Source organism: Pseudomonas sp. 2848 (assembly GCF_003253945.1).
Lineage (GTDB): Bacteria > Pseudomonadota > Gammaproteobacteria > Pseudomonadales > Pseudomonadaceae > Aquipseudomonas.
On sequence record NZ_QKZD01000008.1, the window covers coordinates 228094 to 283989 of the forward strand.

Genomic DNA, 55896 nt, shown 5'->3' on the forward strand with positions numbered 1-55896 from the left:
CATCACGTCCAGCGGCCAGCCGGCGGTGTGCACCACCAGGCCCTGCTCGTGCTTGGCCGGGTCGATTTCCCAGATCTCTTTCAGGCCAATGCCGTAGTGCTGGACGTCGGACTCGTTGTCCAGGTCGAAGCGCTTGATCAACTGCTTGCCGATATGGCCACGGCAGCCTTCGGCGAACAGGGTGTACTTGGCACGCAGTTCCATGCCGGGGGTGTACAGGCCGTCTTTCGGGTTGCCTTCGCGGTCCACGCCCAGGTCGCCGGTAACGATGCCGCGCACCACGCCGTTTTCGTCGAACAGCGCTTCCTGGGCGGCGAAGCCTGGGTAGATCTCCACGCCAAGGTTTTCCGCCTGCTGGGCCAGCCAGCGGCACAGGTTGCCCAGCGAAATGATGTAGTTGCCCTGGTTGTGCATGGTCTTGGGCACGAACAGGTCAGGCACTTTTGTCGAGCTTCCGGCATCCTTGAGCACATAGATGTCGTCGCGCTTCACTTCGGTGTTCAGCGGTGCGCCCAGTTCTTTCCAGTCGGGGAACAGTTCGTTCAGTGCGCGCGGCTCGAATACGGCGCCGGAGAGGATGTGGGCACCGACTTCGGAGCCTTTCTCGACCACGCAGACGCTGATCTCGCTACCGGCTTCGGCGGCCTTCTGCTTCAGGCGGCAGGCGGCGGACAGGCCCGCCGGGCCTGCGCCGACGATGACCACGTCGAATTCCATGTATTCGCGTTCCACAGGTTCTCTCCTACTCAAGGCTCATCGCGTTGCTTGTCTTTTATGGGTGTTCACGGTCACGTGCGGCGTTCAGGTGCTGTAGCTTCGCAGGTGATGGACTACACCGTTTTGTCTTGGCCGCGCATTATATCTACACCACTTGGCGGGTCCAATACAAACGTTTGTTTGAATTTGCCGGAGGCCCGTAAAATCACAGGTAGGCGGCTGAGGGCTGGCCAATTTGCCGTATTGACCGGATTGGGTGTTACGGTCAAGATACGAGCGCTTTCGCGTTCGCCGTAGGCTGACCGTCGGGCGCAGGTGCACCCCTAAAGACCGGGCGTAGAGCAGGGTTTGCGGGCCGAATCAGGTGTTGTAGTGGAGTCTACACGGCACCACAGGAAATGACCCGCGGGTTTTGGACCCTCAGGGTCGTAACAGGACTGATCGGTCAACTGAACTTTACTGCTGTCGACACGTTTTTAGAGGTGCCCTTGTACCCACGCGCATTCGCCGGGCAGCCCCCAGGCGACATTCTTTTCACCGGAGAGTAACGAGGAATCCATGAAGGTTCTTGTAGCTGTCAAACGAGTGGTCGACTACAACGTCAAGGTTCGCGTCAAGGCGGACAACTCCGGCGTCGACCTTGCAAACGTCAAGATGTCCATGAACCCCTTCTGCGAAATCGCCGTGGAAGAAGCCGTGCGCCTGAAAGAGAAGGGCGTGGCGAGCGAAATCGTCGTCGTCTCCATCGGCCCGACCGCCACCCAGGAGCAACTGCGTACCGCCCTGGCCCTGGGTGCCGACCGCGCCATCCTGGTCGAGGCCGCTGACGAACTGAACTCCCTGGCCGTGGCCAAGGCGCTGAAAGCCGTTGTCGACAAGGAGCAGCCGCAGCTGGTGATCCTCGGCAAGCAGGCCATCGACAGCGACAACAACCAGACCGGCCAGATGCTCGCCGCGCTGACCGGCTTTGCCCAGGGCACCTTCGCCTCCAAGGTTGAAGTCGCTGGCGACAAGGTCAACGTCACCCGTGAAATCGATGGCGGCCTGCAGACCGTCGCGCTGAGCCTGCCAGCCATCGTCACCACCGACCTGCGCCTGAACGAGCCGCGCTACGCGTCGCTGCCGAACATCATGAAGGCCAAGAAGAAGCCGCTGGAGACCATCACTCCAGACGCGCTGGGCGTGTCCATCGCCTCCACCAACAAGACCCTCAAGGTCGAAGCGCCTGCTGCCCGCAGCGCTGGTATCAAGGTCAAGTCGGTGGCCGAACTGGTCGAGAAGCTGAAGAACGAAGCGAAGGTAATCTAAATGACTATCCTGGTTGTCGCTGAACACGAGAACGGTGCCGTAGCCCCGGCCACCCTGAACACTGTCGCCGCTGCCGCCAAGATCGGTGGTGATATCCACGTGCTGGTCGCAGGCCAGAACGTCGGTGGCGTCGCCGAGTCCGCCGCCAAGATCGCAGGTGTCGCCAAGGTGCTGGTCGCGGACAACGCGGCCTACGCCCACGCCCTGCCGGAAAACGTCGCGCCGCTGGTAGTCGAACTGGCCAAGGGTTACAGCCATGTGTTGGCCCCTGCCACCACCAACGGCAAGAACATCCTGCCACGGGTCGCCGCGCTGCTGGACGTCGACCAGATCTCCGAGATCATCTCGGTGGAATCGGCCGATACCTTCAAGCGCCCGATCTACGCCGGTAACGCCATAGCCACCGTGCAGTCGAGCGCTGCCGTGAAGGTCATCACCGTGCGCACCACCGGTTTCGATGCCGTGGCCGCCGAAGGTGGCTCGGCTGCCGTCGAAACCGTGGCCGCGGCCCACGACGCTGGCAAGTCGGCCTTCGTCGGCGAAGAGCTGGCCAAGTCCGACCGTCCAGAGCTGACCGCCGCCAAGATCGTCGTCTCCGGCGGCCGTGGCATGGGCAACGGTGACAACTTCAAGCACCTGTACGCCCTGGCCGACAAGCTCGGTGCTGCCGTGGGTGCCTCGCGCGCCGCCGTCGACGCCGGCTTCGTGCCGAACGACATGCAGGTCGGCCAGACCGGCAAGATCGTCGCGCCACAGCTGTACATCGCCGTCGGCATCTCCGGCGCGATCCAGCACCTGGCCGGCATGAAGGACTCCAAGGTGATCGTCGCGATCAACAAGGACGAAGAGGCGCCGATCTTCCAGGTGGCCGACTACGGCCTGGTCGCCGACCTGTTCGAAGCGGTTCCAGAGCTGGAAAAGCTGGTCTGATCCGACTGCTTCACTTATAAAGAACCCGGGCCGCCCTTGGCGGTCCGGGTTTTTTCATGATTTTTTTCAGGGGCGGGAGAGGGTGCATGGCGTTTCGCTGGAGCAAGGGGGTGCTGGCCTGCGTGCTGGCGCTGCTGTCGACTCAGGCCTTGGCGGTGGGGAAGTGCGAGCGTCTGGTAGCCACCGGCAGCCCGGATGCGCCACCGTATTCCTGGCAGGATCCGCAAGACCCCAAGCACCTGATTGGCGCCAATGTCGACCTGCTTCGCCAAGTCGCCGCCGAGCTGGGGGTGAAGGTCGAGGTGTTGCACGCCGGCAAACGCGAACAAGCGCTGGAGGAAGTGCGCAGCGGGCGCATGGACCTGTTGCTCGACACGCCGATGCAGGTAACCCAGCTGACCAGCCTGGACTACATCCACCCGCCTTTGCAGCTCAATGAATACCTGGTCTGGACCCGTCATGACGCCGCCCTGGCGTTCGACGGCCCGGCCGACCTTGCCCGCTACCAGGGCGCCTTGTCGGAGAAGGCCCGTCTGACACCGGCCTTCGAGGCGTTCGCCAAGGCCCAGCTCAAGCTGGAACCGGCGCAGAATCTGACGCAGGCCTTCCAGAAGCTGGTGCTTGGCCAGGTCGACTATGTGCTGGCCGGGCGCTACTCGGGCATGGCCATGGCCCAGAGCCTTGGGGTGGCTAACGACCTCATCGCCCGCGGCTTGCCGGTGGACCGGCCGGGGTTGTATCTGGCGGTGTCGCACAACTCGGCCTGCAACGACAGCTGGTTGCGCGGACAACTGGCGAAAAAGCTGACAGAATTGCCGATCTCCGGGGCGAGCGAGGCTGTGTTGCAGCGCAATGTCGAGCGTTGGAAGGCGCAGATGCAGGCGTCGCAGGGTGCCCCCAAACAGTAGGAAGCGTGTGTGAGAATCCAACCCTTGATGCTCGCCCTGGCCGTGCTTGGCCTGGCCGGCTGTGCCAATGACCCGGCACCCAATGAACAGCTGCGCTTGTCTGAGCAGGCGCTCGAGCAGGCCAAGGCGGTCGGTGCCACCGAGCAGGTGCCGGAGTTCAAGTTGGCCGAAGACAAACTGGCCCGCGCCAAGAGCAACATGCTCGGTGAAAGTTATCGCGATGCACGCCTGCGCGCCGAGCAGGCCGAACTCGATGCCCGCCTGGCCGAGGCGCGGGTGCTGAACCAGAAGAGCGAGGAGCAATTGCAGGTGTTGCAATCGCGTATCAAGCGTCTGCGCAAACAGCTGGAGGTGCAGCCATGAGCCGCTTCACGCCCGTGGCCGCGTTGACCTTACTGGCTCTGGTGGGGTTGCAGGGCTGCGCCAGCCAGCGCAGCGAGTCGGCGCTGGACGACGCCAGCGCCGCGTTCCAGAAGGTCAAGGACAATTCCGACGTGCTGCGCAGCGCGCCCCGTGACGTGATCCGTGCCGGCGAATCGTTGGGGCGCGCGGAGCGACTGGCCGGTTATGTCGGCACCGGCAGCGATGTGCGCCATTACGCCTACCTCAGCCAACGCTACAGCGAGATCGCCAGCGAGCATGCCAAGCTGGCATTGAACCAGGAACGCATGGCCAAGCTCGACCTGGAGCGCCAGCGCCTGCAATTGGCGTTGCGCGAGGCCAAGCTGGCCAGCGTGCAGCAGCAGGGCAAGTTCGTCGAGGCGCAAATTGTAGCGCTGGCGTCGGAGCAGACCGACCGTGGCCTGGTGATGACCCTGGGTGATGTGCTGTTCGATACCGGCCAGGCCGACCTCAAGAACTCGGCCAGCCGCACCGTGCTCAAGCTGGTGCAGTTCCTCCAGCTCAATCCGCGTCGAGTGGTGCGGATCGAGGGTTATACCGACAGCACCGGCGCGGCGGAAGAGAACCTGAAGCTGTCCCGTGATCGTGCCCAATCGGTGGCCGACATGCTGGTTGACCTGGGCGTGGATGAAAAGCGCATCCAGGTCGAGGGCTATGGTGACCAGTACCCGGTGGAGGCCAATGCCTCGGAGCGGGGCAGGGCGCAGAATCGTCGGGTGGAGATCGTCTTCTCCGACGACAAGGGCAAGCTCGCCCCCGCACGCTGAGCCCGCCTCTTTGATCATGAGCACGTCGCATCGGCGCACCGATGCGACAGCCAATCAATGATCAGCTGCCAAACAAGCATTTGTGCTTTTTCGTCTTGCTCTTGCTCTTGCTCTTGCTCTGCTTCTAAGCGCGCAATAGTCCAGGCGCCGCCAATTGCGACTTCAGGAGGCCGAACGCAGGGTTTGCGCAGGGAGGTGACGGGCATGGATGCCCGCAAGCGCCGATCAGGCCATGGATGGCCCGTCGGCGCGTCCTCCCGGAGCGAGCCCGGAGTGAGGGGACCCCGAAGCGAAGCGTAGGGGCCGGATGAATGGAGCCAGCGGTTTTTGCCTTCTTTGCACCCGCGCAAAAGAAGGTCGCCGTAAAGGCGAAAAGGTGACTATGCGTCGCCCGCGTCAATGAATGTGCTTACATCAATCAAAACCCACACTTTGAGGACCCAAGCGCAATCAAGGCATCACCCCAACAGTCCCATTCCCCACCTTCGGCTGCCGATAAAGATCCAGCAACACCTGATCCAGCACCTGCGAAGCCCCCCAAGGCTTGGGATCATTGAGAATGGCCGCCACCGCCCAGGTGTGCCCGTTGCTGTCCCGGCTGAACCCGGCAATCGCCCGCACGGTATTCAGGGTGCCAGTCTTGATGTGCCCTTCGCCTGTCATGGCGGTGCGCTTGAGCCGCTTGCGCATGGTGCCGTCCATGCCCACCAGCGGCATCGAACTGATGAACTCGGCCGCATACGGGCTCTTCCAGGCCGCCTGCAGCAGCGCGGCCATCTCGCGGGTGCTGACCCGCTCGGCACGGGACAGGCCCGAGCCGTTCTCCATCACCAGGTGTGGTGCGGTGATGCCTTTCTTGGCCATCCACTGGCGGACCACCCGTTGGGCGGCACGGGCATCGTCGCCGTCGGCGTCGGTACGGAACTGCGCGCCAAGGCTGAGGAACAGCTGCTGAGCCATGGTGTTGTTGCTGTACTTGTTGATGTCGCGGATCACTTCCACCAGGTCTGGCGAGAAGGCCCGTGCCAGCAGGCGTGCGCTTTTGGGCACGTTCTCGATGCGGTCGCGGCCCTGGATGCTGCCGCCCAGCTCGTTCCAGATGGCCCGTACGGCACCGGCGGCATAGGTCGGATGATCCAGCAGCGCCAGGTAGGTCTGCGAGTTGCAGCCATCGGCGAGCTGGCCACTGACCGTGACGCTGACACCATCAGGCTGCACTACCGGGTTGTAGCGCACTTCGCCAGTGCACTGCTTGCCCGCCACGGCCTTGACCTGGTTGTCGATGCGGATGCTGGCGATCGGTGGTTCGACAGACACGTTGACCTTGCCACCGTCGTTACGGGCGACGAAGCGCAAGGCCTTGAGGTTGACCAGTAGCGAGTCCGGCTTGACCAGGAACGGCTTGTTGTCGTCACCGCCGTCGTCGTTGAACTGGGGCAGGTTGGGTTGCACGAAGTGGCTGCGATCCAGGATAAGGTCGCCGGTCACGGTACGCACACCGTTGGCGCGCAGGTCGCGCATCAGCAACCACAGTTTTTCCATGTTCAGCTTGGGGTCGCCACCGCCCTTGAGGTAAAGGTTGCCATTGAGCACGCCGTTGCTCAGGGTGCCGTCGGTGTAGAACTCGGTTTTCCACTGGAAGGTGGGGCCCAGCAGCTCAAGCGCGGCATAGGTAGTGATCAGCTTCATGGTCGAGGCCGGATTGACCGACACGTCGGCGTTGAACACGGTCGCCGCGCCCGGTCCGTCCAGCGGCAGCATGACCAGCGACAGGGCCGAGTCCTGCAGCTTGTTGGTCTTGAGCGCCTGTTGCACTTTCGGTGGCAGATTGGTGTTGACGGTGGCGGCCTGGACGGACAGCGACAAGGGCAGGAACAGGCCGGCGAACAGCAGTGGGCGGAGCGTCTTGATCATAAATGGACAAACCCTGCGGGCGAGGGGAAAAGACACTGGGGCTGTATGAAATGATGGCCCCAAGACGAATATAGTGCGCATTATGCCCCAAGCGTGCTCTGCATGGGCCTCGTTCGACGGAAAAGCGCCGTTGTGTGCCGGAAACTGGTAAAGTGCCGCGCGTAATTAATTGAGAGGATTGTTTCATGGCTACCAACCGTTCCCGTCGCCTGCGCAAGAAACTGTGCGTGGATGAATTCCAGGAGCTGGGTTTCGAACTGAACCTGGGCTTCAAGGAAGACCTGTCCGATGAAGCCATCGATGCCTTCCTCGATGCTTTCCTGGCTGATGCCATGGATGCCAACGGCCTGGACTATGTCGGCGGCGATGACTTCGGTCTGGTCTGCTCCGTCAAGCGTGGCTCGGTCAGCGAAGAGCAGCGCACCGCTGTGGAAGCCTGGCTCAAGGGCCGTAGCGAACTGACCAGCATTGAAGTCAGCCCGCTGCTGGATGCCTGGTACCCGGAAAAGCCGATCAACCCGGCTTCCTGATTGATGTCGGCGGTACGTCCTGTACTGCCCTCATCCCGCCTCGGCCAGGTGCTCCAGCTGCCTGGCCAGGGCTTTCTCCACGCGGCGCATATGCCGTGCCAACGCCTGACGCCGCCTTAGCAGTTCGGCGTGGGGTACGTCCGTTCCCTCCAGTGCCTGGCAAGCCTCGATCAACGCCCGCGCATTCAGCATCCGTCCCGCGCTGAGGATCTTGTGTGCCTGCAGCGCCAGCTCGTCACCTTCGTGCCGCGGATCAATGGCCATCAGAATCTTCAGGTCCTGGCGCAGGCTCAGGAGCAGCGTTTCGAGGATGCGGTTGCGGTCGGCGAGGTTGTCGCCAACGATCGTGGACAGGCCTTTGAGATCGAAGCGTGGTGCCAAACCAGGGTGGCCGTGACAGCGCCGGGCAATGGGTGTGATGGCGCTCAGGCGTTGCCCCAGCACCTGCAAGCCGATGGGTTTGAGCAGGCAGTCATCCATGCCGGCGTCCAGGCACTGCTGGCGAACCTCGGGCTGGGCGTTGGCGGTATAGCCGAGAATGGTGCAGCGCGGTCGGCCGTGCAGGCGCTCCTCCGTGCGCACGGTCCGAGCCAGTTCGTAGCCATTCATCTGTGGCATGTTGCAGTCGACGATCAGCACATCGAAACAGCCCTCACGCCATTTACGCAGTCCTTCGCCGCCCTCCTCGGCGCTTTGCTGGTTCAACCCCAGGTAGTTCAGCTGTTGGGCCATCAACAGCAGATTGGCCGGGTGGTCGTCGATCACCAGAATGCGCAGTTGCTTGTTCGGCGGCAGGAATTGCGCCATTGGCCGCGGCGGGGCCGCGACCGGCTCGACGCACTGTAGCGGCATCACCAGGCGCACGCGGGTGCCGACACCTTGCAGGCTCTGCAGGGTCAGTTCGCCGCCCATCATCGCGCACAGGTCGCGGCTGATCACCAGCCCAAGGCCGGTGCCGGCCCGTGCGCCGTCGCTGTAGGGGTTGGCCTGTACGAAGGGGGAGAACAGGCGCTGCAGGTCGTGCTCGTGAATTCCGATACCGCTGTCGCGAACCTCCAGGTCAAGCGCCGGCAACGCCGGTTCGCCGTCGTTGCGCAGCTTGACGGTGATGCGCACCTGCCCTTGTTCGGTGAACTTGATCGCATTGCTGACCAGGTTCGACAGGACCTGCTTGAAGCGCAACGGGTCGAGCAGCGCATGGCAGCGGGCCTCGCGGGCAATCACCACATCCAGTACCAAACCCTTGTGGCGGGCGAGGCCGTCGAAAATCCGCCCGACCGACTCGACCAGCGCCGCGAGGTCGACGGGTTCGGGAGCCAGCGACATTTGCCCGGATTCGATCCGGGCGATATCCAGGATGTCGCCGATCAAGCCCAGCAGATCGTTGGCCGAATGGTGGGCGACTTCCAGCGCGGGGCGGTCCAGTTTGCCCTGCTCGGCGCGCTTCAAGGCCAGCTCCAGCATGCCGATGAGGGCGTTCATCGGCGTACGGATCTCATGGCTGATGGTGGCCAGGAACGTGCTCTTGGCCCGGTTGGCGTCATCGGCCTGCTGCTTGGCCAGGCGCAGGTCCTGCACCAGGTTGCGGCGTTCGCTGATGTCGATCCAGCCGCCGATGATTCCTTGCATTTCGCCTACCGAATCGCGGTAGGGCAGGATCCAGTGATAGATCGTCATGTCGCGGTCTTTCAGGCGCAAGGGGCGATCAAGAATCAAGGGTGTTCCCTGCGCCATCACCCGCTGGTAGTCGTCCTGCACCTGTTGGGTATAGTCACAGTCGCTGTAGGGGGCGTCTTCCAGGCGTTTGCCCAGCACCTGTTCGCGGCTGGCACCGACGGCTTGCAGATAGCTGTCGTTGCAGCTTTGCAGGCGTCCCTCGCGATCGCGCACATACATGGGGTGGGGCGTGCCGTTGAGCAGGGCACCCATGAATTCCAGCTGGTCGTTCAGCGCCCGTTCGGCCCGCTGACGTTGTTTGATCTGACGGCGCAGCCGGGCATTCCATACCAATGCGAGCACCAGCAGGATCGCGATCACCCCGACCACCTGCAGGATCACCCGGCGGTAGCTGCGCCAGTAGGCGTCGTCACGCAGCCCATGGTCGCGCCAGCGGCTGTTGATCACCCCCAGTTCTTCTGGCGAGATGCTCAGCAACGCCTTGTCGAGGATCGAACCCAGCTCACTGGCCTCGGGGGCGGTGGCCATGGAAAAGGCCGCGGGTTCCGTGCCGACCGTGCTGCGGATGACCAGGTCGTTGCTGGTGGCGAGCATGTGGTTGGCGTCGATCAGGGTGGCGATCGCCGCATCCACCGCGCCGCTGCCGAGCAGCACCATGGAGTAATAGGTGCTTTCGGTGGCAACCTGATGGATCCGCGGGTGGCGCGCTGCAAGCAGGGCGGCCACGGTGCTGTCGCGGGGAGCGGCGACCCGCTTGCCCTTGAGTTGCTTGAGGCTGTTGGGTTGGTCGGTGCCGGTATGGGTAACCAGCACATAGGCGCTCTCCAGATAGGGGCGGCTGACCTGCAGCGGGTTGCCCTGGCGTGCCTCGGTGGACAGGCTGGCGATGATATCGGCACGACCGGACTCGAGCTGATCGATCATGTCGCCGTCGCCACTGGCGCGGCGGATCTCGAAGCGCAGGCCGGTGCGCAGGCGAATGAGCTCAAGCAGGTCGGCGACTATCCCCCGCAGGCGATCATTGCTGTCGAAGAACGTCAGTGGCGCCGCCGTGTCGTTGACCACCACGCGCATGATCGGGTGTTGGCTCAGCCACTGCTCCTCGCGTGTCGACAACTGCAGCTTGCGATCGGTCAGCAGGCTGCCGCTGCTTGCGCTCCAGCGTTTGAAGATATCGTTGCGGGTGGCGCTGGACTGCGCGTCAAGCGCGGCATCAACCAGGGACTGGAGGATAGGCTCGCCCTCACGCATGGCAAAGCTGAAGCCCACGGCCTCGTGCTTGCCGAAGTTGGCCATGCGCACATGCGGCAAGTGACCCTGGCTGATCAGGTAGTGAGTGGAGATGGTGTCGCCAATGAACACGTCGGCCTGTTCGAAGGCTACCGCATTCAGGGCCTGGGTGGATGACTCGAAGGTCAGCAGTTCGGCCTTGGGGTAGTTGGCGTGGATTTCCCCGGGCGGCAGGTAGTGATACAGCATGCTCAGGCGCATGCCCGCCAGGCCGGTGTCCAGTGCGCGGCTTTCGTCCTCGCGGGTCACCAGCACGGGTTGGTCAATGGCATAGGGGCGCGAAAGCGCCAGGCCCTGGGTGACGGCTTCATAGCCGTTGGCGCTGCCCAGCAGGTCGATATGACCGCTCTTGAGCGCCGCGACCGCCGCCGGGCGGCTGGGAAAGCGCTGCACACGGACAGGCAGGCCCAGGGCGCTGCCGATCAAACCGGCGTAGTCGGCGGTCAACCCTTGGTATTCGCGCCCACCCGTGGCGATATCGAAGGGGGGATAGTCGGGCGCCGAGGTACCCAGCACCAGCTCCTTGCGCTCTGCGAGCCAGTCGCGCTGGGCCGCTGTCAGGGGCGGCCGGACCGACGTCGGTGCCGAGCGGCTGAGCAAGGTGTAGGTGCGCCCCAGGTCGACGGTCACGCTGCCACCTTGCAGCGGCGTGCCCAGGCAGAGCAGCAATACAGCGATGTACCTCCACGTCATCATTTCAGACCAGTGCGTTGCGCTTGGCGACGTCGATCAACTCTACCAATGTGCTGGCGCGCAATTTGTGCATGAGGCGCTTCTTGTAGGTGCTGACGGTCTTGTTGCTGAGGAACATGCCCTTGGCAATTTCCTTGTTGCTGCGGCCCTGGGCGAAAAGTTGCAGGACCATCAATTCCCGGTCGTTGACCTGGCGGAACAGTTCCAGCTCTTGGTTGCTGCCTGTTGGCGGTGGATTGAGTGCCTGGCTGGGAAAGTAGTTGTAGCCGGACAGCACGGCCTTGATGGCGCTGAGCAGCTCACTGAGGTCTTCCTGCTTGCATACATACCCGGCCGCGCCGGAGTGCATGCAGCGCACGGCGAACAGTGCCGGCGATTGCGCGGTCAGCACCAGGACTTTCAGCGGGATGCCATGGCCTGCAGGCGTGAGAGCATTTCCAGGCCATCGAGCTTGGGGATGCTGATGTCCAGTATGACCAGGTCCGGCGGGGTTTCGCGGATAAGCTGCATGGCGTCAACGCCATTGTCCGATTCACCGACCACCCGATATCCCTGGTTCTCCAGCAACATCCGTATCGCCAAGCGTATAACGGGATGGTCATCAACAATAAAGACTGAGTGCATATTCAACATTCCAAGCTGCAGGTGAAAGCAGCCGGCACATTAGCTCAGATGCATGGCGGCGGGCAGGGAAGTAGGTGCCAAATGCGGGATATAGGAATTAACTTACAGCGCTCGCGAAACTTTGCTACGTGAGATGTGGATGTTGGCGGGTTTTTATCAGGAGTTGATAACTTTTGCGGGGGTGTGAGGCTGGCAAGTTTATTTGTAAAAAAATATCATAGGAAATTTCATACAAATTAAACATGGATGGCAAACATTCGTCTGCCACCCCGTTTTTTCTACTTCGGGCTGGAGCGCCCGGTCATTTCCTGGGCCATTTCACTGGCGTAGCTGTCGGTCATGCCGGCGATGAAGTCGATCATGCGCAGGAATGCGCCATGCAGCGAACCATGCGGGTCGGGGGCGTTGTTGCCGATCAGGTCCAGCACACGCCGGCTCTTGAACGATGGCGTGCGCCCACCGTGCTGCTCCAGGGCCGCGCCACAGAAGGTGTTGAGCAGGATCTCCAGGGTCGTGTAGGCGCCGATCTCGTGCAGGGTCTTGCGCTTGTCCTGGAAGATCTTCTTGCGCGCCATGTCCTTGGCCTGGAGCACGCAGCGTTGCGCCGGGCCGTGCATGTGCTCCACCAGGTCACCGGCCAGGCGGCCGGCAAGCAGAGCCTGCTGTTGTTCGACGAAGGCCTGGGCGGCGGCATTGGTCAGGTGCTCGATGGCCTTGCCGCGCAGGATCGCCAGCTTGCGCCGGCGTGACTCGCCCGGGCCCAGGAGGCGGTAGGTTTCCGGCAGGTCGTCACCCACCAGGTCCAGCAGCAGCGCCTCGACTTCGGCGTACTGCAGCAGGTCCATCTCCAGGCCGTCCTCGAGGTCGATCAAGGCATAGCAGATGTCGTCCGCAGCCTCCATCAGGTACACAAGGGGATGGCGCGCCCAGCGCTGGTGCTCGAGCTGGGGCAGGCCGAGCTTGCCGGCGATCTGCTCGAGCAGCCCCAGTTCGCTCTGGTAGCAGCCGAACTTGTGCTTCTTGTAGCCCAGGGCATCGGCGTGGCGCGCGGCCCAGGGGTACTTGAGGTAGGCGCCGAGGGTTGCGTAGGTCAGGCGCATGCCGCCATCGAACTGGTGGTATTCGAGCTGCGTGAGAACACGAAACCCTTGGGCGTTGCCTTCGAAATTGAGGAAGTCGCCGCGCTGCTCGTCGCTCATGTCGTCCAGCCAGCCACGCCCGGCAGCCTGTTGGAACCAGTGGCGAATGGCGTCCTCGCCCGAGTGGCCGAACGGCGGGTTGCCGATGTCGTGGGCCAGGCAGGCCGACTGCACGATCATTCCCAGGTCGCTGGGTTCGCACCAGTCCGGCAGTTGGCCGCGCAGGGTCTCGCCGACACGCATGCCCAGCGAGCGACCGACGCAGCTGACTTCCAGAGAGTGGGTGAGGCGGGTGTGGATGTGGTCGTTGCTGGACACCGGATGCACCTGGGTCTTGCGCCCCAGGCGGCGGAAGGCGCCGGAGAAGATGATGCGGTCGTGGTCCTTGTGGAAAGGGCTGCGCCCGAGCTCTTCGGGGCTGTAGAGGGCCTTGCCCAGTCGTTCGCGGGTCAGCAGGGTTTGCCAGTCCAAGGCGTTTTCTCCCATCGTAGAGTCGGGATAGCTTCCTGTGTCCGGCGCGCCCGCGCAAGGGCCGGGCGCGCTCGGGCTTCAGCGGCGGCGGCTGCCGAGGAACAGGCGAATCAACGGGGCCAGGCTGGCGCCCAGGCGTACCAGGCGCGTCAGGTTGCCGCTGCGCACGCCCTTGCCGGTGAGAAAGCCCAGGGCGACCACGGCGCCAATGCCCCACAGCGAGCCGTGCTTGACCCCCAGGCTTTCGCCGAACGAGCCACCCATGCCGCGCAGGCGGCGGACCGGTTCGAGCAACTGCCCTGATTCGTGGCGAATTTCCTGGCGGTGCATTTCCATGCGCAGGCGCAGCAGCGCCTTGCGCAGCTCCCGTGGGTTACGGGTGTTGGGTAGTTCTGGCAGGCTCATGGCAGCAGGCGCTCCCGATCCTTGGCCAACTCCTCGAGGGTGGCATTGAACGGCGAGGACTCGTCGAACACCGCGGCCTTCAGGCGCAGGCCGCAGTACAGCGCGGCGACCCCGTAGAACACGCACAGGCCGATGATCCCGGCCAGGCGGTAGCTGTCCCACAGCAGCACCAGCACCAGGCCCGACAAGGCGGTCAGCAGCAGCAGGGCGAACACCAGCGCCAGGCCAGCGAACAACAGCAGGCTCAAGGTACGGGCCTTCTGCTCCTGCAACTCGATACCGAACAGCTCGATATGGCTATGCAGCAAGCCCAGCACGGCCGCGCCCAGGCGCCTGCCGGAGGCGCCGGTGCCGATGGCTTCGTTGTCCATGAAGGTTCCTCAGCGCTTGGCCAGCAGGCCGATCAGCAGGCCGACGCCGGCGGCGATGCCGATCGCCTGCCACGGGTTCTCCTGCACGTATTGCTCGGCGCTGCCCAGGGCGGCCTGGCCACGGGCGCGCACCGAGTCCTGGGTCAGTTGCAGGGTTTCACGAGCCTGGACCAGGCGATCGTGGATCTGCTCGCGCAGTTCATCGGCCTGGTCGCCGGCCAGGTTGGCCGTGTCGGCCAGCAGTTTTTCGGTGTCGCGGACCAGGGCCTGGAAGTCAGCCATCAGTATGTCTTGTGCAGTCTTTGCCGATTTGCTGGCCATGAGTGGGCCTCTCCCTGTGGATGTGTGTGGCTATTTCGAGTGATCGGTGGCACGGAAGGTTCAGCGGGATGTGTTGGTACAGCGCTTGCTAAAAACGGTGCGTGTCCGCCGAGGCGTGCGCCGACATCAGGCGCCCTTGCTGCAGATACCGCTAAACCTTAACCCAATCCACGACAAACCCAAGAAAAAACCACGCAGGCCCCGCCCGGCTCACCGAAATTGGGCAGCGGCCTGGCACCGATGCGGTGCATGGATGCCGGTTCTTGAACTGTCCTGGTGCCTTTTTGCAGGTCTGCCATTACATGGAAAACACGCACAGCGCGATGGACTCCCTGGTCCACGGCTCCAACACTTTGTTCATCCTCATGGGCGCGATACTGGTCCTGGCCATGCATGCGGGGTTCGCCTTTCTCGAAGTCGGCACAGTGCGGTACAAGAATCAGGTCAACGCTTTGTCGAAGATCCTCAGCGACTTCGCGATCTCGGCGCTGGTTTACTTCTTCGTCGGTTACTGGATCGCCTATGGCGTGAGCTTCCTGCAGCCGGCGGCGGCGCTGGCCAGCGACCATGGCTACGCGCTGGTCAAATGCTTCTTCCTGCTGACCTTCGCCGCGGCGATTCCGGCAATCATTTCCGGCGGCATCGCCGAACGCGCGCGCTTTGCGCCGCAACTGTGCGCAACGGCGTTGATCGTGGCGTTCATCTACCCGTTTTTCGAAGGCATCGTGTGGAACGGCAACTTCGGCTTGCAGGCCTGGTTGCAAGCGCGCTTCGGTGCGCCGTTCCACGACTTCGCCGGCTCCGTGGTGGTGCACGCCATGGGGGGCTGGCTGGCGCTGGCGGCGGTGTTGCTGCTGGGCGCGCGCCGCGGCCGTTATCGCGATGGCCGGCTGGTGGCGTTCGCCCCCTCGAGCATTCCGTTCCTGGCGCTGGGGTCGTGGATCCTGATCATCGGCTGGTTCGGCTTCAATGTCATGAGCGCGCAGACCCTGCAAGGGGTGAGCGGGCTGGTGGCGATCAATTCGCTGATGGCCATGGTCGGGGGCACCCTGGCGGCATTGCTGGCCGGGCGCAACGACCCCGGCTTCCTGCACAACGGCCCGCTGGCCGGCCTGGTGGCGGTGTGCGCAGGTTCCGACCTGATGCACCCGGTGGGGGCGCTGGCCACCGGCCTGGTGGCAGGCGGGCTGTTCGTCTGGTGCTTCACTGCCGCGCAGAACCGCTGGAAGATCGACGACGTGCTGGGGGTATGGCCGCTGCATGGCCTGTGCGGCGTGTGGGGCGGCATCGCCTGCGGCGTGTTCGGGCAGGTGGCCCTGGGAGGGCTGGGCGGTGTCAGCCTGGTCAGCCAACTGCTGGGCAGCCTGGCGGGTGTGCTGGTGGCACTGGTCGGCGGCTTTGCCGTGTACGGTCTGCTCAAGGCTTTGCATGGTTTGCGCTTGAACCATGAGCAGGAGTTCCAGGGCGCGGACCTGGCGGTGCATCGAATCGGCGCCACCAGCCAGGATTGAGGCAAGTCAGGTGCACGCAGGCGCAGGCGGACCTAGAATGAGCATCCCTTCCTGCGATTTTGCGGATAGACGCATGCTGCCTGAAACCCAATTGTTCGGCACCCTCGGGTGCCATCTGTGCGAAGTGGCCGAAGCCGTGCTGATGCCATTCGTCGAGCACGGCTTGCTGGTCGAACTGGTCGATATCGCCGACAGTGAGGCGCTGTTCGAACGTTACGGGCTGATCATTCCGGTATTGCGCCGTTGCGATACCGGTGCCGAGCTGGGTTGGCCGTTCGACGCCGAGCAAGTAGTGGCCTTCCTCGGCCGAGCCGCGCATTGACGGCACCCGCTTCGCTTCGTATGCTGTATATAAATACAGTATCCCGAGGTAAGTCATGCTCAATGTCGAGCAACTCAAGTACAGCATCAATCACATGGCGCCCGAGCGTGTGTGCGAGGCGGTGCTGGAACTGCGCCTCGATGGCATCGTCACCGACGAGCGCACGCCGTTCGGCAAGGTCCATTTCAATACCTGCTTCGCCGAGATCGAGGCGCTGTTCCAGCGTGCCGGCTTCCACCGTCCGCTGGATGTCGTGGGCTACCAGGGGCTGAGCTATGCCCTCTACGATCCGGGCCGCTGGGACGCGGTGCAGGTGCTGCGCTGGCTGAAGGCGCGCTGCGAGCCGGCCTGCGAGGCTGGTTGAGGGGCGGGGGGTAGGAGATAATGTCCGCCCACGCAGAACCGAGCCCGATGATGACCACGCCTTTCGACCCCGCCCGCCAGCAAGCCAGTACCGTATGCCTGCCTCCGGGGCCCTGGGCAAACGTGCTCGACTGCTTGTGCGAGCATTTCAAGGGCATCAGCCGCGAACAATGGCTGGACCGCTTCGCCCGAGGGCGGGTATTGAATGCCGAGGGCCAGCCCATTGCAGCGGACACCCGCTATCGTCGGGGCATGCGCCTGCACTATTTTCGTGAAGTACCCAATGAAAAGGTGATCCCGGTGCAGGAAGAAATCCTGCATGTGGATGAGCACCTAGTGGTAGCGGACAAGCCGCATTTCCTGCCTGTGACGCCCACCGGCGAGTATGTCGAGCAGACGCTGCTGCGTCGGCTGATCCGACGCCTGGACAACCCGCATCTGGTGCCGCTGCATCGCATCGACCGACACACGGCCGGGCTGGTGCTGTTCTCTGCCAACCCGCAGAGCCGTGGCGCCTATCAGCGCCTGTTCCCCGAGCGGCGTATCGACAAGCATTACCAAGCCATCGCCGCGGCCATGCCGCAGCATGATTACCCGCTGGTGCACCGCAGCCGTCTGGTGCACGGCGAGCCGTTCTTCCGCATGCATGAGGTGGAAGGGGTCGATAACAGTGAAACCCACGCCTGCGTGCTGGAGAAAAATGGCGATCTGTGGCGCTATGGCCTGTCACCGGTCACCGGCAAGACCCACCAGTTACGCGTGCATATGGCGGCGCTGGGCGCGGGGATCTGCAACGATCCGTTCTATCCGCAGTTGGTCAACGAGCAGGATGATTACGCACGGCCACTCAAGCTGCTGGCCCATAGCCTGCGTTTCGAGGATCCGTTGACGGGTGAGGTTCGTTACTTCGAGAGCCGGCTGGCGCTCGACTGGTAAAAACATCGCCGGCAAGTCGGCTACCACAGAGATGGCGCTTGGCCTGAGGGCGGCGCGGTCAGTGTGGGAGCCGGCTTGCCGGCGATGCGCCGCTTAAGCGGCGCCTTTTGTCATCAGCGGTTGAAACGCTCCACCAGCGAGTACTGGGTCCCCGCCGTGCTGGTCAGCTCTTCGCTGAGCAGCGCCGAGCGCTGGGCCTGGCCGGCGGTCTGGTCGGCGAGGTCGGCGATGGTGCTGATGTTGCGGCTGATCTCCTCGGCCACCGCGCTCTGCTCTTCGGTAGCTGCGGCGATCTGCGTCGCCATGTCGGTGATGTTGGCCACGGCATCGCTGATGCCCACCAATGCCTGGTCGGCCTGCATGACCCGCTCGACACCTTCCTGGGCCTGGCGATGGCCGTTTTCCATGGTCTGCACCGCGTTGTTGGCGGTCTGTTGCAGCTTGGCGATCAGGGTGTGGATCTGCCCGGTGGATTCGGCGGTACGCTGGGCCAGCTGGCGGACCTCATCGGCCACCACGGCGAAGCCGCGGCCCATTTCACCGGCACGCGCCGCTTCGATGGCAGCGTTGAGTGCCAGCAGGTTGGTCTGGTCGGCGATGCCCTTGATCACATCGACCACGCCGCCAATCTCGTCGCTGTCCTTGGCCAACTGGGTGACGGTCAGCCCGGTTTCGCCCACGGCAGCCGACAGCCGCTCGATGGCGTCACGGGTTTCGCCGGCAATATTGCGGCCCTGGCTGGTCAGGCGATTGGCCTCCTGAGTCGCGTCGGCGGTGCGCTGGACATGGTTGGCCACTTCCTGGGTGGTGGCGGCCATCTGGTTGACGGCGGCGGCCACCTGCTCGGTCTCAACGCGCTGGCGCTCCAGGCCCGAGGAGCTCTGGTGGGCGAGGGTGTCGGACTGGCGGGCCTGGTCGCTGAGCTGTTCGGCGCTGTCCTGCAGGCGCGTCAGGCAGGTCTTCATCCGTGCGTCCTGGCTGAGCATGGCCATTTCCAGGCGTGCCTGAACGCCGCGGCTGTCGGTGTACATCTGCGCGATCAGCGGGTCGGAGGTGGTCTGTTCTGCCAGGCGCAGCAGGCGCTTGAGGCCGCGTTGCTGCCAGCTCAGGCCGAGCAGGCCCAGCGGCACCGACAGGCCGGCGGCCAAGGCGAAGCCCCAGGAGTGGCCCAGCCAGTTGCCGATCAGGAAACCGACCTGGCTGATCAGGATGAACGGCAACCAGTCCTGCAGCACCGGCAGCCACTTGTCACGTTTCGGGATGGCCGACTTGCCCTGGTTGATGCGCTGGTACAGCGCCTCGGCGCGGCGGATCTGCTCGGCGGTGGGCTTGACCCGCACCGACTCGTAGCCGACCACCTGGTTGTTGTCGAAGATCGGTGTGACGTAGGCATTGACCCAGTAGTGGTCGCCCGACTTGCAGCGGTTCTTGACGATACCCATCCACGGCAGGCCCTGTTTGAGGGTCTGCCACATATGGGCGAATACGGCTGACGGGACGTCGGGGTGACGCACCAGGTTGTGCGGTGCGCCCATCAGGTCCTCGCGGGAGAATCCGCTGATCTCGATGAAGGCATCGTTGCAGTAAGTGATCACGCCTTTGGCGTTGGTGGTGGAGATCAACCGCTGCTGGGCAGGGAAAGTCCGTTCTCTCTGGGTAATCGGCTGGTTGTTACGCATTGGCTGTTCAATCCGCAAGGCTTTCGACGGGTATCGGCAAGCCTCTGGTTTTATTGAATGAATATTTGACTGCCTTGATCTGGGGCAAGGTGCCATCAGTGTGGTTGAGCTATCGCAGCCGGCCTGATCGCAGCCATTGCCTTCAATATTGCAGTTTTCTTTATAAAAGATGACGTTTAGGTCTGATCATGACCGATTGTTCAGCTTGGGGCCAGCATCGGGTAGCTGAACAGGGTGAAGTGCGCCAGGTTGACGCAGGTGTGGCACAGCACCGCCGCTGCCAGCCCGCCATGGCGATAGGCCAGACCATACCCCACCCCGGCCAGGGTGGCCAGGTAGAACCACTGCCAGCCGCCGGCCAGGTGCGCGAGGCCGAACAACAGCGCGGCCACCAGCAGCGCCAGCCCCTCATGTTTGAACAGACGTTGCAGGCCGCCCTGGATGTAGCCACGGAACAGCAGTTCCTCGGTCAGGCTCACCAGCAGCAGGTTGTTGGCCAGCCACAGCCAGGCCTGGTCCGGCCATTTCGGTGCCCAGGCAACCAGGCCCAGGGCCGAGGCACCACCCAGGCAGGCGAGCAGGGTAAGGGGAAGGATCAGCGCCAGGCTCATGGCCAGGCCGCGACCGCGCAGCATTACCAGCCAAGGGCAGGCCAGCAGCAGCCACAGGCCGATCAGCGGCTTGTCCAGGTTCAGGTACATGGAGAAGGGCACCGCGCCTTCGCTGAGGACGGCCTTGTCGATGACGCGAGCGCCATGGAAACCGGGCAGCCAGTGCAGCGCCAGGGCGATGCCCAGGAGGATGAACAGCAGATGGCCGAGGCTTTGTTGCCAGCGCACCGGACGGCGGGCGAGCAGGGCACTGCACAGCAGCGCGAGCAAGGCGGGCAGGGCGGCGAGGCCGAGGCTGCCGTAGGTCAGGGCGATCGCATAGCCGAGGGCAAGCAGGAGCAGGGCGATCCAGTGGAGAAGAGGCATGGTGTTTCCTTAGTGCCGGTGAATCAGAGGAGGGTAGGACTCCTCGTCTGGCCTTCAGGACACCTGAAACCACCCGCGCGGGGCAAGCCCCCACATTGCGTGGGAGCGGGCTTGCCCCGCGAAGGGGCCTTATCCTGCGATCAATTGCCGCAGCACATAATGCAGGATCCCTCCCGACTTGAAGTACTCCACCTCATTGAGGGTGTCGATCCGACACAGGACCTCGATCTGCTCCTGGCGCCCGTCTTCGCGAGTGATGCGCAGCGGCAGGCTCATGCCCGGGCGGATCTGCGCATCAGTCAGCCCCAGCACATCGATGCGCTCGCTGCCGGTCAGCCCCAGGCGCTTGCGGTCGTCCCCTGCCTTGAACTGCAGTGGCAGCACGCCCATGCCCACCAGGTTGGAGCGGTGTATGCGTTCGAAACTCTCCGCCAGCACCGCCTTGACCCCCAGCAGGTTGGTGCCCTTGGCCGCCCAGTCGCGGCTGGAGCCGGTGCCGTATTCCTGCCCGGCGATCACCACCAGCGGCGTGCCATCCTGCTGGTAACGCATGGCGGCATCGTAGATCGACAGCTTTTCACCGCTGGGCACGTACAGGGTGTTGCCGCCTTCCTCGCCGCCAAGCATCTCGTTGCGGATGCGGATGTTGGCGAAGGTGCCGCGCATCATCACTTCATGGTTGCCGCGACGCGAACCGTAGGAGTTGAAGTCGCGCGGTTCCACGCCCTTGCCGCGCAGGTAGCGGCCGGCCGGGCTGTCGGCCTTGATGTTGCCAGCCGGGGAAATGTGGTCAGTGGTCACCGAGTCGCCGAGCAGGGCGAGGATGCGTGCGTTGCGCACATCACCGATCTCCGGCAGTGGGCCGCCGATGTCATCGAAGAAGGGCGGGTGCTGGATATAGGTGGAATCGGCCTGCCAGACATAGGTCGCGGCCTGTGGCACTTCGATCGCCTGCCACTGGGCATCGCCGGCGAACACCTCGGCGTATTCCTTGTGGAACATGCGGGTGTCGACATTGCTGACCGCCTCGGCGATCTCCTGCTGGCTTGGCCAGATGTCGCGCAGGTAGACAGGCTTGCCGTCCTTGCCGGTGCCGAGCGGCTCCTGGCTGAGGTCGATGCGCACGCTTCCGGCCAGAGCATAGGCCACCACGAGCGGCGGCGAAGCCAGCCAGTTGGTCTTGACCAGCGGGTGTACCCGGCCTTCGAAGTTGCGGTTGCCCGATAGCACCGAGGCGACGGTGAGGTCGGCGCTGCCGATGGCTTGCTCGATGGCCTCGTCCAGGGGGCCCGAGTTGCCGATGCAGGTGGTGCAGCCATAACCGACCAGGTCGAAACCGAGCTGGTCGAGGTATTGTGTCAGGCCCGCGGCCTTGTAGTAGTCGGTGACCACCTTGGAGCCGGGGGCGAGCGAACTCTTCACCCAGGGCTTGCGTTGCAGGCCTTTCTCCACGGCTTTCTTCGCCACCAGCCCGGCGGCCATCATCACGCTGGGGTTGGAGGTGTTGGTGCAGGAGGTGATGGCGGCGATCACCACCGCGCCGTCGCGCAGGGTGTGGGTCTGGTTTTCGTGGGTGTAGTCGATCTCGCCAGCCTGGTCGGCATTGCCCACCGCCACGCCACCGCCGCCTTCGCTTTCCAGGCGGCCGACTTCCTTGGCCAGGGGTTTGGGCTGCAACTCGATGAAGTGGTCGAAGGCCTGGCGCACCTGGCCCAGGGCGACGCGGTCCTGCGGGCGCTTGGGCCCGGCCAGGCTGGCTTCCACATCGTTCATGTCCAACGCCAGGGTGTCGCTGAACAACGGCTCTTGGCCGGGCAGGCGCCACAGGCCCTGGGCCTTGCAGTAGGCCTCGACCAGTTGCACGGTCTCCTCGGGGCGGCCGGACAGGCGCAGGTAGTCGAGGGTCACCTGGTCGACCGGGAAGAAGCCACAGGTGGCGCCATACTCGGGGGCCATGTTGGCGATGGTGGCGCGATCGGCCAGCGGCAGGTCGGCCAGGCCGTCGCCATAGAATTCGACGAACTTGCCCACCACGCCCTTCTTGCGCAGCATCTGCGTGACTGTCAGGACCAGGTCGGTAGCGGTGATGCCCTCGCGCAGCTTGCCGGTGAGCTTGAAGCCGATCACCTCGGGGATCAGCATCGATACCGGCTGGCCGAGCATGGCAGCTTCGGCCTCGATGCCGCCCACGCCCCAGCCGAGCACGCCCAGGCCGTTGATCATGGTGGTGTGCGAGTCGGTGCCGACCAGGGTGTCGGGGAAGGCATAGGTGCGGCCGTCCTCTTCGCGGGTCCATACCGTGCGGCCCAGGTACTCGAGGTTGACCTGGTGGCAGATGCCGGTGCCCGGCGGCACCACGCGGAAGTTGTCGAAGGCGCTCTGGCCCCAGCGCAGGAAGGCGTAGCGTTCGCCGTTGCGCTGCATCTCGATGTCGACGTTCTGGGCGAACGCGGCCGGGGTGGCATAACGGTCGACCATCACCGAGTGGTCGATCACCAGGTCCACCGGCGACAATGGGTTGATCCGCTGCGGGTCGCCGCCGGCCTTGGCCATGGCCGCGCGCATGGCGGCCAGGTCGACCACCGCCGGCACGCCGGTGAAGTCCTGCATCAGCACCCGCGCGGGGCGGTACTGGATCTCGCGGTCGGAGCGACGCTCCTGCAGCCAGGCGGCGAGGGCGCGCAGGTCGTCACCGGTAACGGTCTTGCCGTCTTCCCAGCGCAGCAGGTTCTCCAGCAGCACCTTGAGCGACATGGGCAGGCGCTGCAGGTCGCCGAGCTGGTGGGCGGCGTCGGGCAGGCTGAAATAGTGGTAGGCGCGGTTGGCCACCTGGAGGGTCTTGAGGGTTTTCAGGCTATCGAGCGAGGGCATTTACAACTCCTTGTGCTCCGGTGCCCGGCGACTGCGGGTCGCTCGCCGGTATCACCGCTCTGGACCGGTCCGCACGGCACGGACCTGGCTGAACAGTCAGGTTAGACCGGTTTGCCGGCCCCGACCCTTTTCTGGACCGATGGGGCGTGTCGCTGGTTCCCGACTTCCTTTATCATTCGCCGCCCTGGCGCCGTCTGCGCCAGTGATGTGGAGTGAGAAATGAATACCCTGTTCATGCATTGCCGGCCCGGCTTCGAGGGCGAGGTCTGCGCCGAAATCAGCGAACACGCCACCCATCTGGGCGTGCCCGGCTATGCCAAGGGCAAGCCGCAGAGTGCCTGCGCCGAGTTCGTCTGCACCGAGCCCGGTGGCATCGAACGCATGATGCAGGCGCTGCGCTTCTCGCAGCTGATCTTCCCGCGCCAGTGGGCCCGCGGTATGTACGTCGAGTTGCCAGAGACCGACCGTATCAGCGTGCTGCTCGAGCACCTGGCCGGGCTGCCAGTGTTCGGCAGCCTGTGGCTGGAGGTGCTCGACAGCAACGAGGGCAAGGAGCTGTCGACCTTCTGCCGCAAGTTCGAAGTGCCGCTGCGCAAGGCCCTGGAGAAGGCCGGCCGCCTGGTCGATGACGCCCGCTGTCCGCGCCTGCTGCTGACCTTCATCAGCGGCCGCCGGGTGTTCCTCGGCCTGGCCGAGGCCGACAACTCGGCGCTGTGGCCGATGGGCATCCCACGCCTGAAGTTCCCCCGCGAGGCCCCGAGCCGATCGACCCTCAAGCTGGAGGAAGCCTGGCACCAGTTCATCCCGCGCGAGCAATGGGACGCGCGCCTGAACGATGACATGACGGGTGTCGACCTGGGCGCCTCGCCCGGAGGCTGGACCTACCAGCTGGTCAAGCGTGGCATGCTGGTGACCGCCATCGACAACGGGCCGATGGCCGAAAGCCTCATGGATACCGGCCTGGTCACCCATCTGATGGCCGACGGTTTCACCTGGCAGCCGAAGCAGACGGTGGACTGGATGGTCTGCGATATCGTCGAGAAGCCGGCGCGTACCGCTTCGCTGATCGAGACTTGGCTGGGCGAGGGCTTGTGCCGCGAGGCGGTGGTCAACCTGAAGCTGCCGATGAAGCAACGCCATGCCGAGGTTCGCAAGCTGCTGGACCGCATTGAGGCTGGGTTCAAGGCACGCAAGGTGAAGGTGTCGATCGCCTGCAAGCAGCTGTATCACGACCGTGAGGAAGTCACCTGTCATCTGCGCCGGCTGGACCTGAAGCCGCGCTGAGGCCATCGCGGGGCGAGCCCGTTCCCATGGTACCCGGCCCTTGTGGGAGTGGGCTTGGCGCCCCTCGGCCGATACGCCACAATGACGAGCATTTTGCGGAGCCTTTCATGACCGATTTCACCCACGACGCGATCCTCGATGCCACCGGCCTGAACTGCCCGGAGCCGGTGATGATGCTGCACAAGCATGTGCGCGAGCTGGTATCCGGCGGTGTGCTCAAGGTCATCGCCACCGACCCGTCGACCCGGCGCGACATCCCCAAGTTCTGCATCTTCCTCGGCCACGAGCTGCTCGGCCAGGAAGAAGACGCCGGAACCTACCTGTACTGGATCCGCAAGAAGGCCGACTGAACCCGCCGCGATCGCGCTACACTGCGCTCCCCTGACAGGAGAGCGCCATGCTGATAGTTGCCGACGAGAATATCCCGCTGCTCGATGCCTTCTTTGCCGGTTTCGGTGAAATCCGCCGTTATCCCGGCCGGGCCATCGACGCCGCCTGCGTCAAGGACGCCGACGTACTGCTGGTACGCTCGGTGACTCGCGTCGATCGGCAACTGCTCGAGGGCAGTCGGGTACGCTTTGTTGGCACCTGCACCATCGGCACCGATCACCTCGACCTCGAACACTTCGCCCAAGCCGGTATCCACTGGAGCAGCGCGCCGGGCTGCAATGCCCGTGGCGTGGTGGACTACGTGCTGGGCAGCCTGCTGACCCTGGCCGAACTCGAGGGTGCCGACCTGGGCAAGCGCGTCTATGGCGTGGTCGGCGCGGGTGAGGTTGGCGGGCGGCTGGTGCGTGTGCTGCGCGGCCTCGGTTGGAAGGTGCTGGTGTGCGACCCGGTGCGCCAGGCCAGCGAGGCCGGCGATTTTGTCGATCTCGACAGCGTCCTTGAGCAATGTGATGTGATCAGCCTGCACACGCCGCTGCAGCGTGGCGGCGAGCACCCGACCTGGCACCTGCTCGATCAGCCGCGCCTGGCCCGCTTGCGCGCAGGTGCCTGGCTGATCAACGCCAGCCGTGGGCCTGTGGTGGACAACGCTGCCCTGCGTGAACTGCTGCTGGATCGCGAGGATCTGCACGCGGTGCTTGATGTGTGGGAGGGAGAGCCGCAGGTGGACCTGCAACTGGCCGACCTGTGCACCCTGGCCACGCCGCATATCGCCGGCTACAGCCTGGATGGCAAACAGCGTGGCACGGCGCAGATCTACCAGGCGTTCTGCCGCTGGCGCGCAGTGCCCGAGCAGATTCACCTGGCCGACCTGCTGCCGGCACCAGGCCTTGCGCAGATCGAGTTTGACGCGAGCGCGGATCCGGCGTGGGCATTGGCCACCCTGTGCCGGGCGGTCTACGACCCGCGTCGTGACGATGCCGATTTCCGTCGCAGCCTGAGCGAAGATCCGGCCGAACAGCGTGCGGCATTTGATCTGCTGCGCAAGCACTACCCGGTACGGCGTGAGATCGAGGGATTGCCGGTGCGCGTCCGTGGGGAAATGCCCCAGTTGGCGCAGGTGGTCAGTGCATTGGGGGCGGTGCTGGCCTGAGGGTGCGCAAAGGCAGGACAATAAAAACCCGGCGCGAGCGCCGGGTTGCACGCAATTCGGGGATCAGGCCTTGCCGATCTTCTTGACCCGGCTCTCTTCCAGGTCCTTGCAGGCCTTCTGGATCATCTGCTCGGTGATGGGCACCTCGCGGCCCTGGGCATCGATGATCGAGCCGCAGACCTGAGGTTGCGGACGGTTCTGGTTCTTGGGCGTATCGGTGTGCTGCAAGCTCATGTCCTGTCTCCTCTTTCAGGTTCAAGCGCAAGGTATCGCTTTGCCGTGACTGGTCTGTGACAGCTTTCGGCTTCATGCTGGATCAGTCCACCAGAATGCGCGACAAAGCTCCAGTCACGCGTTAGAACGAATGGGCATAGCCACTGTCGCTCCGTCCGAGCATGGGACGGCCTCGCATTCCCGAGCGTTGCACAGCGCTGACGAGTGGTAGTCTGCTATCAATCCCCTGTGGAACGACCTTTGCCATGCCCGATCCGATCTCTCCCCGCCAACGCCGTGCCCTGCACCTGGGCTGGCAGTTCGTGCGACCCTATCGGCGCCAGGCGTTGCTGGCCTTGCTGGCGCTGGTGGTCACTGCCGCCATCACCCTGTCCATGGGGCAGGGGATCCGCCTGCTGGTCGATCAGGGCTTCATGACCGGCTCGGCGCACCAGCTCAACCAGACCATTGGCCTGTTCCTGCTGCTGGTGCTGGCCCTGGCGGTGGGGACGTTCGCCCGCTTCTACCTGGTGTCGTGGATCGGCGAGCGCTGCGTGGCCGATATCCGCCGGGCGGTGTTCGACCACCTGGTCGGCCTGCACCCGGGTTTTTTCGAGGACAACCGCAGTTCGGAGATCCAGTCGCGGCTGACCGCCGACACCACCTTGCTGCAGTCGGTGATCGGCTCGTCGCTGTCGATGTTCCTGCGCAATGCGCTGATGGTGGTCGGCGGGGTGATCCTGCTGTTCGTCACCAACCCCAAGCTGACCAGCATCGTGGTGCTGGCCCTGCCCCTGGTGCTGGCGCCGATCCTGCTGTTTGGCCGGCGCGTGCGCAGCCTGTCGCGGCAGAGCCAGGACCGGGTGGCCGATGTGGGCAGCTATGTCGCCGAGACCCTTGGCCAGATCAAGACGGTGCAGGCCTACAACCACCAGGCGCGTGACCAGGCACTGTTCGGCGACACCGTGGAGGCGGCGTTCGATGTGGCGCGCCGTCGCATCGCCCAGCGCGCCTGGCTGATCACCCTGGTGATCGTGCTGGTGCTTGGCGCAGTGGGGGTGATGCTCTGGGTCGGCGGCATGGATGTGATCGCCGGACGTATCTCCGGCGGCGAGCTCGCCGCGTTCGTGTTCTACAGCCTGATCGTCGGCAGCGCCTTTGGCACCCTGAGCGAGGTGATTGGCGAATTGCAACGGGCCGCCGGTACCGCCGAGCGTATCGCCGAGCTGCTGGCGGCGCAGACGGCGATCCTGGCGCCGTCACAGCCGGCGGGATTGGCGCACGGGCGCGCCAGTGGCGACATCGAACTGCGCGAGGTGCGCTTCGCCTACCCGTCACGGCCCGCGGTGGCGGCCGTCGACGGCCTGAGCCTGCATATCCGTCCCGGCGAGACCGTGGCGCTGGTCGGGCCGTCGGGGGCCGGCAAATCGACCTTGTTCGACCTGCTGCTGCGGTTCTACGATCCGCAAGGTGGCGCGATTCTACTCGATGGCCAGCCGATAACCGGTCTGGCGCCTGCCGACCTGCGCCGCCAGTTTGCCCTTGTGGCCCAGCAACCGGCGCTGTTTCGCGGCACGGTCGAGGCCAACATCCGTTATGGCCGGCCCGAGGCCAGCCTGGCCGAGGTCGAGGCGGCGGCGCGCGGTGCCCATGCCCATGAGTTCATCATCCAGCTGCCTCAGGGCTACCAGACACCCTTGGGCGAAGGGGGCGTGGGCTTGTCCGGTGGCCAGCGTCAGCGCCTGGCGATTGCCCGGGCGCTGTTGGTGGATGCGCCGATCCTGCTGCTGGACGAAGCCACCAGCGCGTTGGACGCGCAAAGCGAGTATCTGATCCAGCAGGCATTGCCAGAACTGATGGCCGGGCGCACCACGCTGGTCATCGCCCACCGCCTGGCGACGGTGCAGCATGCCGACCGTATCGCGGTGATCGACAAAGGCCGACTGGCGGCAGTCGGGCCCCATCGACAATTGATCGAGCAAAGCCCACTCTACGCACGCTTGGCAGCGCTGCAATTCAACTCGGCCTGAGCGTCTTTGTTGTCGCTGTTTTGTAACAATTCTGTAGCAATTGCCTGAGACTATCTGCCTCGGCTGTTGCGCAGGTGCTTGCCCTGGCTGCCATCGCCCGATGGCAGCGTTGATGGGGCAGTGAACGAGGACAAGGACGCCTCTGTCGGCGGTGCCGGCGTGCGCCGTTTCCCTCTTCCTTGTTCCGAGATCCGCAATCTTGCGTAAATCCCTCAGAGTGCAAATTCTCTCCCTGCTCGGTGGCAGCCTGGTGGCGATCCTGTTGATCGCCCTGGTGTGTTTCCAGTTCCTGTCCTCCAGTGTGCGCGGCTACGCCGAGCTGGTGGACGGACCGTTGCGTGCCTCGCAACTGATCGACGAAGCCAACCTGCAGTTCAAGATCCAGGTGCAGGAGTGGAAGAACGTGCTGCTGCGTGGTCGCCAGCCGGCGGAGCTGGATAAGTACTGGCAGCAGTTCCAGGCCCGCGAGCAGCAGGTGCAGCAATTGCTGGGGCAATTGATCGACAGCAGCGACCCGGCGCTCAAGGCGCGCCTGGAGCAGCTCAAGGCCAGCCACCGACAGCTGGGGGCGGCCTACGAGCAAGGGCGCCAGGCATTCCTGGCTGCCAGTGGCGACCCGGTGGCCGGCGACCTGGCGGTCAAGGGCGTGGACCGCGCCACCAGCGACCAGATGAGTGCACTGGTGGAGCAACTGCGCCTCGATGCCCACGGGCGTGCCGACGCCATCAGCGCCAGCGCCGAGCGCACGGTGTGGTTGGGCGTGCTGGTGATGCTGGGCTCGGCCGTGCTGGTCGGGCTGTTCAGCCTGTGGTTGGTCAACCGCAGCCTGGTCGAGCCGATCCGCCAGTTGATCGACTACGTCGCCCAGCTCAGCCAGGGGCGTTTCGCCACCCGGGTCGACAGCCGTCGCGAGGATGAACTCGGGCGCCTGGCGCTGGCCGCCAACACCCTGCGTGATTTTCTTGCCGACACCGTCGGCCGGCTCAAGGACAACGCCGAAGAGCTGGAGAGCGCCAGCGGCCAGCTCAGCCGTATCGCCGGCGACATGGCCCACGGCACCCATGATCAATTCCTGCGTACCGACCAGGTCGCCACGGCCATGCACGAGATGTCCGCCACCGCCCAGGAAGTGGCCCGCCATGCCGCCGATGCCGCCCGCGCGGCGGACGAGGCCGACCACAGCGCCCAGGCGGGCGAGCAGGTCATGCAGCGCACCATCGACACTATTGCCGTGGTCAACCGCGAGATCGCCGGCACCGCAGCGGTGATTCGCCACCTGGAAAACGACAGCACGCGCATCGGCAAGGTACTTGAAGTGATTCGCGGCATCGCCGAGCAGACCAACCTGCTGGCGCTCAACGCCGCCATCGAAGCCGCCCGTGCCGGCGAGGCGGGGCGCGGTTTCGCGGTGGTGGCCGACGAAGTGCGCAGCCTGGCCCAGCGCACCGCGGCATCGATCGCCGAGATCCACCAGATCATCGAGGCGGTGCAGTCGGGCGCGGTGGAGGCGGTCAAGGCCATCGAGAGTGGCCAGCAGCGCAGCGAGGAGGGCGCCGAACAGGTGCAGCAGGCCGGGCAGATGCTGCAGCGCATCACCACGGCGGTGGAGGCGATCCGCGACATGAACCGCCAGATCGCCACTGCTGCCGAGGAGCAGACCAGTGTCGCCGAGGACATCTCGCGCAACCTGGTCGAGATCACCCGCATCGCCACCGCCAACCAGCAGGCGGTGCAGCACACCGAGCAGGCCGGACAGCGCCTGCACGGACTGTCGGGTCAGTTGGGCGAAGTGACTTCCCGATTGACCGCTTGAATCGCCATCACGGTGCGCCGATGCGACGTGCACCGCGATGCTTTTGAGGGTGGGGAAATCCGCCATTCTCGCATGTCGCATCAGTTACCTGTGGCGGATTGTCGCCATCCATTGGATGGCCGAGGGCGCTGTGGGCGGCATCAGTCGTGGCCCCGCCCAGGCTGGCACACTCCCTGCTTCACGGCGCCCCGGGCCAAGGCCCGAGGCGATCGTGCCCCGATTTCGCGAAACTCCTGCCAACCACAACAACAACCGGGCGTGCACACCGGGGGCAACGACTGCCAATCCTTCACTTCAATTGGATTGAGCTAATGAAAAAAATCCTGCTGACGCTCCTGTGCCTGAGTGTCATCGGCTGCTCCAAGCCCGCGGAGCCACAAAAGTCCGTCGATGTGCTGCTGATCGGCGGCGGCATCATGAGCGCAAGCCTCGGGACCTACCTCACCGAACTGGAACCGAACTGGAAAGTCGACGTCTACGAGCGCATGGACCAGGTCGCCGAAGAGAGTTCCAACGCCTGGAACAACGCCGGCACCGGCCACTCGGCGTTCTGCGAGCTGAACTACACCAGTGTTGGCAAGGACGGCAGCATTGACATCAGCAAGGCGGTCAGCGTCAACGAACAGTTCGAGGTGTCCAAGCAGTTCTGGGCCTACCAGGTCGAGCAGGGCGTACTGAGTAACCCGCGATCGTTCATCAACAACGTGGCGCACATGAGCTTTGTCTGGGGTGACGAGAACGTCGCCTTCCTGCACAAGCGCGTCGAGGCTTTGCAGCACAGTTCGCTGTTCCGCGGCATGGAGATCACTGAGGATCACGAGCAGATTCGCCAGTGGGTGCCGCTGGTGATGGAGGGGCGCGACCCCGGGCAGAAGGTGGCCGCGACCCGCATGGCCATCGGTACCGACGTGAACTTCGGCGAGATCACCCGCCAGCTGTTTGCTGCCATGACCCGCAACCCGAACGTGCAACTGCACCTGGGCCATGAAGTGCGCGACATCGTGCGCAACGACGACGGCAGCTGGAATGTGGTGGTGGCCGACCTGGCCAAAGGTGGCAAGGAGTCTGCGGTCAAGGCCAAGTTCGTCTTCATCGGCGCCGGTGGCGGCGCGCTAAAGTTGCTGCAGAAGTCCGGCATCCCGGAAGCCGAGGGCTATGCCGGCTTCCCGGTCGGTGGCCAGTTCCTGATGACCGACAACGCCGACCTGGTCGCTCGCCACAAGGCCAAGCTGTACGGCAAGGCCTCGGTCGGCGCGCCGCCGATGTCGGTGCCGCACCTGGACACCCGGGTGATCGATGGCAAGGAGGTGCTGCTGTTCGGTCCGTTCGCGACCTTCTCCACCAAGTACCTCAAGCACGGCTCGTTGCTGGACATGTTCAGTTCGCTGACCACCCACAATATCCGCCCGATGATGCAGGCCGGCATCGACAACATCGACCTGAGCACCTACCTGATGGGCCAGTTGATGCTCAGCTTCGACGACCGCATGGCGGCCCTGCGCGAGTACTTCCCCAACGCCAAGAACGAAGACTGGCAGCTGCTCCAGGCCGGTCAGCGCGTGCAGGTGATCAAGAAGGACCCCGTGCACGGTGGCGTATTGCAGTTCGGCACCGAAGTGGTGGCCGCCGAGGATGGCAGCATCGCCGCGCTGCTGGGTGCCTCGCCCGGTGCCTCGACTGCCGCGCCGATCATGCTGAGCGTGCTGGAGAAGACCTTCAAGGATCGGATCAAGAGCGCCGAGTGGCAGGCCAAGCTCAAGGAAATCGTGCCGACCTACGGCCAGAAGCTGAACAATGATCTTGAGTTGACCAACAAGACCCGCGAATGGAGCAGTGCGCGTTTGCAGCTGCTGCATGTGCCCGTGTTGCCGGAGTAATCGCACAAGCGTGGGGGCGGGCTGGCCTGCTCCCACCAGTGACTGGCTTTTTCGCGGGCAACAAAAAACCCGCGCAAGGCGGGTTTTTTGCAGGATTTGGTCGGAGAGACAGGATTCGAACCTGCGGCCTTCTCGTCCCGAACGAGACGCGCTACCTGGCTGCGCTACACTCCGATGTCCGAAATGCTACTGCATCGATTTTTTCAACGCAACCCCTTGTTGCAAAAAGGAGTTGCGCCAAAAACGCAGGGCTGGATCACAGCTCCTTGACGGTACGGATCTGGTCTTTGTTGATGCGCGTGCGCTTGCCGTCGAGCTGTTCGAATTCGTAGAAGCCGGAGTCGTCGTCATACGAAGGGGTGTCCACCGCCTGGATCTCGCGGCCGTCGTTCAGGGTGATGACGGTTGGCGAGGCGCAGCCGGCGAGGGCGCCCAGGCCCAGGGCAAGCAGGAAGGCGGGAAGGGTCCGTTGGATCATCGTGTTTCTCCAGTGCGATGGTGCTAGATGTCATTAAGACGCAGGGCGTCCACGCAAGTTCCTTGCACAGTGCAGCATAGCGCCATCGTGCTGGCATTGACCAAGAACAACGTCGCGGTCTGGGCGCCGTGGCCTGTGATATAACAGCGCACATTCCCTGTTCCCCTGCGACGGACTCCCATGAAAGCCAAGGCAGATACCCCTTTTGTAGCGCTGAACATCGCCGTGCTGACGGTCAGCGATACCCGTACCTTCGACACCGATACCTCCGGCCAGCTGTTCGTCGATCGCCTCGGCGCCGCTGGCCACCGCCTGGCCGAGCGCGTGCTGCTCAAGGATGACCTGTACAAGATCCGCGCCCAGGTCGCGACCTGGATCGCCGATGACCAGGTGCAGGTAGTGCTGATCACCGGTGGCACCGGCTTTACCGGGCGCGACAGCACCCCGGAGGCCGTGGCGTGCCTGCTGGACAAGCAGGTCGAGGGCTTTGGCGAGCTGTTCCGGCAGATCTCGGTGGCCGACATCGGCACCTCCACCGTGCAGTCCCGCGCCCTGGCAGGCCTTGCCAACGGCACTCTGGTCTGCTGCCTGCCGGGGTCGACCAATGCCGTGCGTACTGGTTGGGACGGCATCCTCGCCGAGCAGCTGGATGCCCGTCACCGGCCGTGCAACTTCGTGCCGCACCTGAAGCAGGCAACGGCCTGTGACAGTCGTGGTTGAGGTGGCCCGGCCGTTGATGCCGGTGGAAGAGGCCTTGGAGCGCCTGCTGGCGCTGGCCGAGAAGTCGCCCATCGCCGAGACCGAACACGTCGCGCTGGCCGAAGCCGAAGGGCGCGTCCTGGCCCATGAACTGGTGGCCGGGCTCGACCTGCCGCCGTGGCCCAACAGCGCCATGGACGGCTATGCACTGTGCCTGGCCGACTGGCAGGGCGAGCCGCTACGGGTGACCCAGCGCATTTTCGCCGGCCATGCGCCACAGCCCCTGGAGCCTGGCACCTGCGCACGGATCTTCACCGGCGCGCCGCTGCCCGAAGGCGCCGATTGCGTCGAGATGCAGGAAAACACCGAAGTGCTCGTGGATGGCCGGGTACGGTTCCTCGAACCCCTGGCACTGTCACAGAACGTTCGCCCCAAAGGCCAGGAAACCCGTGTCGGCGAACAGGTGATGAGCGCCGGCACGCGGCTGGGGCCGATCCAGCTCGGGCTGGCCGCGACCCTGGGTTTCGGCACCCTGCAAGTGCGGCGCCGGCCACGGGTGGCGGTGCTGTCGACTGGTGACGAGCTGGTCGAGCCGGGCCTGCCGCTGGGGCCCGGGCAGATCTACAACAGCAACCGGCGCCTGCTGGTCAGTTGGCTGCAACGCCTGGGCTGCGAGGTGGTGGACGCCGGGATCCTACCCGACGACCTCGAACGCACCCGCCAGTGCCTGGCCGGGCTGGGCGATGTCGACCTGATCCTGTCCACCGGTGGTGTTTCGGTGGGCGAGGCCGATTTTCTTGGCTTGGCCCTGCGCGAAGCGGGGGAGCTGGCGCTGTGGAAGCTGGCGATCAAGCCGGGCAAGCCGCTGACCTTCGGCCATTACCAAGGTGTGCCGGTGATCGGCCTGCCGGGCAACCCGGCCTCGACATTGGTCACTTTTGGCCTGCTGGCGCGGCCCTACCTGCTGCGCCGGTTGGGTGTACACAGTGTCGCACCGCTGCGTTTCAGCGTGCCGGCGGGTTTCGATTGGCCCAAGGCCGGGACGCGGCGCGAATTCCTGCGCGCGCGCATCGAGGATGGCCGGGTGCGCATCTACAAGAACCAGAGCTCCGGTGTGCTGCGCAGCGCTGCCTGGGCCGATGGGGTGGTGGAGGTGCTTGAAGGCAGCACGCCACGGCAGGGCGACCCCGTGGCATTCATCCCGTTCAGCGAGCTACTTGGCTAGCACGCCGCCGGGGGCGCCTGCGCCTGCCGGTGCCAGCTGGGTCAGGCGCATGTGCACGTTTTCCAGTTGCTGGGCGGCAACGCTCCAGTCATGGCGCTGGCGGGCGAATTGGCGCCCGGCCTCGCTGAGCTGGCACATGCGCCACGGCTGGTTGAGCAGTTGCGTAACCAACAGCGCCAGCTGGCCGCTGTCGTCGCTGCCCAGGTAGTGTTCGCCGTTGTTCATGGCCAGGCCCGAGGCGCCCTTGCTGGTGGTGATGACCGGTAGCCCGGCGGCCATGGCCTCGAGGATCTTCACCTTGGAGCCACCGGCATGGCGCAGTGGCGCAAAGAACAGCGCCGAGCGGCGCTGTAGCTCGCGCAGGTCGGGGCGATAACCTACCCACTCGATGCGTGGGTCGTTCCAATGCAGCTTCCAGCTGGCCGGCAACGCGTGCCCGGCAATGGCCAGGCGCACCGCCGGATTGCTCATCCATACCTGCGGCAGGATCTCCTCCAGCGCCCATTCGATGGCCTCCAGGTTGGCGCCGTACTCGAAGTTGCCGACAAAAAGCAGGCGTTGGCTATGTGGGGTAGGGCGCACGTCCTGGTAGTGGTCGCAGTCCACGCCATTGACCACCACATTCACCGGGCGGCCGCTGATCTGGCCGATCAGTTCGGCATCCTGGGCGCTGACCGCCACCACCTCGGTGGGCTGGCGCAGCACCCGTTGTTCCCAGCGCCGATAGCGCCAGCGGTCGAAGGCGTTCAGCGGGCGCAACCACAAGGGCAGGCGGTCATGGCAGGCGGCGCCCATTACCGACTCCAGGTAATGCTCGCTGAGCATGTAGGGCAAGCCCCGGGCCTGCAGGGCCCTCTCGAATGGCTGGAAGCTGTAGCTGTGCTCGATCTGGATCACATCCCAAGGTTCGTCCAGCAATTGCTCGAAGCGGTGCCGCAGGCAAGGCGCCAGGCCATTGATGATGGCCCGCATGGGATAGTCGATGATGGGTGAGGCGAGCAGGTTGAGCGGGCTGTTCAGTGCTCGCCTGGGCAGTACGATCAGGCGCTCCACCAGGGGCTCCAGGGCTTCGCGCGTGGTGTCGCTCAAGGGGACTTTCGACTGCACCAGCAAGGTAATCCGGTGGCCATGCTGCGCCAGGGCGCGCAGCAGGTGGTATTGCCGGGTCTTGCAGCCGCTGGTGGTGGGCCAGGGCAGGTAGGGCAGGGTCCAGAGTATGCGCATGAGCCCGAATCCTCGCGGTTGGCCGGGTATCGGCCCTGGATGACAAAACGCGCCCTCTGGCAGTCAGGCAGGTGCTGCTGCCGCCGGGGCGCGTCCATAGATATCAGTAAAGCGTACGATGTCGTCTTCGCCCAGGTATTCGCCGCTCTGCACCTCGATCATCACCAGGTCGATGACCCCGGGGTTGGTCAGGCGGTGGCTGCGCCCGGGCTTGATGAAGGTGGACTCGTTGGTGTCGAGCAGGAACTCCTCCTGGCCATTGGTCACGCAGGCCATGCCGCTGACCACGATCCAGTGCTCGCTGCGATGATGGTGCATCTGCAGCGACAGTGATTCGCCGGGGCGGACCATGATGCGCTTGATCTTGAACCGCGGTCCTTCCTCGAGCACCGTGTACAGGCCCCAGGGGCGGGTCACGGTGCGGTGCAGGCGGTAGGCGTCATGGCCCTGGCGCTTGAGCTGCTGGGCGATCACCTTGACTTCCTGGCTGCGCGCGGCATCGGCGATCAGCAGGGCGTCGGGGGTGTCGATGACGATCAGGTTGTCCAGGCCGACCGCGCCGACCAGGCGCCGTGGCGAGTCGATGTAGCAGTTGCTCACGTCATGCAGCACGGTTTCGCCGTTGCAGTGGTTGCCCTGGCCGTCGGCCGGGCGCAGCTCACGTACCGCTTCCCAGCAGCCGATGTCGCTCCAGCCGATGTCGCATGGCACCACGGCCACCTGGGCGGACGGTTCCATGAGGGCATAGTCGATGGAGATATCCGGCACCAGGGCGAAGCGTTCAGGGTCGAGCTCCACCTGCAGGCCACCCGTGCCTTCCTTGACCTGGCTCTGTTCCAGGCAGTCGGCCACGCTGCGCAGGACCTCAGGGGCATGGGCCTGCAGCTCCTGTAGCACCGTGCCGACGCGCAGGCAGAACATGCCGGCGTTCCACAGGTGCCGACCACCGTCGAGGTAGCCCTGGGCGGTGTCGGCGTCGGGCTTTTCGACGAAGCGGGCGACCTGGTAGCCGCCGTCAGTGATCGGCTGGCCCTGCTCGATATAGCCGAAACCCGTTTCGGCACGGGTCGGTTGCAGGCCGAAGGTGGTCAGCCAACCTTGTCCGGCCAGTGCCAGGGCCTGCCCGACGGCCGCCTCGAAAGCGCCCTGGTCTTGAATCAAATGGTCGGCGGGCAGCACCAGCAGCAGGCTGTCTTCGCCGTGCAGGCGGGCGCAGTGCAGTGCAGCGGCGGTAATGGCAGGGGCGGTGTTGCGACCCAGGGGTTCGAGAATGAAATCGAGGGCCACGCGTGCTGCACCGACCTGGCGATATTCGTCTTGGGTGCGGAACACCACTTCGCGGTTGGTCACCGTGAGCACCCGCTCGACCCCAGGCAGGCTGCTGGCGCGGCTGAAGGTCTTCTGCAGCAGGCTCATGCCGTCGGGCAGGCGCATGAAGGGCTTGGGCATCGCTTCACGCGAGACCGGCCACAATCGGGTGCCGGCGCCGCCAGCGATGATGCAGGGGATCAGAACGCTCATAGTCACAACCTCGAATCGGTGCGCTGTGGGCAGCGCAATGCAAGGGAATCAAGACCTGTCAGGCGTCTGGCGGCGCAAAGTCAATAAAATGACTTTTGTGAGCGGCATCTTCCATGAAGGCCAAATATTTGTCGAATGATGCGCCTGTCACGAGCGGCTTTCAATGGCAATTGCATGAAACGGCGGTTTTTGGGCGAGGCATGCAGCAATCCGTGCGCGTTCATGGTCGAGATTGCAGTAGGGCATTTCTGTGCACTTTTTCGGGAGGGCGACATGAGCGAGCGCAAGGCATTGCTGATCCTGCATGGCAAGCAGGCCACCAACGAAGACGTGCGGGCCGCGGTGGGCCAGCTGCGTGAGCGTGGTTGGGAGTTGGACGTGCGCCTGACCTGGGAGGGCGGTGATGCCCAGCGCCTGGTCGAGGAGGCACTGGCGGCGGGCTATGCTCACGTGGTGGCCGGCGGCGGTGATGGCACGTTGCGCGACGTGGCCGAGGCCATGGGCCTGGCGGCTACCCAGGCCAGCCTGGCGCTGCTGCCGCTAGGTACAGCCAACGACTTCGCCAAGGCGGCCGGTGTGCCGCTTGAGCCGCAAGCGGCTCTCGACCTGCTGGAGGTACCGGCACGGCCAATCGATCTGGGCCGGGTGGGTGACCAGCTGTTCCTGAACATGGCTACCGGCGGATTCGGCACCCAGGTCACCGCCAATACCTCTGAAGACCTGAAGAAAGTGCTGGGCGGCGCAGCCTACCTGTTCACCGGGCTGTCGCGCTTCAGTGAGCTGCAGGCGGCCTCGGTCGAGCTGCAGGGTCCGGGGTTCGAGTGGCAGGGCGAGTTGCTGGCGCTGGGCATCGGCAATGGTCGCCAGGCCGGCGGCGGGCACGTGCTATGCCCTGAGGCGAGCGTGGACGATGGCCTGCTGGACGTCGGCATCCTGCCGGCGCCCCAGGAGATGGCCGGGGCCTTGCGCGATCTGTTGGCCGGTGAGGGGCTGTTCGTGCGCGCCCGCTTGCCGTGGGTGGAGATCAAGAGCGCCCAGGGGCTGGACATGAATCTCGACGGCGAGCCCCTCCAGGCGGCCAGCCTGCGGTTCGAGGCCGTGCCCAAGGCGCTGCGCGTGCACCTGCCGGCGGATTCGCCGTTGCTCAGTCGTCCAGGCTGATGATCCTCTCGCGCACGGCGAACAGCACCAGGCCCGCCACATCGTAGATCTGCAGGCGCTTCATGATCTGCGAGCGGTGGGTTTCCACGGTCTTGATCGACAGGCCCAGGCCGCCGGCGATCTCCCGGGTGGATTTGCCACGCACGATCAGGCGCAGGATCTCCAACTGGCGGGCGGTCAGGTTGTGGTGGCCTTCGTTGTTCGATTGACGGCCGCTCTGGGCGCGCAACAGCGCCTGGTTGATCACGGTGTGGGCGATGGCCGGGCTGAGGTAGCGTTCGTCGTTGCGCAGGGCGGTCAGTGCCTGCTCCAGTTCGGTGGCCGTGGTGTCCTTGAGCAGGTAGCCATGGGCGCCGCTCTCCAGGGCGCGCATGATCAGCTCCGGGTCGGTGTGCATCGACAGGATCAGCACCTTGCAGGAGCAGCCGCTTGCGCGCAGTTGCGTGAGGGCGTCCAGGCCGCTGGTCGAGCGCATGGAAATATCCAGCAGGACGATGTCCGGCGCGAGGCGCCGGACCTGCTCCAGCAGTTGGCTGCCATCGTCGGCTTCGCCAATCACGGTATAGCCGGGAATATCCGTCACCAGTGCCCTGACGCCAGCGCGAATCAGGGAGTGGTCGTCCACCAGCAATAATCTACAGGTCATCGGGAGCGGGAGTCCTGGCACGTTCTTGGTTGCGGGGTGGCCATGGGAAGAGGGCGTCGATCCGGGTGCCCTGGCCGGGCTGGCTGGTGATGCTCAGGCTGCCCTGCAGCGCTGTCACACGTTCCTGCATGCCAGCCATGCCGCGCAGGCCGCTTTCTGCTGGTGCCTGCGCCGGCACGAAGCCGCCGCCGTCATCCTGGATCGACAGCGCCAGGCCGGCCGAGGTGCGCTGCAGGCGGACCACCAGGTTGCGTGCGTGCGCGTGGCGGAGCATGTTGGTGACCGCCTCCTGGGTGATGCGAAAGGCCGCCATGGTCACCTCCTCGCTGATGCCGCCCAGGCGTTGGTTGCATTCAAGACTCCAGTGCACCTCGGTGTTTTCCAGGGTGCGCAGCAAATGCGCGCGCAGGCTCGCCTCCAGGCCCAGGCTGGCCAGTTGTCGAGGATTGAGAATGGTGGAAACGTCGCGCACGTTGCTCAGCGTATGGTCCAGGGTGCTGCGCAAGGTGGCGCAGTGCTCCTGCAGGTCCGCCGGCACTCGGCGTTGCAGCCAGTCGACCTGCAGCTTGGCGGCGGTCAGCAGTTGGCCGATATCGTCATGCAGTTCACGGCTCAGGCGCTGACGCTCGCTCTCTTGCACCTTGAGCATGCGCGTGGCCAGTTCCGCCGGGCGCAGGTTGATCGAGCGCGCCCAATGGCGCAGGTGCCAGCCGACGCCGATCATCGCCAGCAACTGGAGCAACAGCAGGCTGGCCGACAATGGCAGGGTGCGCAGGTACACCACCAGGTTTGCCGCCAGCGATGCAATGCACAGCAGCGTGGTCGTCCAGCGGAGCAGGGCAACTCTGGAGCGGCAACGCTGGAGGAACTTCAAGCGTGGGAGCATAGATAGGGAAGCCACTGAGTTATTGCAGTTGAGGGCATTGCACATGCCTGGCCAGGGGTGCTGGTGCCGTGCATTCAATCAAGCACCGGCCACGTATCCAATCACCCGATAGTCTGGGTGCGCATGTTCGAACGTGCGCATGTTATCACTTTGATTGAATTTGGTCGCGGGGGGATAACTGCTTGAAACCTCGGATTTTCCGGGCTGTGGCGGGTCTGGCGGGCAAGGCGCTGGCTAGCACAGTGCCATTATTAAAAGATGTTTCCAGTGCGCCTCGATCAACTAAAAAACCAGCGGGCAAAAACATTTGGAAAAACTTGCCAAACTTTTCAAGTTAAACCCTGAGTGAGTTTAGTTGCCACGCATTTAGTCGGGTTAATGTTGGCGGTCGGCTGCACTGAGGCTTTGCTCCGCAAGTGCATCCTGGGCGTGGGGGTGGTCGCAGAACGTGCCGGCTTCCTGGCAATCGGCGCACAGTTGCGCTGTCGGTTGGCCCAGGGTGGTGGCGAGCTCGGCCAGCAGGCGTCGTTGCTCCTCGGTGTCCATGTCCAGGCGGCCGGTCTGCGGGTCGAGCAGCTCCAGTTGCCAGTCCAGCAGGGTCAGGCAGGCCCCAAGCGCGGGCAGGCTGGTACCGTGCAGGTGTTGCTGGGCGCACGCGGGCGCGAGCAGTCGTTGCAGGGCCAGGGCATGGTGGGCCACTTCGAGCAGGTCGAGCGCGACTGCCCGCCGGGCGAGAGTGTCGAGTGCGGCATTGAGGCTGTGGCAGGCATCCGGATCGTTGGTGATCAGCTCCAGGTGCTGCAGGCATTCCTGGGACCTGGCCAACAGGACCTGCGCATCCTGCAAAAAGGCCGCCACGGCGGCGTTGTGCAGTGAAGTGCTATCCATCATGGCGCCCCGTCTTCAGGGATTGGCCGTACCAAGATGATCGCTCGCAAAAGCCTGACTCCGTTCATGCAGTGAGAATGGCGTCACATTAATGGCTAATGGATATTGCGAACATCAGGTTGCACCCGATTGCTACTAGGGGTTTCCCTGATGCGGTTTCAGGCAGGGTCGTTCGTTGCGAGCGACGGACGTGGCGGGATGTGGCAGCAGTAAAGCATGATGGTAAAGTGATATCAATCACCCCGCATGGCTTTTTCCATCAGGGGTCAAGCTGTGACCGTGTCCGCCGATACAGGGGGATGCATTCACTTTTTCCCGACTCACGCCTGGGGGCTTCCAATGGCTGGCATTCTCGACACGGTAGACCAACGCACGCAACTGGTGGGTGAGAACCGCCTGGAAATCCTCATGTTCCGGCTGGCCGGCCGGCAGTTGTTCGCGATCAACGTGTTCAAGGTCCAGGAGGTGCTGCAGTTGCCCAAGCTGACCCTGATGCCGCAGCGCCATTCGTTTGTCTGTGGCGTGGTCAACCTGCGCGGCCAGACACTGCCGGTCATCGACCTGTCCCAGGCAATCGGCATGCGTCCGCTGCAGCCGGGGCCAAACAGCACCATCATCGTCACCGAGTACAACCGTTCGGTGCAGGCGTTCCTGGTGGGGGGCGTGGATCGTATCGTCAACATGAACTGGGAAGCCATCATGCCGCCGCCGGCCAGCGCTGGCCGCCAGCACTACCTCACGGCGATCACCAAGGTCGACGAGCAACTGGTGGAGGTCATTGACGTGGAGAAGGTGCTGGCCGAGATCGTGCCCTACAACGCCAAGGTCTCCCGCGACAAGCTCGAAGACCCGGTGCTGGCCCGCGCCCGTGGCCGCGAGGTGCTGCTGGTGGACGACTCCACCGTGGCCTTGGCGCAACTGCGCGATACCCTCTCGCAACTGGGGGTTAAGCTGCACGTGGCCAGCGACGGCCTCAAGGCCCTGCGCCTGCTCAAGGGTTGGGCGGACGCAGGGGAGAATGTCTGCGAGAAGTTGCTGATGGTCTTCACCGATGCCGAGATGCCCGAGATGGATGGTTACCGGTTGACCACCGAAATTCGCAACGACCCGCGCTTGCGTGGCCTGTACGTGGTACTGCATACCTCGCTGTCGGGCAGCTTCAACGAATCCATGGTCAAGAAGGTCGGTTGCGACAACTTCCTGTCCAAGTTCCAGCCCGATCGCCTGGTGGATGTGGTGCGTCAACGCCTGAGCCTGGACGACGCCGCGGTGTAACGGCTGTACCGATCCGGTATAAGCTTGGCCTTTCGACTGGCGCAAGGTGGCAGGGATGTTTCTCAGTGCGTTGTATAGGTACCCGGTGAAATCGGCGCAGGCCCAGCGCCTGCAGGCGTCGGTTGTCGGCCATCTGGGCCTGGACGGGGACCGGCGCTGGCTGGTGGTGGAGCAGGAGAACGGCCGCTTCCTGACCCAGCGCGCCTGGCCCCTGCTGGGGCAGGTTGGCGCCAGTTACGGCGAGCAGGGCCAACTGCTGCTCCAGACGCCGGGGCAGGCACCCTTGGAGGTGCCGGTACCGCCTGCCGACGAGGCCTTGCGCGGTATCACCATCTGGCGCGACACCTTGCGCGTGCCCGATGCCGGCGATGCCGCCGCGACCTGGCTCAGCGAGCTGCTGGGCAAGGCGGTAAGGCTGGTGTACTGCCCCGAGCAGCGGGCCCGCTACCTGCCCAGCGGCTACGGCCTCAACAGTGACCGGGCGGCCTTTCCCGATGGTTTCCCCCTGCTGTTGATCGGCCAGGCCTCGCTGGATGAGTTGAGCCGTCGGGTGGGGCGCCCCATGGAGATGCTGCGGTTTCGCCCGAACCTGGTGGTCGAGGGGGCCGAGGCCTTTGCCGAGGACCGCTGGAAGCGCATCCGTATTGGCGACATGACCTACCGCGTGCTCAAGCCCAGCGTGCGCTGCATCCTCACCACCCTCGATCCCGTCACGGGCGAACGCAGCCCGGACCGTGAGCCCTTGACCACGCTCAAGACGTTCCGCGAGAAGGAAGGCGATGTGCTGTTTGGCCAGAACCTGGCGGTGGATGGCGAGGGAGAGCTTAAGGTGGGGATGGCCGTTGAGGTCCTCGAATAGCGCCATCGCGGGGCAAGTCGCATCGGCGCACCGCCGCTCCCACGTTAGCGTGGGCGCGGGCTTATGGCATTCCGATCACATATCGTCGAAATACCGCTCATGCCAATCCACCAGCGGCTGCGGTGAATTGAGCTTCTGCCCGTAGATGACCGAATACGACAGCACGTTCTGCACGTACTGGCGCGTCTCGTCGAACGGAATCGATTCGACCCACACATCGAAACTCAGGTGCTTGGCGCCCTTGAGCCACTGGCGTACACGCCCGGGGCCGGCGTTGTAAGCGGCCGAGGCCAGTACGCGGTTGCCGTTGAACTGACTGTGCACCTGGCTCAGGTAGGCAGCGCCGAGCTGGATGTTCTTGTCCGGGTTGAAGACCTGGGCCGGCGAAGCCAGCGGGATGCTGAACTTGCGCGCGGTTTCCTTGGCGGTGCCCGGCATCAGCTGCATCAAGCCGCTGGCGCCGACGCTGGAGCGGGCGTCTTCCATGAAGGCGCTTTCCTGGCGGGTGATGGCGAATACCCAGCTCGAATGCAGGCCGCGAACCTTGGCTTCGCGCACCAGGGTGTCGCGGTGTGCCATCGGGAAGCGGATGTCCAGGTCGTCCCAGTACTGGGCCTGGCTGATGGTGCGGATAGCCGGGAAGTACCAGCGCATGTCGTAGGCCAGGCGGGCCTGGGCAACCATTTCGTCACGGTTGAAGTGGCGGCTGACGTGGTACCACTCGCGGCGCCCCTCGACGATCTGGCCACGGGCGTGGAACTCCAGTGCGCGACGGATGCCGGGGGTGTTGCGGACCTTGTTGGTCACCGCCTGGCTCAGCGCCAGCGGCTTGTTGTTCAGCTGATAGGGCGTCTGCGCCCGGTCGGCGGCGAGGAAGCCATAGAAGTCGCGTTCGCGGGCGACGGTCTTGTACAGCAGCGGGACCTGCGGGTTGTTCGGCTGGGCCAGCTCCAGGCTGCGTGCCTGCCAGTACTTCCAGCGGTTGCTGCTGGCCAGGTCCTGGGGCAGGCGCTTGGTCAGTTCGTAGGCTTCTTCCCAGCGGGCCAGGCGCAGCAGCAGGCGCAGGCGCCATTCGCTGACAGTGTTGTCGCGCAGCTCCGGGTCGTAGCGGGTCATCAGGTCGAGTGCGCGCGGGTCGTAGCGGCGGGCCAGTGTCAGGCCGATCTCGCGGGCGATGGCGACCTTCTCGTCACGGGAGAAGTGCATGCGCTGGGCATAGTCGTCGAGCAGCGCCATGGCCTGTTCCGGATTTTGCCGGGCCAGGCGGCGAAGACCCAGGCTGACCACGTCGGACATGGCCTCGTTGACCGGTGTGAAGCGCGAAGGCTGGTTGAGCAGCTCGGGCTTCTGCGCCACGTCGATCAGCAGCTTGCCCTGGGGGGCGAGGGTGGTGAGGGTTTTCACCAGATTGTTCGCAAGCCCATAGTTGCGCGCCTGTGCCGCCAGTTTGGCGCGCTGCCAGCGCTTGGCCTCGGTCAGCTGGCCTTCGGCGGCCCACATGGCGAACAGGGTGTCGCAGGCCGTGGGCTGGGACTTGCCGACGTTCCACAGCTTCTCGGCGCTGGCGAAGCCTTCGGCGCGCTGGCCGTGGGAGAGCTGGTACTGGCCGTTGAGGCAATCCAGTTCGGTGAAGTTCAGCTTGGGGTCGTAATAGCGGGTGAAGGTATTCCATTCACCGCGTTCGGCCAGCCAGCGCAACCAGCGCAGTTTCATCCAGTTGGCCTGGGGCAGGTCGCCATGGGCCTTGAGGAAACCCTCGATCTCCTCGTTGCTGGCGCTCTTGAGGCGGGCGGTCAGCTCGTCGTAGGTGAGGTAGGGCGTGAGCGGGTAATCGCGCAGCGCCTGCGCGTAGCGCAGGTAGGGGCCCTTGTCGCCCTTGGCCAGGGCGCGCTTGGCCTCGTCGTAGTATTGACGTTGCTGGGTGAGGTCGGCGGCCTGTGCGACGCTCGCGGCGAGGGTGGTCAGCAACAGGCAGGAAGCAATTTGTAACAGGCGGCTGCGCATGATACGTCCGGGCAGTGGAACCATGGAAAGTGACGGCGGAGCCAGCACTGTTGGGTATTACTGCTTAGCTTAGCCGTTTGCCGGTGGCCGGCGAAAGCACTGTGCTTGTATCGAGTTGTTATCCGACGCCCTGTCGCGACAACGGGCTTTTGATGCCCTGAAGGGGTAAGTCAGGTAGAATGCGCGCCCGGTTTTTGGAGATGATCATGACCCTGCTCAAATTCAGCGATGTGTCCCTCGCGTTCGGCGCCATGCCGCTGTTGGACAAAGTGTCCTGGCAGATCGCCCGTGGCGAGCGGGTGTGCATCATCGGCCGCAACGGCACGGGCAAGTCGAGCATGCTACGCCTGGTGAAGGGCGAGCAGAAGGGCGATGACGGCGATATCTGGCGCGCCCCAGGCCTGAAGATTGGCGAGCTGCCGCAGGAGCTGCCGGTGGCCGACGAGCGTAGCGTATTCGACGTGGTGGCCGCCGGCCTTGACGGCGTCGGCGAGCTGCTGGCGCAGTTCCATCACCTGAGCCAGAACATCCACGGCGACGAGGATCTGGAAAAGCTCATGCACGTCCAGCACGAGCTCGAGGCCCGTGACGGCTGGCGCTTGCAGCAGGTGGTCGAAAGCACCCTGAGCCGCCTGCAGTTGCCGGCCGACAAGACCCTGGCCGAGCTTTCCGGCGGCTGGCGCCGACGCGTGCTGCTGGCCCAGGCACTGGTGTCCGAGCCTGACCTGCTGCTGCTCGACGAACCGACCAACCACCTGGACATCGGCGCCATCGCCTGGCTTGAAGAGGCGCTCAAAGGCTTCGGCGGCGCGGTGCTGTTCATCACCCACGACCGTTCCTTCCTGCAGAACCTGGCCACGCGCATCCTCGAGCTGGATCGTGGCGGGCTGATCGACTGGAACGGCGACTACGCCAGCTTCCTGGTGCACAAGGAGGCCGAGCTGGCCGCCGAGGCCACTGCCAACGCGCTGTTCGACAAGCGCCTGGCCCAGGAGGAAGTGTGGATCCGCCAGGGCATCAAGGCCCGACGTACCCGCAACGAAGGCCGCGTGCGCGCACTCAAGGCGCTGCGCGTGGAGCGCGGCGAGCGCCGCGAACGCCAGGGCAAGGCCAATATCCAGATCGAAGTGGCCGACAAGTCCGGCAAGCAGGTGATGGTGCTGGAGAACGTAAGCTTCGCCCACCAGAATGGACCGAAGCTGGTCAAGGACTTCTCCATGGTGCTGCAGCGCCAGGACCGTATTGGCCTGCTGGGTGCCAACGGCACCGGTAAGACGACCCTGCTCAAGCTGATGCTGGGCGACCTGGAGCCCACCAGTGGCAAGGTCGAGCGTGGCACCAAGCTGGAGGTGGCCTATTTCGACCAGATGCGCCATCAGCTGGACCTGGAAAAGACCGTCATCGACAACCTGGCCGAAGGCCGCGATTTCATCGAGATCGATGGCCAGAACCGCCATGTGCTCAGCTACCTCGGCGACTTCCTGTTCAGCCCGCAACGTGCGCGCACGCCGGTCAAGGCGCTGTCCGGGGGCGAGCGTGCGCGCCTGCTGCTGGCCAAGCTGTTCAGCAAGCCGGCCAACCTGCTGGTGCTGGACGAACCGACCAACGACCTCGACGTCGAGACCCTCGAGCTGCTCGAAGAGGTGCTGTCGAACTACAAAGGTACGGTGCTGATGGTCAGCCACGACCGGGCCTTCCTCGACAACGTGGTGACCAGCACCCTGGTGTTCGAAGGTGAAGGGCGCGTGCGCGAGTACGTCGGCGGCTACGAGGACTGGATCCGTCAGGGTGGTTCGCCGAAGCTGCTGGGCGTGACCGAGAGCAAGGGTGGCAAGTCCGAGCTCAACAGCGCCGTGGTGCAGGCGCCGGTGGAGGAGGTGGCTCCTGTTGCTGCCGCTGCGCCTGCAGCCGATGCCAGCAAGAAGAAGCTCAGCTACAAGCTGCAGCGTGAGCTGGAGATGCTGCCGGGGCAGATCGATGCGCTGGAGCAGCGGATGGCCGAGGCACAGGAAGAAGTGAGTGCGGCGGGCTTCTATCAGCGGCCGATTGCCGAGACTGCGGCGGTGCTGGCCAAGATCGAGAAGCTGCAGGGCGAGCTGGACGTGCTGGTGGAGCGCTGGGCCGAGCTGGAAGGCTGAAGCCATCGCGGGGCAAGCCCGCTCCCACGCAGCCCTGTTTGACGGGCTTTGTGGGAGCGGGCTTGCCCCGCGATGAAAGTATTACTCGGCCTTCTTCTGCAACCGCACCGCCAATACATCGCACGGCGCGCCGTGCAGCACGTCGTTGGCGGTGGAGCCGAGCAGCAGGGCCAGGCCGTGGCGGCCATGGCTGCCGACCACGATCAGGTCGCACTTCTGATCCTTCGCCAGCTGGTGGATTTCCTGGCGCGGCTGGCCGTAGACCAGGTGCGAGTCGCCGCGATTGATATCCGGGTACTTGTTGTACAGGCGCTCCATGCGTTCCTTGGCCTGGTCGAACTGTTGCTGCTGCAACTGCGACAGGTCCATCGGCACGTCGCCGCCGAAGGCCATGGCCATCGGCTCGACGATATGCACCAGGGAGACCTTGGCGCCGCTGGCCAGGGCGATGGCCTTGGCTCGCTTGATCACCGGGTCGCATTCTTCGGTCAGGTCGACAGCGACCAGAAGATGTTCATAGGACATGTGCAGTACTCCTGACAATCGCGATAGTAGAAGTATGGTCGCTTTCGCGCGGATCTTCCGTGAAACCTGACTAACCCGCTCATTTGCAACGCTTTATAAGGTCTACAGATATGACGGTATGGCTGGTGGTGTCAATCCTTGCGCTGATTCTCAGCCCGTTGGCCTGGTTGCGCCCCTCGCGCAAACAGAGCGAGCAGATGAGCCTGCGCCTGGAGGGGCGGCGCATGGGGCTGGCCATGCAACTGGCGCCGCAACAGTGGCCGCACTGGCTGGTAAACGAGCCGCCCAGCCCTTGCCCGCAGTACCACCGGGCGCGACGTAAGGGGCGCGCTGACAACTGGTGCTACTGGCAGATCACCCCCGGCGTGTGGTGGAACCAGTGGCGCGAGCCTTGCGAGGATCAACGCCTGGCCGAGGCCTTCGCCCGCCTGCCGGCAACGGTCTACAAGGTCGAGGCCGACAGTCGCATGATTGCGCTGTACTGGAGCGAGCGAGGCGACAAATCTGTTTTGCAGGATATTGCCCAGACCCTCGAAACCCTCGCCTGAGCCCGTATGACGCAAAACGGCGCACAGGAGCAAACATGCTCCTGTGCGCCGTTTTGCGTTTGTGCGTGCAAGCACAGGGCCAGGCAGGCCGGAAATACTTTCAATCAGTCGCAGTGTAGCCATCCTGGCCGGATGCGTTTAGAAAAAAGCACGTGTGCCGTCGGGGGTGGCCTATCGCTGACATGAATGGAGGGCGATCACTGTCATCATGTTTCGTACCCGGAGGGTAGAAGATGACTGGAAAGTCGCGTTTTCACGGCCTTCGCGAGTATTTGACAACGCGGTTCTTTTCGGGGAATGTGTGCACACCCAAGTCAAACGGGCGTATGAATTGAGCGTTTGTATGTCAGACGGCTCTTACAGAATCCCGATTAGCGCGTCGACGGGTGTGCCTGGGGCGAGGGACCGGTAGACCGGCTCTTGCTGCCAGCGATCGACGTGTACTGTTCAGCTTCCATATCGTGGAGATCAGTTGATGATTTACGAAGGTAAAGCCATCACGGTTAAGGCTCTTGAAAGCGGCATCGTCGAACTGAAGTTCGACCTCAAGGGTGAGTCCGTCAACAAGTTCAACCGTCTCACTCTGAACGAGCTGCGTCAGGCCGTGGACGTGATCAAGGCCGATGCCTCGGTCAAGGGCGTGATCGTCAGCAGTGGCAAGGACGTGTTCATCGTCGGCGCCGACATCACCGAGTTCGTCGACAACTTCAAGCTGCCCGAGGCCGAACTGGTCGCCGGCAACCTGGAAGCCAATCGCATTTTCAGTGACTTCGAAGACCTGCAGGTGCCGACCGTGGTCGCCATCAACGGCATCGCCCTGGGTGGCGGCCTGGAGATGTGCCTGGCCGCCGACTACCGGGTCATGGCCAGCAGCGCCAAGATCGGCCTGCCGGAAGTCAAGCTGGGCATCTACCCAGGCTTTGGCGGCACCGTGCGCCTGCCGCGCCTGATCGGCTCGGACAACGCCATCGAGTGGATCGCCTCCGGCAAGGAAAACCGCGCCGAGGACGCCCTGAAAGTCGGCGCCGTCGATGCCGTGGTCGCCCCTGAGCTGCTGCAGGCCGGTGCCCTGGACCTGGTCAAGCGCGCCATCAGCGGTGAGCTGGACTACAAGGCCAAGCGCCAGCCCAAGCTGGAAAAGCTCAAGCTCAACGCCATCGAGCAGATGATGGCCTTCGAGACCGCCAAGGGCTTCGTTGCCGGCCAGGCCGGCCCGAACTACCCGGCGCCAGTCGAGGCCATCAAGACCATCCAGAAGGCCGCCAACTTCGGCCGTGACAAGGCCCTCGAGGTCGAGGCCGCAGGCTTCGCCAAGCTGGCCAAGACCTCGGTCGCCGAGAGCCTGATCGGCCTGTTCCTGAACGACCAGGAGCTCAAGCGCAAGGCCAAGGCCCACGACGAGATCGCTCACGACGTGAAACAGGCCGCCGTGCTCGGCGCCGGTATCATGGGTGGCGGCATCGCTTACCAGTCGGCGGTCAAGGGCACCCCGATCCTGATGAAGGATATTCGCGAGGAAGCCATCCAGCTCGGCCTGAACGAGGCCTCCAAGCTGCTCGGCAAGCGCGTCGAGAAGGGTCGCCTGACCCCGGCCAAGATGGCCGAGGCCCTCAACGCCATTCGTCCGACCCTGTCCTACGGTGACTTCGGCAACGTCGACATCATCGTCGAGGCCGTGGTCGAGAACCCGAAGGTCAAGCAGGCCGTGCTGGCTGAAGTGGAAGGCCAGGTGAAAGAGGATGCGATCCTCGCCTCCAACACCTCGACCATCTCCATCAACCTGCTGGCCAAGGCGCTCAAGCGTCCGGAAAACTTCGTCGGCATGCACTTCTTCAACCCGGTGCACATGATGCCGCTGGTGGAAGTCATCCGTGGCGAGAAGTCCAGCGACGTGGCCGTGGCCACCACCGTGGCCTACGCCAAGAAGATGGGCAAGAACCCGATCGTGGTCAACGACTGCCCGGGCTTCCTGGTCAACCGCGTGCTGTTCCCGTACTTCGGCGGCTTCGCCAAGCTGGTCAGCGCTGGCGTCGACTTCGTGCGCATCGACAAGGTGATGGAGAAGTTCGGCTGGCCGATGGGCCCGGCCTACCTGATGGACGTGGTCGGCATTGACACCGGCCACCACGGCCGCGACGTGATGGCCGAAGGCTTCCCGGACCGCATGAAGGACGATCGTCGCTCCGCCGTCGACGCCCTGTACGAAGCCAACCGCCTGGGCCAGAAGAACGGCAAGGGCTTCTATGCCTACGAGACCGACAAGCGCGGCAAGCCGAAGAAAGTCGCCGACGCCAGCGTGCTCGACGTGCTCAAGCCGGTCATCTTCGAGCAGCGTGAAGTCACCGACGAAGACATCATCAACTGGATGATGGTGCCGCTGTGCCTGGAAACCGTGCGCTGCCTGGAAGACGGCATCGTCGCCACCGCCGCCGAAGCCGACATGGGCCTGGTCTACGGCATCGGTTTCCCTCCCTTCCGCGGTGGCGCGCTGCGCTACATCGATTCGATCGGGGTCGCCGAGTTCGTCGCACTGGCCGACAAGTACGCCGACCTGGGGCCGCTGTACCACCCCACTGCGAAGCTGCGCGAAATGGCCAAGAACGGCCAGCGCTTCTTCAACTGAGCGCCCACGAGCTAGAGCGAGAATATTGATATGAGCCTGAATCCAAGAGACGTGGTGATTGTCGACTTCGGTCGCACGCCGATGGGCCGCTCCAAGGGTGGCATGCACCGCAACACCCGTGCCGAAGACATGTCCGCGCACCTGATCAGCAAGCTGCTGGAGCGCAACGACAAGGTCGACCCGAAGGAAGTCGAGGACGTGATCTGGGGCTGCGTCAACCAGACCCTGGAGCAGGGCTGGAACATCGCCCGCATGGCGTCGCTGATGACCCAGATCCCGCACACCTCCGCCGCGCAAACCGTCAGCCGCCTGTGCGGCTCGTCGATGAGCGCGCTGCACACCGCCGCCCAGGCGATCATGACCGGCAACGGCGACGTGTTCGTCATCGGTGGTGTCGAGCACATGGGCCACGTCAGCATGATGCATGGCGTCGACCCCAACCCGCACCTGTCCTTGCACGCTGCCAAGGCTTCCGGGATGATGGGCCTGACCGCCGAGATGCTGGGCAAGATGCACGGCATCACCCGTGAGCAACAGGATCTGTTCGGTGTGCGTTCGCACCAGCTCGCCCACAAGGCGACGGTCGAAGGCAAGTTCAAGGACGAGATCATCCCGATGCAGGGTTACGACGAGAACGGCTTCCTGAAGGTCTTCGACTACGACGAGACCATTCGCCCGGAAACCACCCTCGAAGGCCTGGCGTCGCTGAAGCCGGCGTTCAACCCGAAAGGCGGCACCGTCACCGCGGGCACCTCGTCGCAGATCACCGACGGCGCCTCGTGCATGATCGTCATGTCCGGCCAGCGCGCCATGGACCTGGGGATCCAGCCACTGGCGGTCATCCGTTCGATGGCGGTCGCCGGCGTGGATCCGGCGATCATGGGCTACGGCCCGGTTCCGTCGACGCAGAAAGCCCTCAAGCGCGCTGGTCTGACCATCGCCGACATCGACTTCTTCGAGCTCAACGAAGCTTTCGCCGCACAGGCCCTGCCGGTGCTGAAAGATCTGAAAGTGCTCGACAAGATGAATGAGAAGGTTAACCTGCACGGCGGCGCTATCGCCCTGGGCCACCCGTTCGGTTGTTCGGGGGCGCGGATTTCCGGCACCCTGCTCAACGTCATGAAGCAAAATGGCGGTACCCTGGGCGTCGCCACCATGTGTGTCGGCCTGGGCCAAGGCATCACCACTGTCTTCGAACGCGTCTGATCGCGTCGCAGGACAGCAGCCGGGGCCATGTGCCCCGGCTTTTGTTTTTTACAGGATTTGTTCAAGAGGGCGAGCGACATGCAGATACAACCTGGTGTGTACCGGCATTACAAAGGCCCTGAGTACCGTGTTTTCAGCGCTGCGCGACACTCCGAGAGCGAGGAGTGGATGGTGTTCTACCAGTGTCTGTATGGTGACTACAGCTTCTGGGTCAGGCCACTTTCGATGTTCCAGGAGTCCGTCGAGGTTGACGGCGAGCAGGTGCCACGCTTTGCTTTGGTCAAGGCCGAAGAGGGCCTTGGCGAGCGGCTGGGCAAGGCGCACGAGTGATAGACCGCGCTTGACCTCACTCTTTTGCCACTATATATAGCGGTGCCGCGTCCGGCACCTGACGCGTTTTTCATCTTCAGATTCAGGAATACTCCGATCCATGGGCAAATCGCTGGTCATTGTGGAATCCCCGGCCAAGGCCAAGACCATCAACAAGTACCTGGGCAGCCAGTACGTGGTGAAGTCGAGTATCGGCCACATCCGTGACCTTCCCACCAGCGGTTCCGCCAGTGCGAGCAAGGAACCGGCGGCCAAGCGCGGCAAGACCGCGGCCGAGGCTCCTGCCTTGTCGCCAAAGGAGAAGGCGCGCCGTACTCTGGTCGCACGTATGGGGGTCGACCCCGAGGCGGGCTGGAAGGCCAAGTACGAGATCCTTCCCGGCAAGGAGAAGGTCATCGAGGAGCTGCGCCGCCTGGCCAAGGATGCCGACACCATCTATCTCGCAACCGACTTGGATCGCGAGGGGGAAGCCATCGCCTGGCACCTGCGCGAGGCCATCGGCGGAGACGACAGTCGTTACAAGCGCGTGGTGTTCAACGAGATCACCAAGAAAGCCATCCAGGAAGCCTTCTCCCAGCCGGGTGAGCTCGATATTGACCGGGTCAACGCCCAGCAGGCGCGGCGTTTCCTTGATCGCGTGGTTGGCTACATGGTCTCGCCGCTGCTGTGGGCGAAAATCGCCCGTGGCCTTTCCGCCGGCCGCGTACAGTCGGTGGCGGTGAAGCTGGTGGTCGAGCGCGAGCGCGAGATCCGGGCGTTCAACCCCGAAGAGTACTGGGAAGTCCATGCCGACCTGGGTACTGCCAAGAACGCCAAGGTGCGTTTCGAGGTAGCCCGTGAGAAGGGCGAGGCCTTCAAACCGCTTAACGAAGCCCAGGCCATGGCCGCGCTGGAGAAGCTCAAGGCCTCCAGCTACAGCGTGAGCAAGCGCGAGGACCGGCCGACCAGCAGCAAGCCTTCGGCACCGTTCATTACCTCCACCCTGCAGCAGGCCGCAAGCAATCGCCTGGGCTTCGGGGTGAAGAAGACCATGATGATGGCCCAGCGTCTGTACGAAGCCGGCTACATCACCTACATGCGTACCGACTCGACCAACCTGTCGACCGACGCTGTCGAGATGGCCCGTAGCTACATCGAGAAGGAGTTCGGCAAGCAGTACCTGCCTGCCGCGCCCATCGTCTATGGCAGCAAGGAAGGGGCCCAGGAGGCGCACGAAGCGATCCGTCCGTCCGACGTCAGCACCCACCCGACCAAGCTCAGTGGCATGGAGCGTGACGCCGAGCGCCTGTACGAGCTGATCTGGCGCCAGTTCCTGGCTTGCCAGATGCCGCCGGCGCAGTACCTGTCCACCAGTGTCACCGTGGTGGCGGGCGAGTTCGAGCTGCGCGCCAAGGGCCGTATCCTCAAGTTCGATGGTTACACCCGTGTCCTGCCGCAGCAGAGCAAGCCGGGCGAAGACGACGTGCTGCCGGAAATGGCCCAGGGTGAAGCACTCAAGCTGATCCAGCTCGATCCCAGCCAGCACTTCACCAAGCCGCCGGCACGCTTCACCGAAGCCAGCCTGGTCAAGGAAATGGAAAAGCGCGGTATCGGCCGCCCATCCACCTATGCGGCGATCATTTCCACCATCCAGGATCGCGGCTACGTCACGCTGCACAACCGCCGCTTCTATTCCGAAAAGATGGGCGACATCGTCACCGAGCGCCTGTCCGAGAGCTTCGCCAACCTGATGGACTACGGCTTCACCGCCGGTATGGAGGAGAACCTCGACGACGTGGCCCAGGGCGAGCGTGACTGGAAGAACGTCCTCGACGAGTTCTATGGCGACTTCAGCAAGAAGTTGCAGACCGCCGAGTCCAGCGAGCACGGCATGCGCGCCAACCAGCCGACCCTGACCAACATTCCGTGCAAGGAATGTGGCCGGCCGATGATGATCCGTACCGCGTCCACCGGCGTGTTCCTCGGCTGCTCGGGCTATAGCCTGCCGCCAAAGGAGCGTTGCAAGGCAACGGTCAACCTGGTGCCGGGCGACGAAATCGCCGCCGACGACGAGGGCGAGTCCGAGTCCCTGGTGCTGCGCGGCAAGCATCGCTGCCCGATCTGCGCGACGGCGATGGATGCCTACCTGCTCGACGAGAAGCGCAAGCTGCACATCTGCGGTAACAACCCGGACTGCGTCGGCTACGAGATCGAAGAAGGCAACTACCGCATCAAGGGCTACGAAGGCCCGAGCCTGGAATGCGACAAGTGCGGCAGCGAGATGCAGCTCAAGACTGGCCGTTTCGGCAAGTTCTTCGGCTGCACCAACCCAACCTGCAAGAACACCCGCAAGCTGCTCAAGAGCGGCGAGGCGGCGCCACCGAAAATGGACAAGGTGGACATGCCGGAGCTCAAGTGCGAGAAGGTCGACGACACCTACGTACTGCGTGACGGTGCCTCAGGTCTGTTCCTGGCCGCCAGCCAGTTCCCGAAAAACCGCGAAACCCGTGCGCCGCTGGTGCTGGAGATCGTCCCGCACAAGCACGAGATCGATCCGAAGTATCACTTCCTCTGCGAAGCGCCACAGAAGGACCCGGAAGGGCGCCCAACGGTGATCCGCTACAGCCGCAAGACCAAGGAGCAGTACGTGCAGTCCGAGGTTGACGGCAAACCGACCGGCTGGAAGGCGTTCTACGACGGCAAGGCGTGGAAGGTCGAAGACAAGCGCTGATCCGAGCTTCTGGCTTATCGCGGGGCAGGCTCGCTCTCACAGGTACCTTTTGATATCTGTGGGGGCGGACTTGCCCCGCGATCGTTTGTGCTTGCGGTAAAGTCGGCGAATCCCGGAAACTGCGGTATCGCCTTGCAGCCTTCAGGAGTCAGTCGAAATGGCCCAGGAACTCTACACCCGTACCAACCAGAAACTGTTCTTCGCCGGCCTCGCGTTGGAGTCCATGGCCAAGGCCGCGGACAGTCAGGCGCTGAATGCCCAGGGGCTGCTCCAGGCCGAGCGCGAGTCGGCGCTGTTCCACCTGTATGGCGCGCTGCTTGGGCTGTGCCATGAGATCGCCGGCTTCTACCGCCTGCCCCAGGCCTCGGCGGCACGGGCGGAATTGCTGTTCAGCGACGAGGTGCTGCAGAGCGTGGCGATACCGGAAATGGCCGAGCTGTTGGAGTTGGCCCGCCAGCCGGAAACCTGGCTGGCGCGTCTGCTGGCGGCTTATGCCGATTTGTTCCGACCACCGGTCGCCAAGAAAACCGTCAAGGGTGACGTTACCCAGCCGCTGATCCAGGCCGTCAATCTGGACGAGCCTGAGCCGGCTGAGCTTTCCCGGGAGGAGTTGGAGGCCTGGCGGCAGAACCTGAAAAGCCTGGTGAGACGATTCCGCGATGCGCTGAGTGAGTGCTGAGCGCTTCCATGGCTGGTACACTAATGGCCTTTCGTGAAAAGCAGGCCCTTTATGTCAACGTCCTTTCTAGAAATTGTCGAGTTGCCTGATGGCCGGATCGAGCTGCGTCGCGCCGAAGATGAAGGCTCCCTGGTAACCCTGGATTTTTCCGAGGATGCCAAGGCATTCCTGCAAGGACAGCATGTGGAAGTGGCCAAGGCCATGCTCAGCGTTGGCGTGCAAATGGCCGGCCGCCTGGTTGAAGGCGACTTCGAGCGTGAAGAGGGGCCGCGCGTCCTTCACTGAGCCAAGGTAGCGGCCCAGGGTTTCAAGCGATTGACAGGCAAAGCCTGAACATCAGCCGAGGCGGATGTTCAGGCTTTGTGCGTTTCCGCTGGCCGCTGCGCGC

49 protein-coding genes, 1 tRNA gene and 2 pseudogenes (2 of these 52 cut by a window edge) are annotated in these 55896 nt (G+C 64.2%); 30 read left to right on the forward strand and 22 right to left on the reverse strand.

All coding sequences use genetic code 11. The features are described 5' to 3' along the window. Positions 1-732, reverse strand: the 5' end (the start) of a protein-coding gene (locus tag DFS21_RS17755) for an electron transfer flavoprotein-ubiquinone oxidoreductase (RefSeq protein ID WP_111532746.1). It extends 933 nt beyond the left edge of the window; the window shows 732 of its 1665 coding nt (coding positions 1-732); its start codon is at positions 730-732; the stop codon falls past the left edge of the window. Positions 733-1275: 543 nt separating this feature from the next. Here DFS21_RS17755 and DFS21_RS17760 point away from each other — a divergent pair. From DFS21_RS17760 to DFS21_RS17780, 5 genes are all read left to right on the forward strand, one after another. Next, the gene (locus DFS21_RS17760) at positions 1276-2025 is read left to right on the forward strand and encodes an electron transfer flavoprotein subunit beta/FixA family protein (RefSeq protein ID WP_111532747.1); all 750 of its coding nucleotides are present in this window, start codon (positions 1276-1278) and stop codon (positions 2023-2025) included. Further along, a complete protein-coding gene (locus tag DFS21_RS17765) occupies positions 2026-2955 on the forward strand; it encodes an electron transfer flavoprotein subunit alpha/FixB family protein (protein ID WP_102683120.1) in 930 nt (309 codons plus the stop codon). An 86-nt stretch (positions 2956-3041) separates the two neighbouring features. Further along, a complete protein-coding gene (locus tag DFS21_RS17770) occupies positions 3042-3863 on the forward strand; it encodes an ABC transporter substrate-binding protein (RefSeq protein ID WP_110698798.1) in 822 nt (273 codons plus the stop codon). 9 nt (positions 3864-3872) lie between these two features. Then, the gene (locus DFS21_RS17775; protein WP_110698796.1) at positions 3873-4226 is read left to right on the forward strand and encodes a DUF4398 domain-containing protein; all 354 of its coding nucleotides are present in this window, start codon (positions 3873-3875) and stop codon (positions 4224-4226) included. Further along, positions 4223-5032: an OmpA family protein gene (locus tag DFS21_RS17780; protein WP_111532748.1), complete on the forward strand. Its 810-nt coding sequence runs from the start codon at positions 4223-4225 to the stop codon at positions 5030-5032. The genes DFS21_RS17775 and DFS21_RS17780 overlap by 4 nt, the downstream gene beginning before the upstream one ends. A 450-nt stretch (positions 5033-5482) precedes the next feature. Here the strand turns inward: DFS21_RS17780 and dacB are convergent, their stop codons facing one another. Next, the gene (dacB, locus tag DFS21_RS17785; protein ID WP_110698794.1) at positions 5483-6946 is read right to left on the reverse strand and encodes a D-alanyl-D-alanine carboxypeptidase/D-alanyl-D-alanine-endopeptidase; all 1464 of its coding nucleotides are present in this window, start codon (positions 6944-6946) and stop codon (positions 5483-5485) included. Between the two features lie 185 nt (positions 6947-7131). Here dacB and DFS21_RS17790 point away from each other — a divergent pair, with 185 nt between their 5' ends. Then, positions 7132-7476, forward strand: a complete 345-nt coding sequence (locus DFS21_RS17790) for a YggL family protein (RefSeq protein ID WP_110698792.1) — start codon at positions 7132-7134, stop codon at positions 7474-7476. A 30-nt stretch (positions 7477-7506) separates the two neighbouring features. Here DFS21_RS17790 and DFS21_RS17795 read toward each other — a convergent pair whose 3' ends face one another. The 6 genes and pseudogenes from DFS21_RS17795 to DFS21_RS17820 all read right to left on the reverse strand — a co-directional run bounded on the left by DFS21_RS17795 (position 7507) and on the right by DFS21_RS17820 (position 14467). Next, positions 7507-11139 (reverse strand): ATP-binding protein, encoded by a 3633-nt coding sequence (locus DFS21_RS17795; protein ID WP_111532749.1) that lies wholly within the window; start codon positions 11137-11139, stop codon positions 7507-7509. 1 nt (position 11140) lies between these two features. Continuing rightward, positions 11141-11760, reverse strand: a pseudogene (locus DFS21_RS17800) (response regulator). 278 nt (positions 11761-12038) lie between these two features. Continuing rightward, positions 12039-13370, reverse strand: coding sequence for a deoxyguanosinetriphosphate triphosphohydrolase (locus DFS21_RS17805; RefSeq protein ID WP_046857859.1), 1332 nt, complete (start codon positions 13368-13370; stop codon positions 12039-12041). A 78-nt stretch (positions 13371-13448) separates the two neighbouring features. After that, positions 13449-13775 carry a hypothetical protein gene (locus tag DFS21_RS17810; protein ID WP_110698787.1) on the reverse strand — a complete coding sequence of 109 codons (327 nt, stop codon included), beginning with the start codon at positions 13773-13775 and terminating at the stop codon, positions 13449-13451. Beyond that, positions 13772-14146, reverse strand: a complete 375-nt coding sequence (locus DFS21_RS17815; protein WP_102683128.1) for a phage holin family protein — start codon at positions 14144-14146, stop codon at positions 13772-13774. Before DFS21_RS17815 ends, DFS21_RS17810 begins: the two co-directional genes overlap by 4 nt. Before the next feature lie 9 nt (positions 14147-14155). Then, positions 14156-14467 (reverse strand): YqjD family protein, encoded by a 312-nt coding sequence (locus DFS21_RS17820; protein WP_023631678.1) that lies wholly within the window; start codon positions 14465-14467, stop codon positions 14156-14158. Positions 14468-14769: 302 nt separating this feature from the next. Here DFS21_RS17820 and DFS21_RS17825 point away from each other — a divergent pair, with 302 nt between their 5' ends. The 4 genes from DFS21_RS17825 to DFS21_RS17840 all read left to right on the forward strand — a co-directional run bounded on the left by DFS21_RS17825 (position 14770) and on the right by DFS21_RS17840 (position 17599). Then, positions 14770-15978 (forward strand): ammonium transporter, encoded by a 1209-nt coding sequence (locus DFS21_RS17825; protein ID WP_111532750.1) that lies wholly within the window; start codon positions 14770-14772, stop codon positions 15976-15978. 73 nt (positions 15979-16051) lie between these two features. Continuing rightward, positions 16052-16300, forward strand: coding sequence for a glutaredoxin family protein (locus DFS21_RS17830; RefSeq protein WP_110698783.1), 249 nt, complete (start codon positions 16052-16054; stop codon positions 16298-16300). Positions 16301-16355: 55 nt separating this feature from the next. Next, entirely contained in the window at positions 16356-16664 is a 309-nt protein-coding gene (locus DFS21_RS17835) for a hypothetical protein (protein ID WP_046856421.1), read from the forward strand. Positions 16665-16714: 50 nt separating this feature from the next. Further along, positions 16715-17599 carry a pseudouridine synthase gene (locus DFS21_RS17840; RefSeq protein WP_110699161.1) on the forward strand — a complete coding sequence of 295 codons (885 nt, stop codon included), beginning with the start codon at positions 16715-16717 and terminating at the stop codon, positions 17597-17599. Between the two features lie 113 nt (positions 17600-17712). On the opposite strand, the gene DFS21_RS17845 is transcribed toward DFS21_RS17840, so the two are convergent. The 3 genes from DFS21_RS17845 to acnA all read right to left on the reverse strand — a co-directional run bounded on the left by DFS21_RS17845 (position 17713) and on the right by acnA (position 23126). Next, positions 17713-19278, reverse strand: a complete 1566-nt coding sequence (locus DFS21_RS17845; protein ID WP_110698781.1) for a PAS domain-containing methyl-accepting chemotaxis protein — start codon at positions 19276-19278, stop codon at positions 17713-17715. 200 nt (positions 19279-19478) lie between these two features. Beyond that, positions 19479-20255: a CPBP family intramembrane glutamic endopeptidase gene (locus DFS21_RS17850; RefSeq protein ID WP_111532751.1), complete on the reverse strand. Its 777-nt coding sequence runs from the start codon at positions 20253-20255 to the stop codon at positions 19479-19481. A gap of 129 nt (positions 20256-20384) precedes the next feature. Then, a complete protein-coding gene (gene acnA, locus DFS21_RS17855) occupies positions 20385-23126 on the reverse strand; it encodes an aconitate hydratase AcnA (RefSeq protein ID WP_110698777.1) in 2742 nt (913 codons plus the stop codon). 219 nt (positions 23127-23345) lie between these two features. On the opposite strand from acnA, the gene rlmM reads away from it, so the two are divergent. From rlmM to pdxB, 3 genes are all read left to right on the forward strand, one after another. After that, on the forward strand, positions 23346-24410 hold the full coding sequence (gene rlmM / locus DFS21_RS17860) for a 23S rRNA (cytidine(2498)-2'-O)-methyltransferase RlmM (RefSeq protein WP_110698775.1): 1065 nt from the start codon (positions 23346-23348) through the stop codon (positions 24408-24410). Positions 24411-24517: 107 nt separating this feature from the next. Then, positions 24518-24760: a sulfurtransferase TusA gene (gene tusA / locus DFS21_RS17865; RefSeq protein ID WP_023632607.1), complete on the forward strand. Its 243-nt coding sequence runs from the start codon at positions 24518-24520 to the stop codon at positions 24758-24760. A 47-nt stretch (positions 24761-24807) separates the two neighbouring features. Further along, positions 24808-25950 carry a 4-phosphoerythronate dehydrogenase PdxB gene (gene pdxB / locus DFS21_RS17870; RefSeq protein WP_110698773.1) on the forward strand — a complete coding sequence of 381 codons (1143 nt, stop codon included), beginning with the start codon at positions 24808-24810 and terminating at the stop codon, positions 25948-25950. A gap of 63 nt (positions 25951-26013) precedes the next feature. On the opposite strand, the gene DFS21_RS26760 is transcribed toward pdxB, so the two are convergent. Next, a complete protein-coding gene (locus DFS21_RS26760; protein ID WP_178082036.1) occupies positions 26014-26184 on the reverse strand; it encodes a PA1571 family protein in 171 nt (56 codons plus the stop codon). 245 nt (positions 26185-26429) lie between these two features. Here DFS21_RS26760 and DFS21_RS17875 point away from each other — a divergent pair, with 245 nt between their 5' ends. The 4 genes and pseudogenes from DFS21_RS17875 to mqo all read left to right on the forward strand — a co-directional run bounded on the left by DFS21_RS17875 (position 26430) and on the right by mqo (position 31883). Further along, complete coding sequence (locus DFS21_RS17875; protein ID WP_111532752.1) at positions 26430-28193, forward strand: ABC transporter transmembrane domain-containing protein; 1764 nt, start codon at positions 26430-26432, stop codon at positions 28191-28193. 769 nt (positions 28194-28962) lie between these two features. Continuing rightward, positions 28963-29073: pseudogene (locus DFS21_RS27320) on the forward strand (hypothetical protein); the annotation flags it as partial. A gap of 228 nt (positions 29074-29301) precedes the next feature. Next, positions 29302-30006, forward strand: a complete 705-nt coding sequence (locus DFS21_RS27325) for a methyl-accepting chemotaxis protein (protein ID WP_371918082.1) — start codon at positions 29302-29304, stop codon at positions 30004-30006. Between the two features lie 311 nt (positions 30007-30317). Next, entirely contained in the window at positions 30318-31883 is a 1566-nt protein-coding gene (mqo, locus tag DFS21_RS17885; RefSeq protein WP_110698769.1) for a malate dehydrogenase (quinone), read from the forward strand. A gap of 97 nt (positions 31884-31980) precedes the next feature. On the opposite strand, the gene DFS21_RS17890 is transcribed toward mqo, so the two are convergent. After that, positions 31981-32057, reverse strand: a tRNA-Pro gene (locus DFS21_RS17890). Between the two features lie 82 nt (positions 32058-32139). Beyond that, positions 32140-32361, reverse strand: coding sequence for a YgdI/YgdR family lipoprotein (locus tag DFS21_RS17895; RefSeq protein WP_023632528.1), 222 nt, complete (start codon positions 32359-32361; stop codon positions 32140-32142). Positions 32362-32541: 180 nt separating this feature from the next. Here DFS21_RS17895 and moaB point away from each other — a divergent pair, with 180 nt between their 5' ends. Next, entirely contained in the window at positions 32542-33081 is a 540-nt protein-coding gene (gene moaB, locus DFS21_RS17900; RefSeq protein WP_110698767.1) for a molybdenum cofactor biosynthesis protein B, read from the forward strand. Next, positions 33065-34285, forward strand: coding sequence for a gephyrin-like molybdotransferase Glp (gene glp / locus DFS21_RS17905; RefSeq protein ID WP_110698765.1), 1221 nt, complete (start codon positions 33065-33067; stop codon positions 34283-34285). Before moaB ends, glp begins: the two co-directional genes overlap by 17 nt. On the opposite strand, the gene DFS21_RS17910 is transcribed toward glp, so the two are convergent. Together DFS21_RS17910 and DFS21_RS17915 are read right to left on the reverse strand one after the other, a co-directional pair. Further along, on the reverse strand, positions 34274-35509 hold the full coding sequence (locus tag DFS21_RS17910; protein WP_110698763.1) for a glycosyltransferase family 4 protein: 1236 nt from the start codon (positions 35507-35509) through the stop codon (positions 34274-34276). The two genes, glp and DFS21_RS17910, sit on opposite strands and share 12 nt — an antisense overlap. 63 nt (positions 35510-35572) lie before the next feature. After that, a complete protein-coding gene (locus tag DFS21_RS17915; RefSeq protein ID WP_111532753.1) occupies positions 35573-37030 on the reverse strand; it encodes a mannose-1-phosphate guanylyltransferase/mannose-6-phosphate isomerase in 1458 nt (485 codons plus the stop codon). A gap of 273 nt (positions 37031-37303) precedes the next feature. On the opposite strand from DFS21_RS17915, the gene yegS reads away from it, so the two are divergent. Then, the gene (gene yegS / locus DFS21_RS17920; RefSeq protein ID WP_111532754.1) at positions 37304-38191 is read left to right on the forward strand and encodes a lipid kinase YegS; all 888 of its coding nucleotides are present in this window, start codon (positions 37304-37306) and stop codon (positions 38189-38191) included. Here the strand turns inward: yegS and DFS21_RS17925 are convergent. From DFS21_RS17925 to DFS21_RS17935, 3 genes are all read right to left on the reverse strand, one after another. Further along, complete coding sequence (locus DFS21_RS17925; RefSeq protein ID WP_110698757.1) at positions 38175-38837, reverse strand: response regulator transcription factor; 663 nt, start codon at positions 38835-38837, stop codon at positions 38175-38177. The genes yegS and DFS21_RS17925 overlap by 17 nt on opposite strands. Next, on the reverse strand, positions 38827-39723 hold the full coding sequence (locus tag DFS21_RS17930) for a sensor histidine kinase (protein ID WP_110698755.1): 897 nt from the start codon (positions 39721-39723) through the stop codon (positions 38827-38829). Before DFS21_RS17930 ends, DFS21_RS17925 begins: the two co-directional genes overlap by 11 nt. Positions 39724-40098: 375 nt before the next feature. After that, positions 40099-40611: a histidine kinase gene (locus DFS21_RS17935; protein WP_110699157.1), complete on the reverse strand. Its 513-nt coding sequence runs from the start codon at positions 40609-40611 to the stop codon at positions 40099-40101. A 339-nt stretch (positions 40612-40950) separates the two neighbouring features. On the opposite strand from DFS21_RS17935, the gene DFS21_RS17940 reads away from it, so the two are divergent. Together DFS21_RS17940 and DFS21_RS17945 are read left to right on the forward strand one after the other, a co-directional pair. Further along, entirely contained in the window at positions 40951-41886 is a 936-nt protein-coding gene (locus tag DFS21_RS17940; RefSeq protein WP_110698753.1) for a chemotaxis protein CheV, read from the forward strand. 55 nt (positions 41887-41941) lie between these two features. Further along, the gene (locus DFS21_RS17945) at positions 41942-42745 is read left to right on the forward strand and encodes an MOSC domain-containing protein (protein WP_110698751.1); all 804 of its coding nucleotides are present in this window, start codon (positions 41942-41944) and stop codon (positions 42743-42745) included. A 75-nt stretch (positions 42746-42820) separates the two neighbouring features. Here the strand turns inward: DFS21_RS17945 and DFS21_RS17950 are convergent, their stop codons facing one another. Beyond that, on the reverse strand, positions 42821-44749 hold the full coding sequence (locus tag DFS21_RS17950; RefSeq protein WP_110698749.1) for a transglycosylase SLT domain-containing protein: 1929 nt from the start codon (positions 44747-44749) through the stop codon (positions 42821-42823). A gap of 206 nt (positions 44750-44955) precedes the next feature. Here DFS21_RS17950 and DFS21_RS17955 point away from each other — a divergent pair, with 206 nt between their 5' ends. Further along, the gene (locus tag DFS21_RS17955) at positions 44956-46887 is read left to right on the forward strand and encodes an ATP-binding cassette domain-containing protein (protein WP_110698747.1); all 1932 of its coding nucleotides are present in this window, start codon (positions 44956-44958) and stop codon (positions 46885-46887) included. Between the two features lie 81 nt (positions 46888-46968). On the opposite strand, the gene DFS21_RS17960 is transcribed toward DFS21_RS17955, so the two are convergent. Next, the gene (locus DFS21_RS17960; protein WP_046856401.1) at positions 46969-47412 is read right to left on the reverse strand and encodes a universal stress protein; all 444 of its coding nucleotides are present in this window, start codon (positions 47410-47412) and stop codon (positions 46969-46971) included. A gap of 110 nt (positions 47413-47522) precedes the next feature. On the opposite strand from DFS21_RS17960, the gene DFS21_RS17965 reads away from it, so the two are divergent. The 7 genes from DFS21_RS17965 to DFS21_RS17995 all read left to right on the forward strand — a co-directional run bounded on the left by DFS21_RS17965 (position 47523) and on the right by DFS21_RS17995 (position 55793). After that, positions 47523-47960: a hypothetical protein gene (locus DFS21_RS17965; RefSeq protein WP_111532755.1), complete on the forward strand. Its 438-nt coding sequence runs from the start codon at positions 47523-47525 to the stop codon at positions 47958-47960. 475 nt (positions 47961-48435) lie between these two features. Continuing rightward, positions 48436-50583, forward strand: a complete 2148-nt coding sequence (gene fadB / locus DFS21_RS17970) for a fatty acid oxidation complex subunit alpha FadB (protein ID WP_046856399.1) — start codon at positions 48436-48438, stop codon at positions 50581-50583. 30 nt (positions 50584-50613) lie between these two features. Beyond that, the gene (fadA, locus tag DFS21_RS17975; RefSeq protein WP_023629457.1) at positions 50614-51789 is read left to right on the forward strand and encodes an acetyl-CoA C-acyltransferase FadA; all 1176 of its coding nucleotides are present in this window, start codon (positions 50614-50616) and stop codon (positions 51787-51789) included. 78 nt (positions 51790-51867) lie between these two features. Further along, on the forward strand, positions 51868-52119 hold the full coding sequence (locus tag DFS21_RS17980) for a DUF1653 domain-containing protein (RefSeq protein WP_050704830.1): 252 nt from the start codon (positions 51868-51870) through the stop codon (positions 52117-52119). Between the two features lie 100 nt (positions 52120-52219). Next, on the forward strand, positions 52220-54829 hold the full coding sequence (topA, locus tag DFS21_RS17985; protein ID WP_111532756.1) for a type I DNA topoisomerase: 2610 nt from the start codon (positions 52220-52222) through the stop codon (positions 54827-54829). A 157-nt stretch (positions 54830-54986) separates the two neighbouring features. Continuing rightward, positions 54987-55508 (forward strand): DUF6586 family protein, encoded by a 522-nt coding sequence (locus DFS21_RS17990; RefSeq protein ID WP_023630869.1) that lies wholly within the window; start codon positions 54987-54989, stop codon positions 55506-55508. A 51-nt stretch (positions 55509-55559) separates the two neighbouring features. Further along, complete coding sequence (locus tag DFS21_RS17995) at positions 55560-55793, forward strand: hypothetical protein (RefSeq protein ID WP_023630868.1); 234 nt, start codon at positions 55560-55562, stop codon at positions 55791-55793. Positions 55794-55844: 51 nt separating this feature from the next. Here DFS21_RS17995 and sulA read toward each other — a convergent pair whose 3' ends face one another. Then, positions 55845-55896, reverse strand: the final stretch of a protein-coding gene (gene sulA, locus DFS21_RS18000; protein WP_110698742.1) for an SOS-induced cell division inhibitor SulA. The gene runs 425 nt beyond the window's last position; the window shows 52 of its 477 coding nt (coding positions 426-477); its start codon lies beyond the right edge, outside the window; it ends in the stop codon at positions 55845-55847.

Bases quoted from the DNA above. Each gene is read 5' to 3' on its own strand.
- DFS21_RS17950 (WP_110698749.1), bottom strand. From the start codon at position 44,749: ATGCGCAGCCGCCTGTTACAAATTGCTTCCTGCCTGTTGCTGACCACC.
- DFS21_RS17935 (WP_110699157.1), bottom strand. From the start codon at position 40,611: ATGGATAGCACTTCACTGCACAACGCCGCCGTGGCGGCCTTTTTGCAG.
- DFS21_RS17980 (WP_050704830.1), top strand. From the start codon at position 51,868: ATGCAGATACAACCTGGTGTGTACCGGCATTACAAAGGCCCTGAGTAC.
- DFS21_RS17820 (WP_023631678.1), bottom strand. From the start codon at position 14,467: ATGGCCAGCAAATCGGCAAAGACTGCACAAGACATACTGATGGCTGAC.
- DFS21_RS17825 (WP_111532750.1), top strand. From the start codon at position 14,770: ATGGAAAACACGCACAGCGCGATGGACTCCCTGGTCCACGGCTCCAAC.
- mqo (WP_110698769.1), top strand. From the start codon at position 30,318: ATGAAAAAAATCCTGCTGACGCTCCTGTGCCTGAGTGTCATCGGCTGC.
- DFS21_RS17795 (WP_111532749.1), bottom strand. From the start codon at position 11,139: ATGATGACGTGGAGGTACATCGCTGTATTGCTGCTCTGCCTGGGCACG.
- rlmM (WP_110698775.1), top strand. From the start codon at position 23,346: ATGAATACCCTGTTCATGCATTGCCGGCCCGGCTTCGAGGGCGAGGTC.
- DFS21_RS17810 (WP_110698787.1), bottom strand. From the start codon at position 13,775: ATGAGCCTGCCAGAACTACCCAACACCCGTAACCCACGGGAGCTGCGC.
- yegS (WP_111532754.1), top strand. From the start codon at position 37,304: ATGAGCGAGCGCAAGGCATTGCTGATCCTGCATGGCAAGCAGGCCACC.
- DFS21_RS17910 (WP_110698763.1), bottom strand. From the start codon at position 35,509: ATGCGCATACTCTGGACCCTGCCCTACCTGCCCTGGCCCACCACCAGC.
- pdxB (WP_110698773.1), top strand. From the start codon at position 24,808: ATGCTGATAGTTGCCGACGAGAATATCCCGCTGCTCGATGCCTTCTTT.
- DFS21_RS17990 (WP_023630869.1), top strand. From the start codon at position 54,987: ATGGCCCAGGAACTCTACACCCGTACCAACCAGAAACTGTTCTTCGCC.
- DFS21_RS17940 (WP_110698753.1), top strand. From the start codon at position 40,951: ATGGCTGGCATTCTCGACACGGTAGACCAACGCACGCAACTGGTGGGT.
- DFS21_RS17965 (WP_111532755.1), top strand. From the start codon at position 47,523: ATGACGGTATGGCTGGTGGTGTCAATCCTTGCGCTGATTCTCAGCCCG.
- acnA (WP_110698777.1), bottom strand. From the start codon at position 23,126: ATGCCCTCGCTCGATAGCCTGAAAACCCTCAAGACCCTCCAGGTGGCC.
- DFS21_RS17930 (WP_110698755.1), bottom strand. From the start codon at position 39,723: ATGCTCCCACGCTTGAAGTTCCTCCAGCGTTGCCGCTCCAGAGTTGCC.
- DFS21_RS17815 (WP_102683128.1), bottom strand. From the start codon at position 14,146: ATGGACAACGAAGCCATCGGCACCGGCGCCTCCGGCAGGCGCCTGGGC.
- DFS21_RS17780 (WP_111532748.1), top strand. From the start codon at position 4,223: ATGAGCCGCTTCACGCCCGTGGCCGCGTTGACCTTACTGGCTCTGGTG.
- DFS21_RS17760 (WP_111532747.1), top strand. From the start codon at position 1,276: ATGAAGGTTCTTGTAGCTGTCAAACGAGTGGTCGACTACAACGTCAAG.
- fadB (WP_046856399.1), top strand. From the start codon at position 48,436: ATGATTTACGAAGGTAAAGCCATCACGGTTAAGGCTCTTGAAAGCGGC.
- DFS21_RS17995 (WP_023630868.1), top strand. From the start codon at position 55,560: ATGTCAACGTCCTTTCTAGAAATTGTCGAGTTGCCTGATGGCCGGATC.
- DFS21_RS17945 (WP_110698751.1), top strand. From the start codon at position 41,942: ATGTTTCTCAGTGCGTTGTATAGGTACCCGGTGAAATCGGCGCAGGCC.
- DFS21_RS17960 (WP_046856401.1), bottom strand. From the start codon at position 47,412: ATGTCCTATGAACATCTTCTGGTCGCTGTCGACCTGACCGAAGAATGC.
- moaB (WP_110698767.1), top strand. From the start codon at position 32,542: ATGAAAGCCAAGGCAGATACCCCTTTTGTAGCGCTGAACATCGCCGTG.
- DFS21_RS17830 (WP_110698783.1), top strand. From the start codon at position 16,052: ATGCTGCCTGAAACCCAATTGTTCGGCACCCTCGGGTGCCATCTGTGC.
- DFS21_RS17770 (WP_110698798.1), top strand. From the start codon at position 3,042: ATGGCGTTTCGCTGGAGCAAGGGGGTGCTGGCCTGCGTGCTGGCGCTG.
- tusA (WP_023632607.1), top strand. From the start codon at position 24,518: ATGACCGATTTCACCCACGACGCGATCCTCGATGCCACCGGCCTGAAC.
- DFS21_RS27325 (WP_371918082.1), top strand. From the start codon at position 29,302: ATGTCCGCCACCGCCCAGGAAGTGGCCCGCCATGCCGCCGATGCCGCC.
- fadA (WP_023629457.1), top strand. From the start codon at position 50,614: ATGAGCCTGAATCCAAGAGACGTGGTGATTGTCGACTTCGGTCGCACG.
- topA (WP_111532756.1), top strand. From the start codon at position 52,220: ATGGGCAAATCGCTGGTCATTGTGGAATCCCCGGCCAAGGCCAAGACC.
- DFS21_RS17845 (WP_110698781.1), bottom strand. From the start codon at position 19,278: ATGCGTAACAACCAGCCGATTACCCAGAGAGAACGGACTTTCCCTGCC.
- DFS21_RS17915 (WP_111532753.1), bottom strand. From the start codon at position 37,030: ATGAGCGTTCTGATCCCCTGCATCATCGCTGGCGGCGCCGGCACCCGA.
- DFS21_RS17955 (WP_110698747.1), top strand. From the start codon at position 44,956: ATGACCCTGCTCAAATTCAGCGATGTGTCCCTCGCGTTCGGCGCCATG.
- DFS21_RS26760 (WP_178082036.1), bottom strand. From the start codon at position 26,184: ATGAGCTTGCAGCACACCGATACGCCCAAGAACCAGAACCGTCCGCAA.
- DFS21_RS17835 (WP_046856421.1), top strand. From the start codon at position 16,356: ATGCTCAATGTCGAGCAACTCAAGTACAGCATCAATCACATGGCGCCC.
- DFS21_RS17925 (WP_110698757.1), bottom strand. From the start codon at position 38,837: ATGACCTGTAGATTATTGCTGGTGGACGACCACTCCCTGATTCGCGCT.
- DFS21_RS17875 (WP_111532752.1), top strand. From the start codon at position 26,430: ATGCCCGATCCGATCTCTCCCCGCCAACGCCGTGCCCTGCACCTGGGC.
- dacB (WP_110698794.1), bottom strand. From the start codon at position 6,946: ATGATCAAGACGCTCCGCCCACTGCTGTTCGCCGGCCTGTTCCTGCCC.
- DFS21_RS17790 (WP_110698792.1), top strand. From the start codon at position 7,132: ATGGCTACCAACCGTTCCCGTCGCCTGCGCAAGAAACTGTGCGTGGAT.
- DFS21_RS17895 (WP_023632528.1), bottom strand. From the start codon at position 32,361: ATGATCCAACGGACCCTTCCCGCCTTCCTGCTTGCCCTGGGCCTGGGC.
- DFS21_RS17850 (WP_111532751.1), bottom strand. From the start codon at position 20,255: ATGCCTCTTCTCCACTGGATCGCCCTGCTCCTGCTTGCCCTCGGCTAT.
- DFS21_RS17765 (WP_102683120.1), top strand. From the start codon at position 2,026: ATGACTATCCTGGTTGTCGCTGAACACGAGAACGGTGCCGTAGCCCCG.
- DFS21_RS17840 (WP_110699161.1), top strand. From the start codon at position 16,715: ATGACCACGCCTTTCGACCCCGCCCGCCAGCAAGCCAGTACCGTATGC.